At 65.6% G+C, this 54,999-nt stretch carries 57 protein-coding genes (1 of these 57 only partly in view); 33 read left to right on the top strand and 24 right to left on the bottom strand.

All coding sequences use genetic code 11. The annotated features are described in order from the left end of the window. From DES47_RS21350 to DES47_RS21325, 6 genes are all read right to left on the bottom strand, one after another. Nucleotides 1-692 carry the 5' portion of an ABC transporter ATP-binding protein gene (locus DES47_RS21350; protein WP_133702789.1) on the bottom strand. Its footprint begins 292 nt before the window's first position, so the window shows 692 of its 984 coding nt (coding positions 1-692); its start codon is at nt 690-692; the stop codon falls past the left edge of the window. Between the two features lie 36 nt (nt 693-728). After that, the gene (locus DES47_RS21345; protein WP_133702788.1) at nt 729-1,697 is read right to left on the bottom strand and encodes an ABC transporter permease; all 969 of its coding nucleotides are present in this window, start codon (nt 1,695-1,697) and stop codon (nt 729-731) included. Between the two features lie 19 nt (nt 1,698-1,716). Then, complete coding sequence (locus DES47_RS21340) at nt 1,717-2,700, bottom strand: ABC transporter permease (protein ID WP_133702787.1); 984 nt, start codon at nt 2,698-2,700, stop codon at nt 1,717-1,719. Nucleotides 2,701-2,957: 257 nt separating this feature from the next. After that, nucleotides 2,958-3,623, bottom strand: a complete 666-nt coding sequence (locus DES47_RS21335) for a DUF3047 domain-containing protein (protein WP_166652113.1) — start codon at nt 3,621-3,623, stop codon at nt 2,958-2,960. Between the two features lie 245 nt (nt 3,624-3,868). Next, the gene (locus DES47_RS21330; protein WP_133702785.1) at nt 3,869-4,942 is read right to left on the bottom strand and encodes a porin; all 1,074 of its coding nucleotides are present in this window, start codon (nt 4,940-4,942) and stop codon (nt 3,869-3,871) included. Between the two features lie 202 nt (nt 4,943-5,144). Next, nucleotides 5,145-6,152, bottom strand: coding sequence for a porin (locus DES47_RS21325; RefSeq protein ID WP_133702784.1), 1,008 nt, complete (start codon nt 6,150-6,152; stop codon nt 5,145-5,147). A 258-nt stretch (nt 6,153-6,410) separates the two neighbouring features. On the opposite strand from DES47_RS21325, the gene coq7 reads away from it, so the two are divergent. Beyond that, entirely contained in the window at nt 6,411-7,067 is a 657-nt protein-coding gene (gene coq7, locus DES47_RS21320) for a 2-polyprenyl-3-methyl-6-methoxy-1,4-benzoquinone monooxygenase (RefSeq protein ID WP_133702783.1), read from the top strand. Here the strand turns inward: coq7 and DES47_RS21315 are convergent. After that, nucleotides 7,058-7,480: an OsmC family protein gene (locus DES47_RS21315; protein ID WP_133702782.1), complete on the bottom strand. Its 423-nt coding sequence runs from the start codon at nt 7,478-7,480 to the stop codon at nt 7,058-7,060. The two genes, coq7 and DES47_RS21315, sit on opposite strands and share 10 nt — an antisense overlap. A gap of 304 nt (nt 7,481-7,784) precedes the next feature. Between DES47_RS21315 and ilvA the strand changes: the two genes are divergently transcribed. Together ilvA and DES47_RS21305 are read left to right on the top strand one after the other, a co-directional pair. After that, the gene (gene ilvA / locus DES47_RS21310) at nt 7,785-9,359 is read left to right on the top strand and encodes a threonine ammonia-lyase, biosynthetic (protein ID WP_133702781.1); all 1,575 of its coding nucleotides are present in this window, start codon (nt 7,785-7,787) and stop codon (nt 9,357-9,359) included. Between the two features lie 129 nt (nt 9,360-9,488). Next, complete coding sequence (locus DES47_RS21305; RefSeq protein ID WP_133702780.1) at nt 9,489-10,550, top strand: nicotinate-nucleotide--dimethylbenzimidazole phosphoribosyltransferase; 1,062 nt, start codon at nt 9,489-9,491, stop codon at nt 10,548-10,550. Here DES47_RS21305 and DES47_RS21300 read toward each other — a convergent pair. Then, complete coding sequence (locus DES47_RS21300) at nt 10,541-11,242, bottom strand: hypothetical protein (protein ID WP_133702779.1); 702 nt, start codon at nt 11,240-11,242, stop codon at nt 10,541-10,543. The two genes, DES47_RS21305 and DES47_RS21300, sit on opposite strands and share 10 nt — an antisense overlap. Before the next feature lie 125 nt (nt 11,243-11,367). Here DES47_RS21300 and gspG point away from each other — a divergent pair, with 125 nt between their 5' ends. The 11 genes from gspG to gspF all read left to right on the top strand — a co-directional run bounded on the left by gspG (nt 11,368) and on the right by gspF (nt 22,029). Further along, a complete protein-coding gene (gspG, locus tag DES47_RS21295; protein ID WP_133702778.1) occupies nt 11,368-11,808 on the top strand; it encodes a type II secretion system major pseudopilin GspG in 441 nt (146 codons plus the stop codon). A gap of 13 nt (nt 11,809-11,821) precedes the next feature. Further along, nucleotides 11,822-12,289, top strand: coding sequence for a pilus assembly FimT family protein (locus DES47_RS21290; RefSeq protein ID WP_243748417.1), 468 nt, complete (start codon nt 11,822-11,824; stop codon nt 12,287-12,289). Beyond that, entirely contained in the window at nt 12,286-12,669 is a 384-nt protein-coding gene (gene gspI / locus DES47_RS21285) for a type II secretion system minor pseudopilin GspI (protein ID WP_133702777.1), read from the top strand. Before DES47_RS21290 ends, gspI begins: the two co-directional genes overlap by 4 nt. After that, entirely contained in the window at nt 12,666-13,340 is a 675-nt protein-coding gene (locus DES47_RS21280; RefSeq protein ID WP_133702776.1) for a prepilin-type N-terminal cleavage/methylation domain-containing protein, read from the top strand. Before gspI ends, DES47_RS21280 begins: the two co-directional genes overlap by 4 nt. Beyond that, nucleotides 13,337-14,293 (top strand): type II secretion system minor pseudopilin GspK, encoded by a 957-nt coding sequence (gene gspK, locus DES47_RS21275; RefSeq protein WP_133702775.1) that lies wholly within the window; start codon nt 13,337-13,339, stop codon nt 14,291-14,293. The genes DES47_RS21280 and gspK overlap by 4 nt, the downstream gene beginning before the upstream one ends. 103 nt (nt 14,294-14,396) lie before the next feature. Further along, the gene (gspL, locus tag DES47_RS21270; RefSeq protein WP_133702774.1) at nt 14,397-15,668 is read left to right on the top strand and encodes a type II secretion system protein GspL; all 1,272 of its coding nucleotides are present in this window, start codon (nt 14,397-14,399) and stop codon (nt 15,666-15,668) included. After that, nucleotides 15,665-16,210, top strand: a complete 546-nt coding sequence (gene gspM / locus DES47_RS21265; RefSeq protein WP_133702773.1) for a type II secretion system protein GspM — start codon at nt 15,665-15,667, stop codon at nt 16,208-16,210. Before gspL ends, gspM begins: the two co-directional genes overlap by 4 nt. Then, nucleotides 16,207-17,151 carry a type II secretion system protein N gene (gene gspN / locus DES47_RS21260; protein WP_243748416.1) on the top strand — a complete coding sequence of 315 codons (945 nt, stop codon included), beginning with the start codon at nt 16,207-16,209 and terminating at the stop codon, nt 17,149-17,151. The genes gspM and gspN overlap by 4 nt, the downstream gene beginning before the upstream one ends. Before the next feature lie 2 nt (nt 17,152-17,153). Continuing rightward, entirely contained in the window at nt 17,154-19,370 is a 2,217-nt protein-coding gene (gene gspD, locus DES47_RS21255) for a type II secretion system secretin GspD (protein WP_133702772.1), read from the top strand. A 6-nt stretch (nt 19,371-19,376) separates the two neighbouring features. Then, on the top strand, nt 19,377-20,798 hold the full coding sequence (gene gspE, locus DES47_RS21250) for a type II secretion system ATPase GspE (protein ID WP_133702771.1): 1,422 nt from the start codon (nt 19,377-19,379) through the stop codon (nt 20,796-20,798). Nucleotides 20,799-20,814: 16 nt separating this feature from the next. Continuing rightward, complete coding sequence (gspF, locus tag DES47_RS21245) at nt 20,815-22,029, top strand: type II secretion system inner membrane protein GspF (RefSeq protein WP_133702770.1); 1,215 nt, start codon at nt 20,815-20,817, stop codon at nt 22,027-22,029. Nucleotides 22,030-22,044: 15 nt separating this feature from the next. Here gspF and DES47_RS21240 read toward each other — a convergent pair whose 3' ends face one another. From DES47_RS21240 to DES47_RS21220, 5 genes are all read right to left on the bottom strand, one after another. Continuing rightward, on the bottom strand, nt 22,045-22,773 hold the full coding sequence (locus DES47_RS21240) for a substrate-binding periplasmic protein (RefSeq protein WP_208115079.1): 729 nt from the start codon (nt 22,771-22,773) through the stop codon (nt 22,045-22,047). Nucleotides 22,774-22,832: 59 nt separating this feature from the next. Then, entirely contained in the window at nt 22,833-23,213 is a 381-nt protein-coding gene (locus DES47_RS21235; RefSeq protein ID WP_133702769.1) for a hypothetical protein, read from the bottom strand. A gap of 26 nt (nt 23,214-23,239) precedes the next feature. Beyond that, nucleotides 23,240-23,695: a DUF1801 domain-containing protein gene (locus DES47_RS21230; RefSeq protein ID WP_133702768.1), complete on the bottom strand. Its 456-nt coding sequence runs from the start codon at nt 23,693-23,695 to the stop codon at nt 23,240-23,242. A 35-nt stretch (nt 23,696-23,730) separates the two neighbouring features. Next, a complete protein-coding gene (locus DES47_RS21225) occupies nt 23,731-24,387 on the bottom strand; it encodes an energy transducer TonB (protein WP_166652112.1) in 657 nt (218 codons plus the stop codon). A gap of 293 nt (nt 24,388-24,680) precedes the next feature. Then, nucleotides 24,681-25,445 (bottom strand): hypothetical protein, encoded by a 765-nt coding sequence (locus DES47_RS21220; RefSeq protein ID WP_133702766.1) that lies wholly within the window; start codon nt 25,443-25,445, stop codon nt 24,681-24,683. 140 nt (nt 25,446-25,585) lie between these two features. On the opposite strand from DES47_RS21220, the gene DES47_RS21215 reads away from it, so the two are divergent. Beyond that, nucleotides 25,586-26,485, top strand: coding sequence for a 5'-nucleotidase (locus DES47_RS21215; RefSeq protein ID WP_133702765.1), 900 nt, complete (start codon nt 25,586-25,588; stop codon nt 26,483-26,485). A 10-nt stretch (nt 26,486-26,495) separates the two neighbouring features. On the opposite strand, the gene DES47_RS21210 is transcribed toward DES47_RS21215, so the two are convergent. Further along, nucleotides 26,496-27,230 (bottom strand): Crp/Fnr family transcriptional regulator, encoded by a 735-nt coding sequence (locus DES47_RS21210; RefSeq protein WP_133702764.1) that lies wholly within the window; start codon nt 27,228-27,230, stop codon nt 26,496-26,498. 187 nt (nt 27,231-27,417) lie between these two features. On the opposite strand from DES47_RS21210, the gene DES47_RS21205 reads away from it, so the two are divergent. From DES47_RS21205 to DES47_RS21165, 9 genes are all read left to right on the top strand, one after another. After that, complete coding sequence (locus DES47_RS21205; RefSeq protein ID WP_133702763.1) at nt 27,418-29,364, top strand: AMP-dependent synthetase/ligase; 1,947 nt, start codon at nt 27,418-27,420, stop codon at nt 29,362-29,364. 82 nt (nt 29,365-29,446) lie between these two features. Further along, nucleotides 29,447-30,247 carry an ABC transporter ATP-binding protein gene (locus DES47_RS21200; RefSeq protein WP_133702762.1) on the top strand — a complete coding sequence of 267 codons (801 nt, stop codon included), beginning with the start codon at nt 29,447-29,449 and terminating at the stop codon, nt 30,245-30,247. A gap of 24 nt (nt 30,248-30,271) precedes the next feature. Further along, nucleotides 30,272-31,201 carry a branched-chain amino acid ABC transporter permease gene (locus DES47_RS21195; protein WP_133702761.1) on the top strand — a complete coding sequence of 310 codons (930 nt, stop codon included), beginning with the start codon at nt 30,272-30,274 and terminating at the stop codon, nt 31,199-31,201. Nucleotides 31,202-31,217: 16 nt separating this feature from the next. Then, nucleotides 31,218-32,282 carry a branched-chain amino acid ABC transporter permease gene (locus DES47_RS21190; RefSeq protein WP_133702760.1) on the top strand — a complete coding sequence of 355 codons (1,065 nt, stop codon included), beginning with the start codon at nt 31,218-31,220 and terminating at the stop codon, nt 32,280-32,282. Nucleotides 32,283-32,343: 61 nt separating this feature from the next. Beyond that, nucleotides 32,344-33,675 (top strand): ABC transporter substrate-binding protein, encoded by a 1,332-nt coding sequence (locus DES47_RS21185; protein WP_133702759.1) that lies wholly within the window; start codon nt 32,344-32,346, stop codon nt 33,673-33,675. A gap of 91 nt (nt 33,676-33,766) precedes the next feature. Continuing rightward, nucleotides 33,767-34,579, top strand: a complete 813-nt coding sequence (locus tag DES47_RS21180) for an ABC transporter ATP-binding protein (protein ID WP_133702758.1) — start codon at nt 33,767-33,769, stop codon at nt 34,577-34,579. Between the two features lie 10 nt (nt 34,580-34,589). Beyond that, a complete protein-coding gene (locus DES47_RS21175) occupies nt 34,590-34,886 on the top strand; it encodes a hypothetical protein (RefSeq protein WP_133702757.1) in 297 nt (98 codons plus the stop codon). Next, the gene (locus DES47_RS21170) at nt 34,883-36,145 is read left to right on the top strand and encodes a phenylacetate--CoA ligase family protein (protein ID WP_133702756.1); all 1,263 of its coding nucleotides are present in this window, start codon (nt 34,883-34,885) and stop codon (nt 36,143-36,145) included. Before DES47_RS21175 ends, DES47_RS21170 begins: the two co-directional genes overlap by 4 nt. Nucleotides 36,146-36,268: 123 nt before the next feature. Next, on the top strand, nt 36,269-37,243 hold the full coding sequence (locus DES47_RS21165) for a tripartite tricarboxylate transporter substrate-binding protein (protein WP_133702755.1): 975 nt from the start codon (nt 36,269-36,271) through the stop codon (nt 37,241-37,243). A gap of 77 nt (nt 37,244-37,320) precedes the next feature. Here DES47_RS21165 and dtd read toward each other — a convergent pair whose 3' ends face one another. Both dtd and tyrS read right to left on the bottom strand, forming a co-directional pair. Further along, the gene (gene dtd / locus DES47_RS21160) at nt 37,321-37,758 is read right to left on the bottom strand and encodes a D-aminoacyl-tRNA deacylase (RefSeq protein WP_133702754.1); all 438 of its coding nucleotides are present in this window, start codon (nt 37,756-37,758) and stop codon (nt 37,321-37,323) included. 10 nt (nt 37,759-37,768) lie between these two features. Further along, the gene (gene tyrS / locus DES47_RS21155) at nt 37,769-39,040 is read right to left on the bottom strand and encodes a tyrosine--tRNA ligase (protein ID WP_133702753.1); all 1,272 of its coding nucleotides are present in this window, start codon (nt 39,038-39,040) and stop codon (nt 37,769-37,771) included. A gap of 220 nt (nt 39,041-39,260) precedes the next feature. On the opposite strand from tyrS, the gene DES47_RS21150 reads away from it, so the two are divergent. Continuing rightward, complete coding sequence (locus DES47_RS21150) at nt 39,261-40,655, top strand: M23 family metallopeptidase (protein ID WP_243748415.1); 1,395 nt, start codon at nt 39,261-39,263, stop codon at nt 40,653-40,655. A 26-nt stretch (nt 40,656-40,681) separates the two neighbouring features. Further along, the gene (locus DES47_RS21145) at nt 40,682-41,797 is read left to right on the top strand and encodes an anhydro-N-acetylmuramic acid kinase (protein WP_208115078.1); all 1,116 of its coding nucleotides are present in this window, start codon (nt 40,682-40,684) and stop codon (nt 41,795-41,797) included. Between the two features lie 43 nt (nt 41,798-41,840). Here the strand turns inward: DES47_RS21145 and erpA are convergent, their stop codons facing one another. The 3 genes from erpA to rplM form a co-directional block, all read right to left on the bottom strand. Next, entirely contained in the window at nt 41,841-42,218 is a 378-nt protein-coding gene (gene erpA, locus DES47_RS21140) for an iron-sulfur cluster insertion protein ErpA (RefSeq protein ID WP_133702751.1), read from the bottom strand. 207 nt (nt 42,219-42,425) lie between these two features. Then, complete coding sequence (rpsI, locus tag DES47_RS21135) at nt 42,426-42,818, bottom strand: 30S ribosomal protein S9 (protein ID WP_133702750.1); 393 nt, start codon at nt 42,816-42,818, stop codon at nt 42,426-42,428. A 9-nt stretch (nt 42,819-42,827) separates the two neighbouring features. After that, nucleotides 42,828-43,256 carry a 50S ribosomal protein L13 gene (gene rplM, locus DES47_RS21130; protein ID WP_133702749.1) on the bottom strand — a complete coding sequence of 143 codons (429 nt, stop codon included), beginning with the start codon at nt 43,254-43,256 and terminating at the stop codon, nt 42,828-42,830. 293 nt (nt 43,257-43,549) lie between these two features. Here rplM and DES47_RS21125 point away from each other — a divergent pair, with 293 nt between their 5' ends. The 3 genes from DES47_RS21125 (at nt 43,550) to DES47_RS21115 (ending at nt 46,335) form a co-directional block, all read left to right on the top strand. Then, nucleotides 43,550-44,296, top strand: a complete 747-nt coding sequence (locus tag DES47_RS21125; protein ID WP_166652111.1) for a GNAT family N-acetyltransferase — start codon at nt 43,550-43,552, stop codon at nt 44,294-44,296. Between the two features lie 137 nt (nt 44,297-44,433). Beyond that, nucleotides 44,434-45,270, top strand: a complete 837-nt coding sequence (locus DES47_RS21120) for a DUF2726 domain-containing protein (RefSeq protein ID WP_133702748.1) — start codon at nt 44,434-44,436, stop codon at nt 45,268-45,270. Between the two features lie 48 nt (nt 45,271-45,318). Beyond that, on the top strand, nt 45,319-46,335 hold the full coding sequence (locus tag DES47_RS21115) for a serine/threonine protein kinase (protein WP_341800637.1): 1,017 nt from the start codon (nt 45,319-45,321) through the stop codon (nt 46,333-46,335). Here the strand turns inward: DES47_RS21115 and htpG are convergent. The 4 genes from htpG to tldD all read right to left on the bottom strand — a co-directional run bounded on the left by htpG (nt 46,332) and on the right by tldD (nt 51,476). Then, nucleotides 46,332-48,200, bottom strand: a complete 1,869-nt coding sequence (gene htpG, locus DES47_RS21110; protein WP_133702747.1) for a molecular chaperone HtpG — start codon at nt 48,198-48,200, stop codon at nt 46,332-46,334. The two genes, DES47_RS21115 and htpG, sit on opposite strands and share 4 nt — an antisense overlap. 126 nt (nt 48,201-48,326) lie before the next feature. Continuing rightward, nucleotides 48,327-48,635: a hypothetical protein gene (locus tag DES47_RS21105; RefSeq protein WP_133702746.1), complete on the bottom strand. Its 309-nt coding sequence runs from the start codon at nt 48,633-48,635 to the stop codon at nt 48,327-48,329. A 48-nt stretch (nt 48,636-48,683) separates the two neighbouring features. After that, on the bottom strand, nt 48,684-49,811 hold the full coding sequence (locus tag DES47_RS21100; protein WP_133702745.1) for a 3-deoxy-7-phosphoheptulonate synthase: 1,128 nt from the start codon (nt 49,809-49,811) through the stop codon (nt 48,684-48,686). A 201-nt stretch (nt 49,812-50,012) separates the two neighbouring features. Continuing rightward, on the bottom strand, nt 50,013-51,476 hold the full coding sequence (gene tldD, locus DES47_RS21095) for a metalloprotease TldD (RefSeq protein WP_133702744.1): 1,464 nt from the start codon (nt 51,474-51,476) through the stop codon (nt 50,013-50,015). A 139-nt stretch (nt 51,477-51,615) separates the two neighbouring features. Here tldD and DES47_RS21090 point away from each other — a divergent pair, with 139 nt between their 5' ends. Beyond that, nucleotides 51,616-51,954, top strand: coding sequence for a hypothetical protein (locus DES47_RS21090; RefSeq protein ID WP_133702743.1), 339 nt, complete (start codon nt 51,616-51,618; stop codon nt 51,952-51,954). Nucleotides 51,955-52,015: 61 nt separating this feature from the next. Here DES47_RS21090 and rsmI read toward each other — a convergent pair whose 3' ends face one another. Further along, the gene (gene rsmI, locus DES47_RS21085; protein ID WP_133702885.1) at nt 52,016-52,939 is read right to left on the bottom strand and encodes a 16S rRNA (cytidine(1402)-2'-O)-methyltransferase; all 924 of its coding nucleotides are present in this window, start codon (nt 52,937-52,939) and stop codon (nt 52,016-52,018) included. On the opposite strand from rsmI, the gene DES47_RS21080 reads away from it, so the two are divergent. The 3 genes from DES47_RS21080 (at nt 52,938) to DES47_RS21070 (ending at nt 54,896) form a co-directional block, all read left to right on the top strand. Beyond that, nucleotides 52,938-53,321, top strand: coding sequence for a YraN family protein (locus DES47_RS21080; protein WP_133702742.1), 384 nt, complete (start codon nt 52,938-52,940; stop codon nt 53,319-53,321). The two genes, rsmI and DES47_RS21080, sit on opposite strands and share 2 nt — an antisense overlap. Before the next feature lie 311 nt (nt 53,322-53,632). Further along, nucleotides 53,633-54,220 (top strand): SIS domain-containing protein, encoded by a 588-nt coding sequence (locus DES47_RS21075; protein WP_133702741.1) that lies wholly within the window; start codon nt 53,633-53,635, stop codon nt 54,218-54,220. A gap of 43 nt (nt 54,221-54,263) precedes the next feature. Next, the gene (locus tag DES47_RS21070) at nt 54,264-54,896 is read left to right on the top strand and encodes a BON domain-containing protein (RefSeq protein ID WP_133702740.1); all 633 of its coding nucleotides are present in this window, start codon (nt 54,264-54,266) and stop codon (nt 54,894-54,896) included. Nucleotides 54,897-54,999: the final 103 nt, after the last annotated feature.

Genomic DNA, 54,999 nt, shown 5'->3' with positions numbered 1-54,999 from the left:
GCGTACATCACCGCTACCCGGTCGCAGGTCTCGGCGATCACGCCCATATCGTGGGTGACCAGCATCACCGCCGCACCCTGCTCCTTGCACAAATTCTTCAGCAGCGAAATGATCTGCGCCTGGATAGACACGTCCAGCGCCGTGGTCGGCTCATCGGCGACGATCAGCTTGGGCTTGGCGGCCAGCGCCAGTGCAATCACCACGCGCTGCCGCATGCCGCCGGAGAACTGGTGCGGGTACTGATCGACGCGCTGAGCCGCCGCCGGGATGCCGGTCTGCTCCAGCAGCTCGATGGCACGCTTGCGCGCCTCCGACTGGCTCATCGGCAGGTGCGTCGTGATGGTTTCGACCAGCTGCCGGCCCACCGTGTACAGCGGATTCAGCGAGGTCAGCGGGTCCTGGAAGATGGCGCCGATCTGGCGACCGCGGATGCGTCGCATCTCCTCGTAGCCGAGGTTGTCGATGCGCTTGCCCTCCAGGCGGATCTCGCCGCTGGCGATGCGCCCCGGGGGATCGAGCAGGCCGATGATGGCCGCACCGGTCAATGATTTGCCGGCACCCGACTCGCCAACAACGCCCAGGATTTCGCCCGGCGCGATGTCGAACGAGATGTCGTCGAGTGCAAGCAAGGTGCCGCGGCGCGTCGGAAACTCGACGCGCAGATTGCGGACTTCAAGCAGTGGAGCAGTCATGCAGTCACTTTGGCGGTAAGAGGGTTGGCCGCGGAATCAGCGCAGGCGCGGGTTCAGCGCATCGCGCAGCCAGTCGCCCAGCAGGTTCACGCTCAGCGCGATCAGCACCAGCATCGCGCCGGGCCAGATGGTGATCCACCACTCGCCGGAGAACAGGAAGTCGTTGCCGACGCGTATCAAGGTGCCCAGCGAGGGGCTGGTCGGCGGCACGCCCAGGCCAAGGAAGGACAGGGTGGCTTCGGCGATGATGGCAAAAGCGACCTGGATGGTGGCCAGCACCAGCACCGGCCCCAGCACGTTGGGCAGCACATGGCGCACCATGATGCGCGACGGCTTGACGCCGATCACGCGGGCCGCCTGCACATACTCCTTGTTGCGCTCGACCAGGGTGGAGCCGCGCACCGTACGGGCGTACTGCACCCAGCCGGACAGCGAGATGGCCACGATCAGCACCGCATAGGCCAAAGCGTCCGGCGCGTTCGGGAACATCGCCTTGCCCAGGCCGTCGATCAGCAGCGCCACCAGCAGCGAGGGGAAGGACAGCATCACGTCGCAGACGCGCATGATGAAGGCATCGACCTTGCCACCGGCAAAGCCCGACAGCAGGCCCAGGCTGACCCCGACCACCAGGGACACTAATACCGAAGCCAGGCCGACGAACAGCGAAATGCGGGCGCCATACATCAGCGCCGACAGCAGGTCGCGGCCCTGGTCATCGGTGCCGAGCAGGTACTTGCTCTTGCCGCCCTCGATCCAGGCCGGCGGCAGCCGCGCATCGATCAGCTCCAGCGAGGCCAGGTCGAAGGGATTGTGCGGTGCCACCCAGTTGGCGAACAGCGCGCAGAACACGCAGATGAACGCAATCACCGCGGCCAGGATGGCCATCGGCGAGTTGCAGAAGGAATGCCACACGTCGCCGTCGAAGAATCGCGCCAGGCGACCCGGCGCCTTCGGTATGACGACTGGGCTACCCGTTGTTGCCCCGTCGGAGGAACTGCTGCTCATGCCATTGGCTCCCATGTTCTCAATGCGCCCCGGCCTTGCCGTCCACATGCAGGCGCGGATCGACGACCAGATACAACATGTCCACCAACAAATTGATGGACACAAAAATGCCCGACACCAGCAGCAGATAGGCCGCCATCACCGGAATATCGGCGAATTGCACCGCCTGGATGAACAGCAGCCCCATGCCCGGCCACTGGAAAACCGTCTCGGTGATGATGGCAAAGGCAATCAGCTGACCCAGTTGCAGACCCATGATGGTCAGCACCGGCACCAGGGTGTTCTTCAGTGCATGGCCGAAGTGCACCGCGCGGTTGTTCAGGCCGCGAGCGCGCGCGAACTTGATGTAGTCGGTGCGCAGCACCTCCAGCATCTCGGAACGCACCAGGCGCAGCACCAGGGCCATATTGGCCAGCGACAGGGTGATGGCCGGGAGCACCAGGTGCTTCCAGCCGTCGACGGTCAGATAGCCGGTCGTCCACGAGCCGATGGCCACCACGTCGCCGCGCCCGAAGCTGGGCAATATCTTGAAAGTCACCGCGAATATCAGTATCAGCAAGATGCCGAACAGGAAGGACGGCAGCGAAACGCCCAGCAATGAAAAGGTCATCAAGGCCTGCGACAGGAAGCTTCCCCGCTTCAATGCCGCATAGACCCCCAGCGGAATGCCCACGATCAGCGCCAGCACGCCAGCCGTCATGGCCAGCTCCATCGTGGCGGGCAGACGCTCGGCGATCAGGGTCGAGACCTTGCGGCCCTGACGCAGGCTCAAGCCGAACTCGCCCTGCACCGCATTGCCGATGAAGCGGGCGAACTGCACCGGGAAGGGCTCGTCCAGGCCAAGATCCTTGCGCAGCTGGATGCGCTGCTCGGGTGTCGCATCCTGCCCCAGCAGGTTGGTCACCGGGTCGCCCACATACTGGAAGATCATGAAGGCCACGAAGGCCACGGTCAGCATCACCAGGATGGCCTGGCCCATGCGCCGAAGAATGAATGCAAGCATGTTGAGAGAGTGTCAGTTGTGCAGCGTGCGCTCAGCCACGATCAGTGCCCGAGCGTGGGGCGAGGCAGGTGTCCGCGAGGGAGGGAATGTACATGCAGCACACCAGGAATCATCTTTGTCAGGGGAACTGCTGAGGCCAGCGGCCTTGTTTCGTCAGGTTTCAGCAAGCCCCGCATCATGCGCATAAAGTTGCGCCCGACCACAGGGGTAAGTCCGAATCGCCAAACCCTGCAAGGCCTGCTTCGTCGTGTTAGTGGTCACTGCCCTGGCAGCGTAAGGCCACCCGGTAGCTCGGCACCCGCCCGGTCAAGCAGCCTGATGGCACCGTAGCAAGCCTCGACCCTACCCTTCGTGTTGTCGGCGTCGGTCATCAAGGCCAAGCCGATCAGGGCCCCGGGCGACTCGCCGCCATAGACGCGACGAAAGTCGGCCACCACATCGCGTTCGAAACGGCGCCAGGTGCGCAGACTCTCGCCACCGGAAGCAACCACGATCTTGCGCATGCGGTCGCTGCGCGCACTGACCACCTCGGTACCCACCGGCGCCTTGGCATCCCAGACATACATCAAGGTGGCATAGGGCGGCGCCTCGCCGGTGAGGGTTCGCGCCAGTTCGAACAGCATGCGATTGCGAGACGACAGCTCGGCCTCATTGCCGTCAAAGGCCAACACGATGCGCGCACTTGCGTCGTCATGCGATGTGTCAGTGACGCTGGCTCCCTCGGGCATGCCGCCCACCCACCAATTGAACTCGATGGCGCCCAGTTCGGCAGGCGGCACATGCAGTTTGCGCCGCCACAAACTGGCTGATCGGTAAGCCTGGGCCAACACGCAGTGATGGCCTGCCCGCTTGCCCATCGAGTAGCGTGTGGCGGGTTTGACCGGCAGTGCGCGTGCCGACCAGGCCTCCATGTCGGCAGGCATAGGAAGCGGTGGAGCCTCCCGCGCGAGTTGCGCACACCCACTCAATCCGACGACGCACAACAACGTCAAGCTACGGGACAACAGCGCATCAATCATGATCAACAGCTTCGGGGGTGGCGGCGGTACAGGGAGCGAGGTGACAGCAAAAAGTTTCCGCCAATCGCAGTCCATGGGCGCAAATGAAAAAAGGGCCGCTGGTGGCGGCCCTTCCATTTGCTTGCGGCATGGCCGCATGCTCCATGGGATCAGAAGCGGTGACGCACGCCCATCATGAAGCCACTGCGCTTGCGGGCGCCATTGGCCAGGGTCAGGTTGCCGCCGATCTTGGTGTGATCGAACTCGAGATAGGCGTCGGTGCGCTTGGAGAAGGCATAGTCGGCCACCACAGCGAAGAAGTCACCCTTGCCGTCGCCGGCTGCGATGGTGCCGTTCTGTTTGGCATGCCAGTAGTGCGCACCCAGGTTCCACTGGGCGTCCAGCTGATAGGTGGCGCCAACGCTCCACATATCACGGTGCTCAGCCAGTGCCGAGGCAGCATTCAAGGCACCGACGATGGAAGCAGCCAGTGCGCCATTGGTCGGAGCGCTGAAACCCGTCTGGAACTTGTTGCGTGCCCACGAGGCCGTCAGGTACAGGGGGCCCGAGGTGTAGTTGCCGCCGAAGGTGGTGGCAGTGACCTTCTTGCCGCCCCCGTCCTTCAGCTGCAGGATGGCGCCGCCAACCGCGAACTCACCTTGCGCGTAGCGCAGCAGACCACCCATGGACTTACCACCGGCCGCGGAACCTTCGCCAGCGCTGACCTGGATCTCGCCGCGCAGACCGCCCGACTCAACCAGGTACTTGACCATATTGTCCTGACGCGCGGTCAGCGACATGCCGATTTCGGGCTTGTAGGCCTCGATATAGGGCGAATAGCGGAACGAGGGATAGGTCGAGGTATAGATGTCGAACAGGATGTTGTACTGACGACCCAGGGTGATGCGGCCGAAGTCATTCGACTGCAGACCCACCCAGGATTGGCGCCAGAAGTCGGCTGCGGTGGCCGTACCGGTGTCCGACATCAGGCGGTGTTCCAGGTTGGCAATCGCCTTCAGGCCGCCGCCCATGTCTTCGGTCACGTTGATGCCCAGGCGGCTCTGCGACATACCGCCAGGCTGCAGGGTCTTGATCGACTTGCCGTTGGTGGCAGCGGTCGCGCCAGCATTGGTCGTCATGCGCACGGCGGCGTCCACGATGCCATAAAGCGTCACGCTGGACTGCGCCCAAGCGCCGGTCGTGCTGAGGGCCAAGAGGCTGAGGGCCAAGCTTGCTTTTTTCATCTATGTCTCCTGCTGGTAAGAATCGTTTTCAGTATTTTGTGGCCTGGCCTCGGTTAGCGGAACCCCGATGTTGCACCCTATCCACAAGAGCTAACCCTGTCACCAGTGCGACAGGCAAGAGCAAGCCAAACGGCAGCCACAAATCGAAAAAGCCGCCCGAAGGCGGCTTGATGACGCTCAACCCGCCGAAGCGGGTTTGCGATCAGAAGGTGTGCTTGACACCCACTTCGAAGCCGGTCGAAGCTTGACCAGCACGCACGGTCGGGGAGCCCGACACACCAACGGCGGCTCGGCCGCTATTGCTGACGCGCGACAGCGTGCCGTACAGGGCCGAGCGCTTCGACAGGTCGTGGATGTAACCGACGGCGAATTGCTTCGAGTCACCGGTCACGGCTTCGGCAGCGGTGTTGGCATTGCCGCTGGTGTACGAAGCCTTGAAGGTACCCGTGCTGCCGACCGGCACCAGGGCGCCGATTTGCACGACGGTCTGCTTGCGCGCTTGCCACTTGCCCTGGGTGTAAGCACCGGTCAGCTTGGCCACGCCCAGGTCATACGAACCAGAGAACGTGGTGCGCTTGAAGTCGGACCCACCGGCGGTGACGTTGGCAAAAGCACCGCTGACGTTGAGCGGGCCAGCTGCATAGCCCAAACGCACACCGACGTACTTGTTGCCGATTGCGCCTTCACCGGCAGCGACTTCAGCGGAACCGTAGATGCCACCCAGGTTGCCCGGCAGGAAGTAGCCGACGATGTTGTCAGCACGGGTGCCGCTGGAAACGCCGCTGCCCATGAACTGGTGCATCTTGTTGACGTCGCCAACACCGTTGGTGCCGAACGGATCGAAGTCGGCGTAGGCCGTGAACTGGTTGGTCAGGTAGCGACCCAGACGCACTTCACCGAAGTCACCCATCAGGCTGACCGAGGTACGACGGTGCCAGTAGCGGGCAGCGTTGGTGGTACCAGCATCAGGGTTGATGGCGGCTTCGAGCCAGAAGCCGGCCTTCAGGCCACCGCCAAGGTCTTCGACGCCACGCACGCCCCAACGGCTGCTGTAGATACCATCGGTACCCATGGTCTTCAGCGTCGCGCCGCTGGACTTGGCATAGCGCAGGTTCAGGTCAAGGCCGCCGAACAGCGTGACGGACGACTGGGCCGAAGCGGCACTGGCGAAGGAGGCAAGCACGGCCAGGGCAAGCAGAGATTTTTTCATTGCGTTATTTCCTTAGAGTGAAACCAGAGGTCCCGATCCGGGGTAGCCGCCAGATAAAGATACTGCGACTGATCAGGCCAACCTCCACAGCGGAAGCTGCGCGTATTGCACCAGACGCGCCGCTTTGATGCCAGCCCCGCGGCCCGATATCCCGTCTTGCCGTTGCGATCACACAACGAGCTGGCAAATGACGTTTTGATGACGCCCTATGACGACCCGCCACCTGGTTGACAATAGTTAGCACCTGCTAGCACCACCATGACCTCAGTAGAACACTCCCGAGTGCAGTTAAGCCCGACCGACGGGCTCATCAGCAGCCTTGACCAGACCCTGCGCGGCCTGTCGGGCGCATATCGCCCTGCTCGCCCGATACCGCGGGAGCAGGGGGCGACCGTCAACCTGGATGCGGAACAGAAGGCCCTGTCCGGCGCGCTGATGCGCGTCAACCACGTAGGCGAGATCTGTGCTCAGGCTCTTTACCAGGCGCAATCGCTGGTCACCCGCGACGCGCAACTGCGCGAGCATTTTCAGCATGCCGCACGCGATGAGGCGGATCATCTGGCCTGGACCCGGCAGCGCCTGGACGAGTTGGGAGACAGGGTCAGCCTGCTCTCCCCGGTCTGGTATGCCGGGGCCTTCGGCATCGGTCTGATCGCCGGTCTGGCCGGCGACAAGCGCAGCCTCGGCTTTGTGGTCGAGACCGAGAGGCAGGTGGAAGCCCATCTGGCCGGCCATCTGGATCGCCTGCCGGCCGCAGACCTCGATTCACGCGCCGTCGTGGCCCAGATGCAGGCTGACGAGGCCCAGCATGCCCAGGAGGCTCAGGACGCCGGTGCAACCGAATTGCCGGCCACGGTGAAGCGGCTGATGAAGCTGGCGGCCGGCGTGATGACGCGCACGGCACATCACATCTGAATCAACTCCACCGAGGTGGTGATTTCGGCCGTCTTGCCCAGCATGATGCTGGCCGAGCAGTACTTGTCGTGCGACAGCTGCACCGCCCGCTCGACGACCTCCTGGCTGAGCCCCTTGCCGGTGACGGTGAAGTGCATATGGATCTTGGTGAAGACCTTGGGGTCGGTCGTTGCGCGCTCGGTGGTCAGCTTCACTCGGCAGCCCTGCACATCGTGGCGGCCACGTTTCAGTATCAGCACCACGTCATAGGCCGTGCAGCCGCCGGTGCCCGCCAGCACCGTCTCCATCGGCCTGGGGGCCAGGTCTCGCCCGCCGCCGTCGGGCGCGCCATCCATGGTCAGCAGATGACCGCTGCCGGTCTCGGCCACGAATGCCATGCCCGCTTCGGGCAACCAGTTGACTGTGCAATCCATCACATATCCCTCTATGAAATCGGCCACCCCAAAAGAGTGCGCACCAGATTGTGCCGGCATGCACCACGGCCTGGAGCGGACTCTCTAGCAATCTTCGCATCAAACTTGTTGCAGTGCAGCAATAGGGCCGCTAAACTAGCCCCAAGCCGGGCATAAGGTGCCTGGCACCGGTTGTCTCCTCCACCGCCTCTAGGGTGGATTCAACCCAGAGCCTCACGGCTCTGGGTTTTTTTATGCCTGCTCGGGTTTTCAGAGGCAGCGCTTATCATGCTGCGCTGCAATAGAACCGCACAGGAGACCGTACATGCTTGGCTCGCCCCGCGCCCGTCGCAAGCCCCAGACGCCCACCCAGCCGGCCCTGACGCCCGCCGATGATGGCTATCTGCAGCGCATTCTGAATGCCAAGGTCTATGACGTGGCGATCGAAAGCGCCCTGGAGCCGGCCAAGAACCTTTCGCGTCGCATCGCCAACCATGTGCTGCTCAAGCGCGAGGACACCCAGCCGGTGTTCAGCTTCAAGCTGCGCGGTGCCTACAACAAGATGGCGCACCTGAGCCGCGAGCAGCTCGACAAGGGCGTGATCTGCGCCTCGGCCGGCAACCATGCGCAAGGCGTGGCCCTGTCGGCCAAGAAGCTGGGCTGCCGCGCCGTGATCGTGATGCCGGTGACGACACCGCAGGTCAAGATCAATGCGGTCAAGGCGCTGGGTGGCGAGGTCGTGCTGGTCGGCGACAGCTATTCCGATGCCTATCTGCATGCGCTGGTGATTGAGAAGGCCGAGGGCCTGTGCTTTGTGCACCCCTTCGATGACCCCGATGTGATCGCCGGCCAGGGCACGGTGGCGATGGAGATATTGCGCCAGCACCAGGGCCCCATTGACGCGGTGTTCGTGGCCATAGGCGGCGGCGGCCTGATCTCCGGCGTGGCCGCCTACATCAAGGCGGTGCGGCCCGAGATCAAGGTCATCGGCGTGCAGACGATCGATTCCGACGCGATGCTGCGCTCGGTCAAGTCCAAGAAACGGGTGCAGCTCAATGACGTGGGCCTGTTCGCCGACGGCACGGCGGTCAAGCTGGTTGGCGAAGAGACCTTCCGCATCACCAGGGCCTTGGTGGACGACTACGTGGTCGTGGACACCGACGCCGTCTGCGCCGCGATCAAGGATGTGTTCGAGGACACGCGCAGCATACTTGAGCCCTCGGGGGCGATGGGCGTGGCCGCCATCAAGCAGTATGTGGCCGCCCACAAGCTCAAGGGCAAGACCTTTGTCGCCGTGACCTGTGGCGCCAATATGAACTTCGATCGCCTGCGCTTTGTCGCCGAGCGGGCCGAGGTCGGCGAGCAGCGCGAGGCCCTGTTTGCCTTCACCATCCCCGAAGAGCGCGGCAGCTTCAAACGCTTCTGCGCGCTGATCGGCCCGCGCAGCGTGACCGAGTTCAACTACCGCATCTCCGACGCCAAGGAGGCCCATGTCTTCGTCGGCCTGTCGACCCATGACCGGGGTGAATCGGCCAAGATCGCCCGCAGCTTCACCAAGCAGGGCTTTGGCGCGCTCGACCTGACCGACAACGAGATGGCCAAGGAGCATGTGCGCCATATGGTTGGCGGCCGCTCCGAACTGGCCAAGGATGAGCGCCTTTACCGCTTTGTTTTCCCGGAACGGCCCGGCGCGCTGATGCGGTTCCTGTCCAGCATGCATCCGGACTGGAACATCAGCCTGTTCCACTACCGCAACCAGGGTGCCGACTATGGCCGCATCCTGGTCGGCATCCAGGTCGCCAAAGGGGACAAGAAGGCCTTCAAGGACTTCCTGGCAACCTTGAACTACCCCTGCATCGACGAAACCGACAACCCGGCCTATCGACTGTTCCTGAGGTAAGGCCTTGGGGATAGACCTTGCCGTACTCGGCGAGCTCTGTCCTCAACTGACTGGAGAACAGGGGATTAACCGATGCCCGGCGCGGGCGGCAGGCCGCACAATCGAAAACCGCCCGACCGCAGCCCGCCCATGTCCGCCAACGCCACCCCGATCTCGCCGACCGCCAACCCGACCCTGGATCGGGCGCTGCGCGTGACCTTGGAGTACCGGGCTGAGACGGTGGGCAGCATGGGGGAGCTGGAACCGCTGGCGATACGCCTGGGCCTGGTGCAGGACACCTTGAAACCGCGCTTTCGCAACCCGCAGGTCGTCATCTTTGCGGCCGACCATGGCATGGCCGTTGATGGCATTGGCGCGATGCGCGGCGCCAGCAGCGGCCTGAGGGTGCAGCAATTGCTCAACGGCCAGCTGCCGGTCTCCGTATTCGCCCGCATGCAGGGACTGCAGCTGACCGTCGTCGACGCCGGCCTGGCCGACCCGATGGAGCGCCACCCCAAGCTGCTGGCGCGCAAGATCGCCCACGGCACGCGCAATGCTCGCGTCGGCCCGGCGATGTCGATGGAGCAGGCCAATGCCGCCATCCGCGCCGGCATGGAAATCGCCGATACCCTGCAGGGCAATCTGGTCGCCTGCGCCGGCATGGGCGTGGGCTCGCACGAGAGCGCGGCCCTGGTGCTGTCAAGGCTGGGCGACTGCCCGGTGCGAGATCTGGTGGTTTCGGGGCCGGACATGCGCCAGGACGACCTCGCCCATCTGCTGGTCATATTGCAGGGTGCACAGGGCCGGCACCGCGACACCACAGACCCGATCGAGGTGCTGGCCGCCTTTGGCGGCTTCGAGATCGCGATGATGGTCGGCCTGATGCTGGTCGCTGCGAGCAAGCGGCAGCTGATAGTCGTGGACGGCATGGCCGCCTGTGCAGCGCTGAAGGTGGCGGCGGCAATCGCCTCGCCGGTGACCGACTATGCGGTGTTCTGTCGCAGCCATTCGCACCGCGGGCTGGACGAAGCGATGGCCCTGTTCCACGCCTCGGCCCTGCTGGAGCTGGGCATGCAGAGCGCCGACGGCACCGGGGCGACCCTGGCCTGGCCGCTGATACGCAGCGCCGCCGCGCTGCTGGCCGACGTCACCGACGCCGACGACCCCACGCCCTCGAAGCCGGCCGACTGGAACGACGCGCCTCAGCGCTGAGGCTCGCCGCCCGGCCGCAGTGGCAACTGGGGCATGACTGGCGCATCGGGTGCGGCATTCGCTTGGGGCACCGGGTTCATCCCCGGCGTGATCGGGATCGCCGCTACGCCCCCGACGCGGTAGGGCACATTGCCCGGCATGCCCATGGGCACGCCTGAAACAAGACCGCCTTCGGGCGCCGCACCGGGCTTGGAACTGGTCGCCGGGCTGTTGCCCGCCCCGGGTGGCGGGTTTGAGCCTATGGGCGCGTTGACGGCCACGGTCGGCGGCGGCAACCGCAGGACCATGCGGGACGATTCGGCTGCGCCCCTGGTCCCGAGAGCAACGCTGGTGGCATCAAGGCTCAGCAATAGCACCTCGCCATCCACCGCGGCGCCCACCCGGACCGGCTTGGGGGGATTGCCATCGACCGCAATCAACGCCACCCCTTCGCCCGAGCCCCTGTCCTTCTTGGGTGCCACCAGGCCCAGCAGGCGAAAACGGCTTTCGGCCGCGGGCTCGGCATTGGCCGCCGCACCGGCCGCGCTATTGCCCAGCAGCCGCGACAGATCCACCCGTGCCGGAGCCCCTTCCGCGGCGGCCAGCACCTGGGACGGCGCCGGCAGTGGGCTCACCGCCAATTGCAGCGCCCAGAACACCAGGCTGCCCGCGAGCAGGGCCCAAACAGCAAATGCGGTGAAGCGTGCGTACATGGCACGATTATGATTCAAGCCATGCACACAACCGTGGCGAAGAACGCGGCGAAACACGGCAGCAATCAAAGCCGTGTACAAGGATCAACTTGGTGCTTGCACCGCCTCAAGACCAGGAACTCGATATGGACCGCCCCACCCTCTTGAATCCCCATGCCCGGCACCGCGGCTTCACCCTGATCGAGCTGCTGGTGGTGCTGGTCATCATCGGTGTGCTGGCCGCCCTGGTGGTGCCCAATGTGCTTGACCGCGCCGATGATGCCCGCGTCACCGCCGCCCGCACCGACGTCAACAATCTGATGCAGGCGATGAAGCTGTACAAGCTGGACAACCAGCGCTACCCCAGTGCCGAGCAGGGCCTGGAGTCGCTGGTGCGCAAGCCCACGGCGGGCGTGATCCCGCCGAACTGGAAGCCCTATCTGGAGAAGCTGCCCAATGACCCCTGGGGCCGGCCCTACCAGTTCGTCAGTCCGGGCGTGAAAGGCGAGATCGATGTCTACAGCTTCGGGGCCGATGGCCAGCCCGGCGGCGAAGGCAACAACGCCGACATTGGCTCCTGGCAATAAGCTTGGCCATACATTGACACGCCCCCAGGCCAGCGCCGGCTTCACGCTGATCGAATTGCTGGTGGTGGTGGCATTGATCGCCATTGCCACCGCCGTGGCCAGCCTGGCCCTGCCCAACCAGGCCGCGACGCAGCTGGAGCGCGAGTCCGCTCGGCTGGTGGCCCTGTTCGAGGGCGCCCGTGCCGAGGCCCGGGCCTCAGGCTTGGCCGTGCGCTGGGCGCCGCTGTCCATGCCGGGTGGCAGCGCGGCCGACGCGCAGTTCCGCTTCGAGGGCCTTCCCGAGCGACTGGCCATGCCGACGCGCTGGCTGGGCGACATTGCCCCGGCAGTCGAGATCGTCGGTGCGCGCGCCGTGTTGCTGGGCCCCGAGCCGATGATAGGTGCGCAACGTATCGTGCTGCGCCTGGCCGATCAAGCCCTGACCCTGACCACCGATGGCCTGGGCCCGTTCATCATCAACCGCGAGGCGGCGCAGCCATGAGAATTCATGCCCGCGGCTTCACCTTGATCGAGGTGCTGGTGGCGCTGACCATCGTCGCCATCACGCTCGGTGCCGGCATCAAGGCTGCCGGTGCGCTGACCGGCAATGCCGAACGCCTGGCCGCGGTCAGCCTGGCCCAGTGGTGCGCCGACAACCAGCTGACCGAGCTGAAGCTGCAGCGCTCGGACCAGCTGCCCGGCGTCGGCGACACCGATTTCACTTGCGAGCAGCTGGGCCGCAGCTTCAAGGCCCGGCTGGTGATACGGCCGACGCCAAACCCGAACTTCCGCCGCGCCGACGCCATCGTCTTCGACCCGGACAACGAGGCCGCCGAGCGCGCCCTGGTCACCCTGTCCACCGTGCTGGCCCGCTACCGATGAGCAAGACCCGGCGCGGCGCCCGCGGCTTCACCCTGGTCGAGGTGCTGGTGGCACTGCTGATCATGGCGCTGATGGCGATGATGTCCTGGCGCGGCCTGGACGCCATCATCCGCACCCGCGACATCAGCCAGGCCCATCTGGAGCGCACGATGCGGCTGCAGACGGTGATGGCGCAGTGGGAGCAGGACCTGCTGGCGGTGCAGGTCAGCGGTGCCGTGCCACCGCTGCAGTTCACGGGCGGCAGCCTGCAACTCACCCGGCTGCGTGCCGAGGGCATGCAGGTGGTGGTCTGGTCGCGCATGGGCAATGCCTGGACACGCTGGGAGTCACCCGTAACGACCAGCGCCGAGGAGCTGAGGGAGACCTATATGCGCAGCCTGCAACTGCAGGCCAACGCGCCGGGCATGGTGCGCGCGCTAGAGGGTGTGAGCGGCTGGCAGGTCTACTTCTACCGTGGCAACAGCTGGAGCAACGCGCAGTCCAGCAGCGGCGCCGGCAGCAGTGCACCCACGCCACCCAGTGCGGGTGCCAGCGACCCGCCGCCAGGCCCCGGAGACCAAGGCACTCGCCCCCCCCTGCCGACCGCCGTCAAGATGGCCCTGCAGTTCGATGAGGCCAGCGGCTGGAGCGGCACGCTGAACCGCGCCGTCGCGCTGGGGCCGCAGCCATGAATGGGCATCGCCGGGAGCGCGGCGCAGCACTGCTGACGGCGATGATCATCGTCACCCTGGTCAGCACCCTGGCCGCAGCCATGGTCTGGCAGCAGTACCGCGCGGTGCAGGTCGAGGGCGCCGAACGCGCCCGCACCCAGGCGGCGCTGATACTGCAGGGCGCGCTGGACTGGGCGCGCCTGATACTGCGCGAGGACGCGCGCGCCAATCTGAACCAGCCGGTCGACCATCTGGGCGAGGTTTGGGCCGTGCCGCTGGCCGAAGCCCGCCTGTCGACCTTTCTGGCCGCCGACCGCAGCAACAACAGCGAGGACGGGCCCGAGGCCTTCCTGTCCGGATCGATAGACGACGCCCAGGCGCGCTACAACCTGCGCAATCTGACCGTCGGCATCACCGTGCCACCGGACGAGCTACGCGCGCTGCAGCGCATTTGCGACAGCGTCGGCGTGCCGGTCGATGTGGCCACCCAGCTGGCCGAATCCCTGCGCCTGGCACTTGGCGCGCCTGGGGCCGGCCAGCCGTCGAAGAACACGCCGCTGATGCCGCCCAGCCTGGACCAACTCGGGTGGCTGGGCATCAGCGCAAGCCATATCGACCGGCTGCGCCCGCGCGTCATCCTGCTTCCTGTGGCCACGCCGCTAAACCTGAACACCGCCAGCCTCGAACTGCTGGCCACCGTATTCGATGGCATGGACCTGGCCACCGCCCAGCGCCTGGTGCAGGCGCGCAAGCGAAACTTCTTCCAGGCCGTGAAGGACGTGCGCTCTCTCCTGCCCGCCTCGGCCGTGATAGCCGACAACCGCGCCAGCGTCAGCTCCAACTTCTTCGAGATCCGCGGCCGGCTGCGCCTGGAAGACCGGCTGCTGGAGGAACACTCGCTGGTGCAGCGCGTTGGCCTGGACATGGTGGTGAAGTATCGACAGCGCCAGAACCTGCTGGCGCCAACGCCATGAAGCCCCACAAATGCTGTGACAACGCTGCAACTACCGCATCTAAGTCCTTGATTTCCCGAGACTCCTCAGCACCCGCCTTCTAGAATAAGATGCCATTCCCTCTATGAGCACCCTGGTCCTGCTGCTACCCCCGCGTGCGCGTCTTCGCGCCCAGGGCGCCGACGCGCCTGCCGACCTGCAGGCGACGACCGAGTACAGCTACCTGCTGACGCCCGATGGCGTGGCCGTGATCGACCAGGGGCGGGCCACCGCCAACCGCCTGCCGCGGGCCGAAACGGTGATTGCGGTGCCGGCCGAGTCCGACCTCAGCTGGCACCAGGTGGCCCTGCCCAAGACCGGGCGCGCCCGCATGCGCGCGGCGCTGGCCGGCATGCTCGAGGAGGTGCTGCTGGAAGACCCCGAGCAGTTGCACTTCGCGCTGGAGACCGATGCCGCCGGCGGTGACCGGTCCTGGGTGGTGGTGACGAGCAGGCCCTGGCTGGCTGACCATCTGGCGGCGCTGGAAACTGCCCACGTCTTTGTCGACCGTGTCGCGCCGATGGCCTGGCCCGAGTCGCCGCCGGTTGGGCATTTCTACGAGATCGAAGCGGCCGAGGACGGGCTCAACCCGCGCCTGGGCCTGCGCTGGAGCCATCCGCAGGGCGTCGCCCCTATGGGTCTGGACGGCACGCTGGTGCGCAAGCTTTTCCCGGAAGCCGCGGTGCATGCCGCGCGCTGGACGGCCACCCCCGGTGCGGCCGACGCGGCCGAGCGCTGGCTGGGCACCAAGGTCGCGGTGCTGACGCCGACGCTGCGCAGTCTCGGCGCGCTGGACAGCCCCTGGAATCTGCGCCAGTTCGACCTGGCCCCGCGCGCCCGCGGCGTGCGCGCCTTCCGCCAGGCCTACCGCACCTATATGCGCCGCGCCTGGCGACCGGTGCGCCTGGGCCTGCTTGGCCTGGCCACGGTGCACCTGATCGGCCTGAACTTCTGGGCCCTGCATCAGCGCAAGGGCATAGAGAGCCGCAAGGCCGCGGCGGAGCAGGTGCTGCGCAGCACCCATCCGCAGGTGCGCGCCGTGCTCGACGCCCGTGTGCAGATGGAGCGCGAGACCGACCTGCTGCGCATCGCCGCGGGCCGTCCGGGCGAGGATGACCTGGAGTCGCTGCTCGGCGCTGCGGCCACCGCCTGGCCGGTCGACATGGGCCCGCTGGAAAGCCTGCGCTTCGAACCGGGCCGCCTGACCCTGTCGGCCGGAGGCTGGCGCAATGACCAGGTGGATGCCTTCCGCAGCGCCCTGCGCAGCGAGGGCTGGCAGCTGGAGGTCAGCGAGAACCGGATGACCGTCAGCCGCGTGCGCCGCGAAGGCGCCGCAGCGGGCGGAGGCAAATCATGACATCCAAGCGCAGCAGTTTCTTCACCACCGCCCTGCCGCCGCGCTGGCAGCAGCAATGGCAGCAGCTGATCGCGCCGGCACGCCAGCAATGGCAGGCGCTGGCCGAGCGCGAGCGTCTGGGCCTGAGCATCGCCGCCGCCGTGCTGGGGCTGCTGCTGGTCTGGCAGATCGGCGTGGCCTCGCCCTTGCGCACCCTGCGCGAGGCTCCGCCGCAGATCGACAGGCTTGATACGCAGCTGCAGGACATGCAGCGCCTGGCCAATGAGGCGCGCGAGTTGCGCGCGGTAGCGCCGGTCAGCAGCGCGCAGGCGGCGCTGGCCCTGCAGGCCGCCACCGAACATCTGGGCGAGGCCGCGAAGTTGACGGTACAGGGCGACCGCGCCACGCTGACCCTGACCAACGCCAGCAGCGAGCAATTGCGCAGCTGGCTAGGAGAAGCCCGCAGCGCAGCGCGCGCACGGCCGGTCCAGGCCCAGTTGCAGCGCGGGCCCAAGGGCTATTCGGGCACCGTGGTGCTGAGCCTGGGAGGTTTGCCGTCATGAGACCCAGAACCCCGATCAAGCCGAAACGGCGCTGGCTCCCACGCTGGAAGATGCCCTGGCCGTTCCGGCGTGACCCCCATGCCTTGTCCGGCCCGCCGAGCACGATGTGGGCCGATTCGCGCCAGATGGAGTGGGGTGTGGTCGGCAAGCACAACGCGCCGTTGCGCTGGAGCATCGCCGGCCTGGTGCTGGGCATCCTGATCTGCCTCGTCGCCTTCGCGCCGGCCTCCTGGCTGGCCCGCACCGTGGACGAGGCCACCGAGGGCCATCTCTTGCTGGCCGACACCCGCGGCAGCATCTGGTCGGGCAGCGCCCTGCTGGTGCTGACCGGCGGCCGTGGCAGCCGCGACAGCAGCGCGCTGCCGGGTCGCATCGAGTGGAATATGGGTGTCTCGGGCACGGCGCTGGCACTGCGCCTGCGCCAGGCCTGCTGCCTCAATGGCGAGGTTCTGCTGCTGCTCAGGCCCGGCCTGGGCACGGCCAGTGTCAGCCTGCCGGCGGGCAGCCAGGGCTGGGTGGCACGCTGGCCGGCCTCCTGGCTCAGCGGCCTGGGCACACCCTGGAACACCTTGCAGCTGGGTGGTTCGGTGCGCCTGTCGGCGACGAACCTGAAGATTGACTGGGCCCAGGGCCGTTGGCGCCAGAGCGGCCAGCTGGACCTGGATTTTCTGAATCTGTCCTCGCGCGTGTCCACCGTGGACCCGCTGGGCAGCTATCGTTTTTCGGTCATTGGCGACAGCGCCGGGGCCGGCGTGTCGCGCATGGTGCTGAGCACGCAGGAGGGCGCCCTGCTGCTCAGCGGCGAGGGCACTTTCTCTGCTGGCAAGGCTCGCTTCCTGGGTGAGGCCAATGCCGCACCGGATCGCGAGGCCGCGCTCAACAACCTGCTGAACATCATCGGACGGCGCCAAGGCGCGCGCTCCGTAATCTCGATTGGATGAGCATGAAACACTGCCCGACCTGCCCCACTCAAGGCCTGCTGGCCCGGGCCTGGCCCGTGGCCGTGGCGGCCGCGCTGCTGTGCCACAGCACCGCCCCGCTGGCCCAGACCCCACCCACCGACGCCCGAAAGAGCAGCAGCGCGGCGCGTCCGCACAGCCCGGCGCTGAAGTCGACCACGCCGATGACCTTGAACTTCGTCAACACCGACATCGAGGCGGTGACGCGCGCCATGGGTGTGATGCTGGACCGGCAGTTCATCGTCGATCCGCGCGTCAAGGGCACCATCACGCTGTACAGCGAGCAGCCGCTGACGGTGCGCGAGGCCTATCTGAACTACCTGGCCGCGCTGCGAGGCCTGGGCTTCACCGTGGTGGACAACGCCGGACTGCTGAAGGTCGTGCCCGAGGCCGACGCCAAGCTGCAGGCGGGCTCGGTCGTGGTCGGTGGCAGCAGCGCTCAGCGCGGTGACCAGATCATCACGCAGATCTTCAAGCTCAACTACGAGAACGCCAACAATCTGGTGGCCGTGCTGCGGCCCTTGATCAGCCCCAACAACACCATCAATGCCAACCCGGGCAATAACAGCCTGGTGATCACCGACTACGCCGAGAACCTGCAGCGCCTGGCACGCATCGTCGCGGCGATGGACAACCCTGGCGCCACCGATATGGAGGTGGTGCCGCTGAAGCACGCCATCGCCTCCGACCTGGCGGCGCTGGTGCTCAAGCTGTCCGATGGCGGTGCGGCGGCCGCCGTGCCCGGCGCCATCGGCACGTCGGTCAGCGTGCTGGCCGATGCGCGAAGCAACTCGCTGATCCTGCGCGCGCCCAACCCGGCGCGGCTGGCCGCCACCCGAGCCATCATCGAGAAGCTGGACCGGCCGATGGGCGATGACGCGGCCGGCAACATCCGCGTCGTCTACTTGAAGAACGCCGATGCGGTGAAGCTGGCCACCGTGCTGCGCGCCGCCTACAGCGCCGGCGGCAGCGGCGCTTCGGGGGGCAGCAGCGGCGGCAGCCTGGGCGCGGCCGGCGGCGTGCTGCCGGGGGTGCTGACCGGTGCTGCCAACAGTACCGCAGGGGGTGTCGGCGCCAGCGCGGCCACCACGCCGGTGAGCGCCTCGCAAGGCCCGTCGACCGGCGGCTTCGTGCAGGCCGACCCGTCCACCAACTCGCTGATCATCACCGCGCCCGAGCCGATGTACCGGCAGCTGCGCGCCGTCATCGACCAGCTCGATGCCCGCCGTGCGCAGGTCTATGTCGAGTCGATGATCGTCAAGGTCAATGCCGACAAGGCCGCGACCTTCGGCGTGCAGTGGCAGAACCTGTTCGGCAACAAGGGTGACAGCAGCATCGTCGGTGCCGGCACGAATTTTGGCGGCGGCAACGCCAACATCCTGAATCAGACGGTGGCCGTGGCCCAGGGCCGCGCCGGCGTGGCTGCGGCGCTGGGCAGCGCCGCGCCCGGAGGCCTGAACATCGGCATCCTGAAGAAGGTGGGCGACTTCTACACCCTGGGCGCGGTGGCCAATTTCCTGGAATCCCAGACCGGAGCCAACATCCTGTCAACACCGAATCTGGTGGCGCTTGACAACGAAGAGGCGAAGATCGTGATCGGCCAGAACGTGCCCTTCATCACCGGCTCCTTCACCAACACCGGTGGCACCACCGGCGCGACCAACCCCTTCCAGACCATAGAGCGCAAGGACGTCGGCCTGACCCTGCGCATCAAAAGCCAGATCGGCGAGGGCGGCACGGTGCGCATGACGGTCTATCAGGAGAACTCGTCCGTGGTGCCCGGCGCCACCAACAGCGCCGGCCCGACCACCGACAAGAGCTCGATCGACACGACGGTGGTCGTCGACGACGGCGCCATCCTGGTGCTGGGCGGTCTGTTGAAGGACGAATACACCGATGGCGAGGACCGGGTGCCGGGCCTGTCCAGCATCCCGCTGGTCGGCAATCTGTTCCGCAGCGAGAACCGCAAGCGGGTGAAGAGCAACTTGATGGTGTTCCTGCGCCCGGTGGTGATGCGCACCCAGCAGTCGGCCGACGAGCTGACCCTGAGCCGCTACGAGTCGATACGCGCGCTGCAGCAGACCAACCAGCCTCAGCCCAGCCGCCTGCTGCCGATCAACGAGGCGCCGGTGCTGCCCCAGGCGCCGGGCACGGCACCCGCCCAGGCACCAGCTCCTGCCCCCGTCAAGCGCGAGCCCTGACCCGCCATGGCCATACGCCACCCCCTGCCCTATGCGTTCGCGCGGGCCAACACCCTGCTGCTGGAGGACGACGGCAGCGAACTGGTGCTGTGGGCCAGTTCCGAGGTGACCCTGGCCGCGCTGTCCGAGGTGCAGCGCCAGTTCGTCATCGACCGCTTCGAGTATCAGGACGCGGCCGCGCTGACCGAACGCCTGGCCATCGCCTATGCGGGCTCCGAATCGAGTGCCGCGGCGGTGGTTGGCGAGGTCGAGAGCGCCGTCGATCTGGGCCGCATGATGCAGGAGCTGCCGGCGGTGGAAGACCTGCTTGAGGCAGCGAACGACGCGCCCATCATCCGCATGCTCAATGCGCTGCTGACCCAGGCCGCCAAGGACGGCGCCAGCGACATCCACATCGAGCCCTACGAGCGTTCGAGTTCGGTGCGCTTCCGCGTCGACGGCACGCTGCGCGAGGTGGTGCAGCCCAACAAGGCCCTGCACGCCGCGCTGATCTCGCGGCTGAAGATCATGGCCGAGCTGGACATTGCCGAGAAGCGCCTGCCCCAGGACGGCCGCATCTCGCTGCGCATCGGCGGGCGTGCCATCGATGTGCGCGTCTCCACCCTGCCCTCCTCGCATGGCGAGCGCGCCGTGCTGCGCCTCTTGGACAAGAGCGAATCGAAGTTCACGCTCGAGGGCCTGGGCATGAGCGGCGATGTGCTGACGAATTTCGACCGCCTGGTGCAGCAGCCCCACGGCATCGTGCTGGTCACCGGTCCCACCGGCTCGGGCAAGACGACGACGCTCTATGCCTCGCTGGAGCGGGTGGACGCCAGCACGACCAATGTGCTGACGGTCGAGGATCCGGTCGAATACGAGCTGCCGGGCATAGGCCAGACCCAGGTCAATCCGAAGATAGACCTGACCTTTGCCAAGGCCCTGCGCGCCATCCTGCGCCAGGACCCGGACGTGATCATGATCGGCGAGATCCGCGACTTCGAGACCGCGCAGATCGCCATCCAGGCCTCGCTGACCGGCCACCTGGTGCTGGCCACCCTGCACACCAATGACGCGCCCAGCGCGGTGACCCGGCTCACCGACATGGGCGTCGAGCCCTTTCTGCTCAGCTCCAGCCTGCTCGGTGTGCTCGCCCAGCGTCTGGTGCGCAAGCTCTGCCCCCATTGCAAGCGCGTCGACGAGCAGGGCCTGTACCGGCCGGTGGGCTGCCCCGAATGCAGCCAGACCGGCTACAAGGGCCGCACCGGTGTCTATGAGCTGATGGTCGCCGACGACAAGATCCGCGCATTGATACACGGCCGCGCGGCCGAGAGCGAGCTGTATGTGGCCGCCCAGGCCGCCGGTCTGCGCTCCATGCGCGACGACGGCGAGCGCCTGGTCCAGCAGGGCATCACCTCGCCGGAAGAAGTCTTGCGCGTGACCCGCGAGTAGGTCAGAACAGACGGCCATGCCTGCCTACAAATACGAAGCGCTGAACAGCGCCGGCCGCACGACGAGCGGTCTGGTCGAGGCCGACAACCCGCGAGCCGCGCGCTCGCAGCTGCGTGGCCAAGGCCTGGTGCCGCTGTCGGTGGCGGCGGTGCAGCAGGCCAGCATGGCCGCGCGCTCCTCGCTGTTCGCGCGCCGCACCTTCAACTCCACGCTGCTGGCCGTCTGGACACGCCAGCTGGCCGGCCTGGTCAGCGCCGGCCTGCCAATCGAACGCGCACTGACGGCCCTGGCCGACGAGAGCGAGGACGCCAGGCAGCGCGAACTGGTCGCCCAGCTGAAGAGCGAGGTCAACGGCGGGGCCAGCTTTGCCGCCGCCCTCGCCACCGCGCCGCGCGAGTTCGACGATGTCTATCGCGCCGTGGTCGCCGCCGGCGAGCAGAGCGGTGCCCTGGGCGTGGTCCTTGAGCGCCTGGCCGATGACCTGGAAGAGCGCCAGAACCTGCGCGCCAAGCTGATCGGTGCGATGGCCTACCCGGCCATCGTGTCGCTGATCGCCGTCATCATCGTTGTCTTCCTGGTCACCTATGTAGTGCCCCAGGTGGCCACCGTCTTCACCAGCAGCAAGCGCACGCTGCCGACCCTGACCATCGCGATGCTGGGCCTGAGCGCCTTTGTGCGGCAATGGGGCTGGCTGGTGGTGGCGATGCTGATCGCTGGCACCGGCCTGCTGAGCTGGATGCTGCGCAACGACGCCTTCCGCGAACGCTTCGACGCCGCCACCCTGACCCTGCCCCTGGTCGGCAAGCTCGCCCGCGGCTACAACGCCTCGCGCTTTGCCGGCACGCTGGCCATGCTGGCCGGCGCCGGCGTGCCCATACTCAAGTCACTGCAGGCCGCGGCCGAGACGCTGTCCAACCGCGCGATGCGTGCAGACGCGCTGGAGGCCCTGTCCCAGGTCCGCGAAGGCGCTCCGCTGGGCTCGGCCCTGGCCGGCAAGAAGCGCTTCCCCGGCATCCTGGCCATGTTCGCCCGCCTGGGCGAACAGACCGGCAAGCTGCCGCAGATGCTGGAGCGCGCCGCCAAACAGCTCAGCACCGAGGTGCAGCGCCGCGCGATGGCGGCAGCCACCTTGCTCGAGCCCATCCTGATCGTGGCGATGGGCGGGGTGGTGCTGCTGATCGTGCTGGCGGTGCTGCTGCCCATCATCCAGCTCAACACCTGGGTCAAGTAGGTCTGGTCAGCCGGGCTACTCCCGCAGGTACTTGTCGTAGATGGCCTTGTAGCGGCCGTTCTTGCGGATCTGCAACAGGCCCTGATTGAAGTCGTCGCGCACCTGTTTGCTGCGGAACACCGGGCGGTAGTCCTGCGGATTCACCGCCGTGAACGGCTGTTCATCGACGGCCTCAAGCGCGACGCCGCTGCGTTGGAGCTGGAGCGAGAAGTAGCGGAAGATGCTGCGATCGCTGAGCACGACATCGATGCGCCCCAGCATCAGCATCTTGACCTGAACAGCCTGGTCATTGACCTCCACATAGTTCCCGGCCTTCTTCATCGGCCCCAGCCATTCCGGGTAGCGGTTGGCCGCCCCCTGGAACGACACCAAGGTCAGGCCATTCAGATCTGCTGGCTTTCTGAGCTGCAGACCGCGACTGCGCAGGGTGAAAAAGACATTGTCATAGAGCACGGCCGGATCGCCGTAATGGGCGCCGGCAGCCCTCAGGTCCTGCCCGAGGTCGGTCATGGCGGCATCCACCACGCCATCCTTGAAAGCCAGCGGCACCCGCGCAAACGGGAAGTAACGCGGCTTGAGCACATGGCCCTTGACGGCCAGGGCCTCGCCAATGATCTCGATCTCGATGCCGGAACTCGTCTCTGGAAAGCTGAAGGGCGGGATCTTCTCGCCAAACGCCATACTGACGTCGGCAGCCCATACCGGCGCGCTCATCACGAGCAGCGAAAATGCCAGCCTTTTCATCGCCAACAGCCCCACTTCAAAAGTGCATCCACGCTACCACAACACCAGCTTGCATCGATTCAGGATGTTGCGACAACGAGGCTCAGGATCAACATGCAAAACAGCACCGGAAGCCAGAGATTGCGCTCGCGCCTGCTCGGGGTAATGGCATTGACAATGGTGCCAAGCGCACAGTAGCCCACCACAACCCAGGCGAGCGAATGGGCGCGTTGGTGGACAAAGGGAGCCAAAAAACCTGCCCGGGCAAGTATCACCGCGCCAAAGCAAAGCAGTAGCAGTAGCGAAACCAGTGGAATAACGCGGACCTTCATCGGAAGGCGCCCCCTCCACCGCCCACCGAGCGTGAACTCGCCCCAGGGCGCGCCCATCGCAAGCGCCACCTGAAACGCGCTGACGCCAACGACGATCAGCGCGAAAAGCAGAGCGGCAAATTCCAACATCGCTTCGAATCCTGTGTCAGGGCTTGTCACGGGCGGCCTGAGGGGCCGACTGTGAGCTGACCACGGTGTTTGGCGGCCCGTTTACGAGCGTGATAAGTGAGCGAAGCCTCGATGCACAGGGCCAGGGCGTCCTGAGGTGCGGCCCCGTTGACCGGCAGAACCAGCGCTCGACGGCCCTCAAAGACAAAGTCATTGGGAAACATCGTCCTGAACGTCTCGACGAGCGTGGTCTGGCAGTTGAAATACAGCGCGTACTGATCCGGGTGCCTGGGCTTCCAATCCATGCGGACCGTGCTACCTGCACCGTTTCTGGTGTGGTAGGCCGGTTCACCCCACTTCAGCGTCTCTTCAAGTTCACCCACGCCAGGCGTTCGTTCTGCCACCGCGAATACCAACTCCCGGAGCTCGAGCAAGCGCTTCTGGGCCGCCCGGGGATAGGCTGCGAACTTGGCTTCGACGCCGGGGTTCAGAAACGGTGTCATGGGCGAGCCTGGTGGAGCGGTGATGGGCGCCTTCGCTATCGACTGCGAAGTACTCGAAGAAACTTGTCCTCCCGGAAGTACTCCGGAGCGTCGTCCAGGGTGTTCAGGCGCATCTTTAGTGTGTATTGCCCCTCAACGGGCTGGCCATCAAGCAGCTGTGGCTCGAACTCCCAGCCCTCAAGGCTTGCCCGCATGAACTTGCGGACGCTTTCAGGTATGCCGGGTAGTGCGGCAACCTCGATTGACCGGCAGCGCCCGTCGACACCCACCGTGCAGACTCCGGTGACGTCTCCTTGCCAGCCACCGGACCGGGCCACGTCCCTGGGGTAGCTGGCGAAGTACTGCTTGACAGGCAATGGGCCCATCGCGATTCCATCAACTCGAACACTGCCGCCCTGCGCCGTGCGCGTCACGGTGAAACGAAGCTCCACGCCAGTTCTGAGGGTGGTGGGTATGCCGTCGATGTGTGGGGGCGGAATGACGGCCCGTGCCAGTCGGACCTTTACATTCTCCACAAACTTCGCGGGGTACTTGTCCTCATCGAGGATCGCATACTCGGCTGGCTTGCCGTCGGGTCCGAACAGCAAGCGGGCCCAAACTGAAACGGAGTAAGGCTCATCGCTGTCGCTGGCGATGCAGGGCGCTGCGCACACCAGCGCCGCGGCGGAAAGCAAGGCCGCATTCTTGAACACTTCCGTCTCCTTAGGTGATGACATGACCCGCCCGACGCAGGCGATCGGGGACGGGCGCATGTTGTAGCTCGGCGTGGGCGCCGGTCGGGCCGCATTCTCTGACATCGGCCCACCCGATAGCGGCGAGCATCTCATGCCGTGTACGAACAAGAACCCTGATACATGAGAAGACCCCGCTGATTCGTTCGGCCGAACATCGAAGCTGAGCGGCCAGAGGTGGATGGACACGAAAGGCCCGGAGTCGAACTGGTGTCTGGTGTGGCCAGCCAGGACGAGTCAGGCCAACACCCGCGCTATGCGGCATTGGCACGGAACGACCTTCGACCAAGAAGAAACACGATTGCTCCAATAGGCAAAGAGAACATCAGCATATGCGGTCCGTACGGACTCCCTTGGCTGAAGCCGGCGCCCAGCAGCATGAAACTGAGCGGCTGAACGCCCCATTGTCCGGTTGTCCAATTCAGGGTGAACTGCATGAAGCCCAGCGCGATAAAAAGACACCAGAGCCACTTTCTTCGTGGGATCGGTGTCCGAATGCAAATGACCAGTGCAACCACGATGAGTGCCGGAACCGCACAAGCCAGAATCAAGAAAATGTAGTGAATGGGACCTTTGGCGTTGAAAGTAAAGGCATTCATCGCCCTTTGTGATTGACTGAGCGATTGGGCCTGGAGCCCGGCAACCAGCAATTCGCCTGCTTTCCTCTGCAACACGACATTCGCGACGACCCAAGCGGACGGGAATTCGTACTCATAAGTGAGGTTGTAGGTCTCGTCAGTTGCGGACTTGAGAACGTGCGCTCCGATGGTCGAAATGCTCCTGGGTTGACCGTCAGGAAATTGATTCGCAATGTCCTGCAATTTCGACCGTAGTGCCGGTTCTCGCAGCAAGGGCTCCACACGTTGTTCAACAGCGGAAAAGTCACGCGCCGCCACCAGCGCGATGATTGCTTTGCCTTCTTCCGCCTCCGGTTGAGGGATGAACCTGTTGAACACGGCGTCCTGGTCGCAAGCTCCGAGCGATAGACACAGAAGCATGAGAGTGATGATGTAGCGCATGGCCCTGTTTTTCGTTAGCCCCCAGAATGCCATGGATTACCGACGATCAGGCATCGGGTTATTGACGAGTCGAGGTGCCATCTTGCCGGTGCGGCGCCGCTTCGGGTCTGGACAAGGCGCCCGCCCGCTATCATCCCCCGATGCCCGCCACCCTTGCCGGCCAACTGGTCGTCGCGATCTCCTCCCGTGCACTGTTCGACTTCGAGGAAGAGAACCAGCTCTTCGAGGCCGAGGATGACCGCGCCTATATGCAGCTGCAGCTGGCGCGGCTCGATCAGCCCGCCAGACCGGGGGTGGCGTTTTCGCTGGTCAACAAGCTGCTGGCCTTCAACGGACCGGACCAGGCACAGCGGGTCGAGGTGGTGGTGCTGTCACGCAATGACCCGGTCTCGGGCATGCGCGTGTTCCGGTCGGCACGTCACTATGGGCTGGCGGTGCAGCGGGGCGTGTTCACGCGCGGCGCACCACCCTGGCGCTATCTGACGCCGCTGAAGGCGAATCTGTTCCTGTCGGTCAACGAGGCCGATGTGCGTCAGGCCTTGATGGCCGGCGTGCCGGCGGCGCGGGTCTATCCGCATTCGGCCCATGCCTCGGACGCGCATCCGCTTGAGGTACGCATTGCCTTTGACGGCGACGCGGTGCTGTTCTCCGATGAGGCCGAGCGCATCTATCAAAGCGATGGGCTGGACGCGTTCCAGGCGCATGAAACACTGCGGGCGGGCACACCTTTGCCGGCAGGGCCCTTCAAACCGTTGCTCGAGGCGCTGCATCGCTTGCAGCAGGCCCCGGCACAGGGTATGCAGGTGCGCACAGCCCTGGTCACGGCACGCAGCGCCCCGGCTCACGAGCGGGCGATCCGCACCCTGATGAACTGGAGCATCGACGTCGATGAGGCGATGTTCCTGGGCGGCCTCGCCAAGGGCGAATTCCTGCGGGAGTTCGAGCCGGACTTCTTCTTTGATGACCAGACCGGGCACATCGAGAGCGCCTCGGCCCACGTGCCCTCGGGGCATGTGGCCGCGGGCATTTCCAACGCCTGAGCCTGCCGGATCAACCGGTGTGGAACAGCCGCAAGCCTCCCAGATCCAGCACCCGCAAGCCCCCGTACTCGATTCGAATCAGCCCCTGGTCCTGCAGCGTCTTCAGCGCCTGGTTGACGCGCTGGCGTGACAGGCCGACCAGATAGCCCAGCTCGGTCTGCGTGATGCGCAGCAGGCTGCCGACGCCGGGGTAGAGCGTCGGATGGAACAGCGAGGCCAGGTTGCGGGCCACGCGCAGATCGGGGTCGGTCATGCGGTCGATCTCGCGGGCGGCAATGAACTGGCCCAGGCGCTCGTTGAGCTGGTTCAGCACGAAGCGGTTGAACGGGATCGAGCTTTCCAGCAACCAGTGGAAGGTCTCGACCGGCAGGCCGGCCACAACGCTGCGCCGCAGCGCCTGGATGTTGTAGCGGTAGACCTCGCGCTTGAGCAGGGTGCCCTCGCCGAACCAGCCGCCCGGCGGTACGCCGGTGAAGGTGATGGCCGTGCCGCCCGAGTCGTCATTGCTCATCTTCAGCAGACCATCGACGACGCCGAACCAGAAGGTCGCAGGCCGGCCGAATCGGCAGACCCGCTCGCCGACTTCGGCATCGGCCACTTGCAGCTGAGCGATCACCGCCTCGCGCTGTGTGCGTTCCAGCAAGGGCAGCCAGGGAATCTGCGCCAGTTCGTCGCCGGTGGCGGCGCGGGCGCGCAGGCGCAGCGGCGGGTGGGCCGATGCATTCATCGGAACGGTGGAGTCCATCAGGCAGGCGCTTCAAAGTTGACAAGAGGCTTACTCGCCACCCCCGGGAAAGCACGCCCCCGTGATACCCCTAGGATTGTCGTCGTAACGACATCTTGACGTCAAAGTCAGGTCTAGCATAGCCCTCAGAAACCCGGGTTGCGACTTCTTTTGAGGTTGCGCTACGGACAGACAGGAGACAACAAGCGTGTCAACGACCTTTCCAAGGCTCTTGCTGGCCCATGCGGCGCAGCGTCCCGACGCACCGGCCCTGCGCGAAAAGGAATACGGCATCTGGCAGGCCCTGAGCTGGTCGCAGCTGGCCGATCTGGTGCGCGCGCTGGCCCATGGCCTGGCCCAGGCCGGCCTCCAGCGTGGCCAGCACATCGTGGTGGTGGGCGACAACCGGCCCCGCCTGTCGGCCGTGATGCTGGCGGCACAGTCGCTTGGTGCGATTCCGGTGCCGCTGTACCAGGACGCGGTGGCGGCCGAATTCCGCTTCCCGATCAATAATGCCGACATCGCCTTTGCCGTGGTCGAAGACCAGGAGCAGGTCGACAAGATGCTGGAGCTGCGCGAGCACTGCCCGCAGCTGGGGCGCATCTGGTTCGACGACCCGCGCGGCCTGCGCCACTACAACGAGCCGGGCCTGAGTTCGCTGGACGATCTGATCGCCAGTGGCCGCGAGCGCATGGCCCAGCAGCCCGGCTTCTTCGACGCCGAGGTGCAGAAGGGCGAAGGCGCCGATGTCGCCGCGATGTTCTTCACCTCGGGCACCACCGGCAACCCGAAGGGGGTGGTGCACACGCACAACAGCCTGATCGACCGCGCCCAGGCCGGTGCACGCTTTGACAAGCTGTCCAGCGACGAAGAGGTGCTGGCCTATCTGCCGCCGGCCTGGATCGGTCAGAACATCTTCAGCTATGCGCAGTGGATCGCCTGCGGCTACGTCGTGAACTGCCCCGAGTCGGCCAGCACGGTGACCATAGACCTGAAGGAAATCGGCCCGACCTACTACTTCGCGCCGCCGCGGATCTTCGAGGGCCTGCTGACCACGGTGATGATCCGCATGGAGGATGCCGGTGCGGTCAAGAAGTGGCTATTCCACCACTTCATGAACCTGGCCCGACGCGTCGGGCCGGCCAAGATGGATGGCAAGCCGGTGTCGGGTCTTGACAGACTGCACTACGCGCTGGGCCAGCTGTGCATCTATGGCCCACTGCGCAACTCGCTGGGCCTGAGCCGCGTGCGCGTGGCCTACACGGCCGGCGAGGCCATAGGCCCGGATCTGTTCAGCTTCTACCGGTCGATAGGCATCAATCTGAAGCAGCTCTATGGCTCGACCGAGACGGCCGTGTTCGTCTGCCTGCAGCCTGACCATGAGGCCCGCGCGGACACGGTGGGCGTGCCCATCGATGGCGTGCAGGTCAAGCTGGCCCCGAGCGGCGAGATTCTGGTCAAGTCGCCCGGCCTGCTGAAGGAGTACTACAAGAACCCCGAGGCCACGGCCGAGGTGCTGACTGCCGAGGGCTGGTATCACACCGGCGACGCCGGCTTCATCGATGCCTCGGGCCATCTGAAGATCATAGACCGCGCCAAGGATGTGGGCCGCATCATGGGCGGCGCCAACGACGGCGCGATGTTCGCGCCCAAGTATGTGGAGAACAAGCTGAAGTTCTTCCCCTTCATCAAGGAGGCGGTGGCCTTCGGCGACAAGCGCGAGAAGGTCTGCGCCTTCATCAATATCGACATGGAAGCGGTGGGCAACTGGGCCGAGAAGCGCAACCTGCCCTATGCCGGCTACACCGATCTGGCGCAGAAGCCCGAGGTCTACGAGATGATTCGCGAGTGCATAGAGAAGGTCAACGCCGATCTTGCGCAGGACGAGCTGCTGGCCGGCAGCCAGATCAGCCGCTTCCTGGTGCTGCACAAGGAGCTGGATGCCGATGACGGCGAGATGACGCGCACCCGCAAGGTCAAGCGCGGCTTCATCAACGAGCGCTACCAGGTGCTGGTCGATGCGCTATACGGCGGCAAGACCAGCCAGTACATAGAGACGCAGGTGAAGTTCGAGGACGGTCGCACCGGCATGGTGGCAGCCGATCTGAAGATCGTCGACACGAAAGTCTTTTCACCAGCCCGGAGGGCGGCGTGATGAAAAGATTTCAGAGCAGGCTCATGTGCGAAGCACGTGACGCCGGAACAAAGACGTTTTCACCTGCGCGGAGGGCCGCCTGATGTCTGAACCCAAGACCGCCGGCAAGAAGATCGGCGAGGTCATCCTCGATGTGCAGAACATCAGCCTGCGCTTCGGTGGCGTGAAGGCGCTGACCGACATCAGCTTCAATGTGCGCGAGCATGAGATACGGGCCATCATCGGCCCCAACGGCGCGGGAAAGAGCTCGATGCTGAACTGCATCAACGGCGTCTACCAGCCGCAGGAAGGCGCCATCACCTTCAAGGGCCAGACCTTCCACCACATGAACTCGCGCCAGGTGGCCGAAATGGGCGTGGCCCGCACCTTCCAGAACCTGGCGCTGTTCAAGGGCATGAGCGTGGTGGACAACATCATGACCGGCCGCAATCTGAAGATGAAGAGCAATATCTTCCAGCAGGCACTGCGCTTCGGCGCCGCCCAGCGCGAGGAGAGCGAGCAGCGCCTGTTCGTCGAACGCATCATCGACTTCCTGGAGATCCAGCCCTATCGCAAGACCGCCGTCGGCAAGATGCCCTATGGCCTGCAAAAGCGGGTGGACCTGGGCCGCGCGCTGGCGATGGAGCCCACCGTGCTCTTGCTCGACGAGCCGATGGCGGGCATGAATGTGGAGGAGAAGCAGGACATGAGCCGCTTCATCCTCGACGTCAATGACGAGTTCGGCACCACCATCGTGCTGATCGAGCATGACATGGGCGTGGTGATGGACATCTCGGACCGCGTCGTCGTGCTGGACTACGGCAAGAAGATCGGCGACGGCACCCCCGACGAGGTGCGCAACAACGAAGACGTGATCAGTGCCTATCTCGGCACGACGCACTGAACCACGGACGAACAGGACGCGACCATGGCATTCTTTCTCGAAGCATTGATAGGCGGCCTGATGGCCGGCATGCTGTATTCGCTGATCGCGCTGGGCTTTGTGCTGATCTACAAGGCCTCGGGCGTGTTCAATTTCGCCCAGGGAGCGATGGTGCTGTTCGCGGCGCTGGCGATGGCCCGCTTCTCGGAGTGGATCCCGCAGTGGCTGGGCTTCGACAACAAGATACTGGCCAATGTGCTGGCCTTCGCGGCGGCGGCCGTCTGCATGATGATCGTCGCCTGGGCGATGGAGCGCTGGGTGCTGGGCAAGCTGGTCAACCAGGAGGGCATCACGCTGCTGATGGCCACCTTGGGCGCGAGCTACTTCCTCGACGGCAGCGGACAGATGATCTTCGGCAGCGACATCTACAAGATCGATGTCGGCATGCCCAAGGACCCGGTGTTCCTGCTGGAAAGTGTGTTCCAGGGCGGCGTGCTGGTGAACAAGGAAGACGTCTATGCGGCGCTGATCGCCGCTGCCCTGGTGGCCGCGCTGGCCCTGTTCTTCCAGAAGACCTCGACCGGCCGCGCGCTGCGCGCGGTGGCCGACGACCACCAGGCCGCGCAGTCGATCGGCATTCCGCTGAACCGCATCTGGATCATCGTCTGGTCGGTGGCGGGCCTCGTGGCCCTGGTAGCCGGCATCATCTGGGGCAGCAAGCTGGGCGTGCAGTTCTCGCTGCAGCTGGTCGCCCTGAAGGCGCTGCCGGTGGTGATCCTCGGTGGCCTGACCTCGGTGCCCGGCGCCATCATCGGCGGGCTGATCATCGGCGTCGGCGAGAAGCTGTCGGAGATCTATATCGGCCCCTATATGGGCGGCGGCATCGAGATCTGGTTTGCCTATGTGATGGCCTTGTTGTTCTTGCTCGTGCGGCCCCAGGGCCTCTTCGGCGAGAAGATCATCGACCGCGTCTGACTGGGCTGGAGACAATATGTTCTATAGAGAAAACGGCCAGTTCAAGACCTCGTACAAGGCCGACGAGCAGATCTTCCCGATCCGGCAGGACCGCATTGCCATCGCGCTGCTGCTGGCGATCGCCTTCATCGCCGTGCCGCTGCTGGCGCCGGAGTACCTGTTCCGCGCCATCCTGATCCCCTTCGTGATCCTGTCGCTGGCTGCTATCGGTCTGAACATCCTGGTCGGCTACTGCGGCCAGATCTCGCTGGGCACCGGCGCCTTCATGGCAGTGGGCGCCTACGCGGCCTACAACTTCAATGTGCGCATCGAGGGCATGCCGCTGGTGCTGTCTCTGCTGCTGGGTGGCGCATGCTCCACCCTGGTGGGTGTGCTGTTCGGCATTCCGTCGCTGCGCATCAAGGGCCTGTACCTGGCCGTGGCCACCCTGGCGGCACAGTTCTTCGTGGACTGGAGCTTTCTGCGCATCAAGTGGTTCACCAATGATTCGTCGTCGGGCTCGGTCACCGTGTCGGGCCTGCAGGTGCTGGGCTTGCCCATCGAGTCGCCGGTGCAGAAGTATCTGTTCTGCCTGACCCTGGTGACGGTGTTCGCGCTGATGGCCAAGAACCTCGTGCGCGGCGCCATCGGCCGCGAATGGATGGCGATGCGCGATATGGACGTGGCCGCCGCGGTGATCGGCATCCGCCCTGTTTACGCCAAGCTCACCGCCTTTGCCGTCAGCAGCTTCATCGTCGGTGTGGCCGGCGGGCTGTGGGGCTTTGTGCATCTGGGCTCCTGGGAGCCGGCGGCCTTCTCGATCGACCGCTCATTCCAGCTGCTGTTCATGGTCATCATCGGCGGCCTGGGCTCCATCATGGGCAGCTTCTTTGGCGCGGCCTTCATCGTCATCCTGCCCATCTTCCTGAACCAGTTGCCGGCCTGGCTGAACATACCGATGTCCACCGCCACCGCCTCGCACTTGGAATCGATGATCTTCGGTGCGCTGATCGTGTTCTTCCTGATCGTCGAACCGCACGGCCTGGCCCGCCTGTGGTCGATCGCCAAAGAGAAGCTGCGGCTGTGGCCCTTCCCCCACTGACAAGAACGAGTTTTTCCCCATGCACTGACGAGTGCTTTTTCCACCCCTCTGGAGGCAGACAATGAAGTTGAAGTCACTGATAAAAGGCGCGGCCCTTGCGGCCCTAAGCCTGTCCAGCCTGCTCACCGCTCCGGCGGCCCTGGCGCAAGCCAAGGAGCAGTTCTTCCCGCTGCTGGTGTACCGCACCGGTCCCTATGCGCCGAATGGAGTGCCCTGGGCTAATGGCAAGCAGGACTACATCAAGATGATCAACGCGCGTGATGGCGGCATCAACGGCGTGAAGATCAGCTTTGAGGAGTGCGAGACCGGCTACGCCACCGACCGCGGTGTCGAATGCTACGAGCGGCTCAAGGGCAAGGGCGCGTCGATGATCGATCCGCAGGCCACCGGCATCACCTTCGCCCTGACCGAGAAGGCGCCCGTCGACAAGATCCCGCTGGTGACCCTGGGCTATGGCCTGTCGGCCTCGCAGGACGGCGGCGTGTTCAAGTGGAACTTCCCGCTGATGGGCAGCTACTGGACGGCGGCCGACATCCTGATCCAGCACATCGGCAAGAAGGAAGGCGGGCTGGACAAGCTCAAGGGCAAGAAAATCGCCCTGGTCTATCACGACAGCCCCTTCGGCAAGGAGCCGATGCCGCTGCTGGAAGAGCGCTCCAAGACCCATGGCTTCGAGCTGTTGAAGATCCCCGTCACGGCGCCCGGCGTCGAGCAGAAGTCGGCTTGGCTGCAGGTGCGTCAGCAGCGTCCCGACTATGTGCTGCTGTGGGGCTGGGGCGTGATGAACTCCACCGCGCTGAAGGAAGCGCAGGCCACCGGCTATCCGCGAGACAAGATGTACGGCGTGTGGTGGGCCGGCGCCGAGCCTGACGTGAAGGACGTCGGCGAGGGCGCCAAGGGCTATAACGCGCTGGCCCTGAACACCTCGGGCCAGACGCCCAAGGTCATCCAGGACATCATCAAGCATGTGCATGACAAGGGTCAGGGCACGGGCCCGAAGGATGAGGTCGGTTCGGTGCTCTACACCCGCGGCCTGATCATCCAGATGCTGGGCATCGAGGCCGTGCGCCGCGCGCAGGAGCGCTTCGGCAAGGGCAAGGTCATGACCGGCGAGCAGGTGCGCTGGGGCCTGGAGAACCTGGCCCTGGACCAGAAGAAGCTCGACTCGCTGGGCCTGGCCGGCGTGATGCGTCCGCTGTCCACCTCCTGCGTCGACCACATGGGCTCGGTGACGGCCCGCGTGCACACCTGGGACGGCGCGAAGTGGAACTTCAGCTCCGACTTCATCTCGGCCGACGAGCAGATCATCAAGCCGATGGTCAAGGCCGCCGCCGACAAGTACGCCAGCGACAAGAAGCTGACGCGTCGCACACCGCAGGACTGCCAGTCCTAAGCAGGTCCGGGGGCCCTCGCGGGCCCTCTTCCAAGCACCGCGCGCGGTGCTTGGAAGAGCGAAGAATGCACAGAGAACCAGGCGCATCACCATGACCACACCCAACATCCTTCTCAACGTCAACGGCATCGAGGTGATCTACAACCATGTGATCCTGGTGCTCAAGGGCGTCTCGCTCCAGGTGCCGGAGGGCAAGGTCGTGGCCCTGCTGGGTGGCAATGGCGCGGGCAAGACCACCACCCTGCGCGCGGTCAGCAATCTGCTGCGTGCCGAGCGCGGTGATGTCACCAAAGGTTCGATCGAACTGCGTGGCGAGCGCATCGAGAAGCTCTCCACCTCGGACATGGTCAACCGCGGCGTGATCCAGGTGATGGAGGGACGGCACTGCTTCGCCCATCTGTCGATTGAAGACAATCTGATGACCGGCGCCTACACCCGCAAGGATGGCAAGGCGGCGGTGGCCGCGACCCTGGAGAAGGTCTACAACTACTTCCCGCGCCTCAAGGACCGCCGCACATCGCAGGCCGCCTACACCTCCGGCGGCGAGCAGCAGATGTGCGCCATCGGCCGCGCCTTGATGGCCAATCCGAAGATGGTGCTGCTGGACGAGCCCTCGATGGGCCTGGCGCCGCAAATCGTCGAGGAGGTGTTCGAGATCGTCAAGGACCTGAACCAGCGCGAGAAGGTGACCTTTCTGCTGGCCGAGCAGAACACGAATATCGCGCTGCGCTATGCCGACTACGGCTACATCCTCGAGAACGGTCGCATTGTCATGGACGGCGAGGCCAAGGCGCTGCGCGAGAACGAGGACGTCAAGGAGTTCTATCTGGGCATGGGCGGCGGCGACCGCAAGAGCTTCAAGGATGTGAAAAGCTACAAGCGCAGGAAGCGTTGGCTGGCTTGAGAGGACGCAGATGAGCGACAACTTCTTTGCCCCGCCCGCGTTCAAGCCCGACCAGGCCCTGCTGCAGCTCAAGCGCGCGCTGCGCGATCTGCGGCAACTGAGCGAGCGCGGCAGTGAGTTCCTGCTGAAGGGTCAGACCATCGTTGAGCTGAGCGCTGACGAAACCACGCTGACCGCCAAGCTGGCCAAGCGCCCCGCACGCAGCCCCGAATGGGACACCCGTGTCTGCAAGAGCAGCGCCGACGTGCGCACGCTGCAGGACGAGATCAAGAAGCGCCTGGTGCGCTGGACGGACGAAACATCATGAGCAACTTCTACGACGCCCTGGAATCGCGCGACCCGGCACTGCGCGAACGCGAGCTGATGGCGGCGCTGCCGCAGCAGATCGCCAGGGCTCAGGATCTGACCCCGGCATATGCCGAATTGCTGGATGGCGTCGATCCGGACAGCATCGCCAGCCGCAGCCAGCTTGCCGCGCTGCCGGTGACGCGCAAGCACGAGCTGCTGGAGCGTCAGAAGGCCCAGCGCGCACACGACGTGTTCGGCGGCTTCTCCGCCATCGGCTGGACCGGCCAGGTGCGCAGCAGCGGCGCACAGCGAGTGTTCCAGTCGCCCGGGCCAATCTACGAGCCCGAGGGGCAGGGGCGCGACTACTGGCGCTCGGCACGGGCACTGTATGCCGCCGGCTTTCGCCATGGTGACCTGGTGCACAACAGCTTCAGCTACCACCTGACGCCGGCCGGCGCGATGATGGAAAGCGGCGCCCACGCGATCGGCTGCAGCGTGTTCCCGGGCGGCGTCGGCAACACCGAGCTGCAGTTGCAGGCCATGAGCGAGCTGCGCCCGCACGGCTATGTGGGCACGCCCAGTTTTCTGAAGATACTGCTCGACAAGGCCGCAGAGGCGGGCACCGCCCTGCCCTCGCTGCGCAAGGCCCTGGTCAGCGGCGAGGCCTTTCCGCCCTCGCTGCGAGACTGGCTGCGCGAGCGTGGCGTCGAGGGCTATCAGTGCTATGCCACGGCGGATCTGGGCTTGATCGCCTACGAGACGCCTGCCCGCGAGGGCCTGGTGCTGGACGAGGGCGTGATCGTCGAGATCGTGCGCCCCGGCACCGGCGACCCTGTCGCCGAGGGCGAGGTCGGCGAGCTGGTCGTCACCACCCTGAACCCCGACTATCCGCTGATCCGATTCGGCACCGGCGACCTCAGCGCCCTGCTGCCCGGCCACTGCCCGACCGGCCGCAGCAACGCGCGCATCAAGGGCTGGATGGGCCGCGCCGACCAGAGCGCCAAGGTGCGCGGCATGTTCGTGCACGCCGGCCAGGTGGCCGAGATCACGCGCCGCTTCCCCGAACTGGGCAAGGCCAGGCTGGTCGTCAGCGGCGAAATGGCCAACGACCAGATGCAGCTGCGCCTGGAGATCGCCAACGCCCCCGAGGGCCTGGCCGAGCAGGTGGCTCAGGCGATGCGCGACATCACCAAGCTGCGCGGCGATGTGGTCTTAGTGCCCCCCGGCAGCCTGCCCAATGACGGCAAGGTGATCGAGGACGCGCGCAAGTACGACTGAAGTCGTATCAGCAGGTCGTAGGCGCTTTCCCTGAGCCCGGCGCGCTTACGTAGTTCCCGCAGGGCGCGGCCACTGCCTCAGCCCTAATATTTGGCACCCCCAGCTATTTCCTTGAGGACAGCGATGAAGAAGCTTCTATTGACCGGTGTTGCCGCCAGCCTGTGCGCCGGAGCCGCCCTTGCCGAGTACCCCGAGAAGGCCATCACCATCGTCGTGCCCTTTGCCGCAGGTGGCCCGACCGACAAGGTCGCGCGCGACCTGGCCGAGGTGATGCGCAAATCGTTGGGCAACCAGACCATCCTGATCGACAACGTCGGCGGCGCTGGCGGCACCTTGGGCGCCACCAAGGTGGCCAAGGCCGCCCCCGATGGTTACACCCTGCTGCTGCACCATATCGGCATGGCGACCGCCCCGGCCCTGTACCGCAATATGCAGTACAAGACGCTGGAAGACTTCGAGTACCTGGGCCTGGTCGTCGATGTGCCCATGACCCTGATCGGCAAGCCCAGCCTGCCGGCCAACAACTACGCCGAACTGGCCAAGTGGATCGACGCCAACCGCGGCAAGATCAATCTGGCCAACGCCGGTCTGGGTTCGGCCTCGCATCTGTGCGGCCTGCTGTATCAGAGCACGGTCAAGGTGGACATGGTGACCGTGCCTTACAAGGGCACCGCCCCGGCAATGACCGACCTGCTGGGCGGCCAGGTGGACCTGATGTGCGACCAGACCACCAACACCACCTCGCAAATCGAGGCGGGCAAGGTCAAGGCCTTTGCCGTGACCAGCAGCAAGCGCCTGAGCGGTGCTGCGCTGTCCAAACTGCCGACGCTCGATGAGGCGGGCCTGAAGGGCTTCCAGGTCGGCATCTGGCACGGCGTGTACGCACCGAAGAACACGCCCAAGGCGGTGACAGACAAGATCAACGCCGCGATGAAGAACGCGTTGAAGGATCCCGACTTCATGAAGCGCCAGGAGGCGCTGGGTTCGGTGATCATCAGCGATGCACGCCTGAACGGCGCCGAGCACAAGAAGTTCGTCGAGTCGGAGATCAACCGTTGGGGTCCTGTGATCAAGGCGGCGGGGCAATACGCAGACTGAGGTCGCGCACAAGCCAGCACCCACCTTCTCGATAAAGAGCCCATCGGTAACGATGGGCTTTTTTCATGGGCCGTCAGTCAGATACGGATGGGTATCGTCACCGGCCCGTCGTTTTGCAGGAACACCTGCATATCGGCGCCGAACTCGCCGGTGGCCACCCGCGGATGGCGCTCCCGCGCCAGTTTCACCACCGTGTCATACAGCCGCTGCCCCTGCTCGGGTCCAGCCGCCGCGCTGAAGCCGGGCCGGTTGCCACTGGAGGTATCGGCCGCCAGAGTGAATTGCGACACGATCAACAGGCCGCCGCCGACGTCCTGCACGCTCAGATTCATCTTGCCGGCGCCGTCACTGAAGATGCGCAGCTTCAGCAGCTTGGTGACCAGCTTGTCGGCCTGCAGCTCGGTATCGCTCGGCTCGGCGCAGACCAGCACCAGCAGGCCTTGGTCGATCGCGCCGATCACCTGGCCAGCCACCTCGACCCGCGCCTGCCTGACGCGCTGCAAGACCGCAATCAATCCACCCGCCTCAGGTCAAGGTGACGCGCGCGAACTTGCGCTTGCCGACCTGCAGCACCAAGGTGCCGGCTGCGACCTTCAAGCCCTTGTCGCTGACCGCCGCGCCGTCGATCTTCACGCCGCCCTGCTCGATCATGCGCATCGCCTCGCTGCTGGACGGCACCAGACCGGCCGCCTTCAGCAGCGCGGCAATGCCCAGCGGCGCGCCGGTCAGGGCCAGCTCGGGAATCTCGTCCGGAATGCCGCCCTTGGCGCGATTGTTGAAATCGGCCTCGGCCTCGTCGGCGGCGCGGGCCGAGTGGAAGCGCGCGGTGATCTCCTTGGCCAGCAGCACCTTGGCATCCTTGGGGTTGCGGCCCTGCTCGACCTCGCGTCGCAGGCCGGCGATCTCGGCCTCGGCACGGAAGCTCAACAGGTTGAAGTACTTCCACATCAGCGTGTCGCTGATTGACAGCACCTTGGCGAACATCTCGTTCGGCGGCTCGGTGATCGCGATGTAGTTGCCCTTGCTCTTGGACATCTTCTCGATGCCGTCCAGGCCCTCCAGCAGCGGCATGGTCAGGATGCACTGCGCCTCCTGGCCGTACTCCTGCTGCAAGTGGCGACCCATCAGCAGATTGAACTTCTGGTCGGTGCCGCCCAGCTCCAGGTCGGATTTCAGCGCCACCGAGTCATAGCCCTGCATCAGCGGGTAGAGGAATTCGTGCACCGAGATCGGCGTGCCGGCCTTGAAACGGTCATGGAAGTCATTGCGCTCCATCATCCGCGCCACCGTGTACTTGGCGGCCAGCGCGATCATGCCGCGGGCGCCCAGGGCGTCGCTCCACTCGGAGTTGTAGCGGATCTCGGTCTTCTCCGGGTCCAGCACCAGGCTGGCCTGGGCGTAGTAGGTCTCGGCATTGAGCTTGATCTGCTCGGCCGTCAGCGGCGGGCGGGTGCTGTTGCGACCAGAGGGGTCGCCGATCAGGCTGGTGAAGTCGCCGACCAGAAAGATCACCGTGTGGCCCAGGTTCTGCAACTGGCGCATCTTGTTCAGCACGACCGTGTGGCCCACATGCAGGTCCGGCGCCGTCGGATCCAGGCCCAGCTTGATGCGCAGCGGCGTGCCGGTGGCCTCGGAGCGGGCCAACTTCGCCGTCCAGTCGGCTTCTGGCAGCAATTCATCGCAACCGCGCCTGGAAACGGACAGCGCCTCCAGCACCTTGTCCGTCACCGGATAGCGCGCAGCACCGGTCGCGGCTGAGTCGGGGGCGTTTGCTGCGGGTGCTTGAAAGTCGGACATGGCGGTCGTTTTAGGCGTTTCGGGGTTATTCGGGATTTGACGGCGGGGGTGGCTGGGTATACTGCGCCCTCGGCCCAAAAATGCGGGATTGACTGTGCGGTTTCGCACAGACAACCGGCAGCCGGATTCTAGTGGACGCCTCAGGCGTCCGTTGCCAACCAGGTGAGACCCAGTCAGTACGGGGCGAACCAGAACAGAGCCCTTGCGGCACCCGCCCATAGTGACTGACTGGATCCAGGAACTGAAACTCGGCTTTATCGGTGCAGCACAGCGCACCGAGACCTTCGCCGCCAAGCACCCGCGCGCCCTCACCGGCACCGTCGTGGGGCTGCTCAGCGGCTTTGCCGTCACCGCCTTCGGTATCGCGCCGCTGTCGCCCGATGCCGCAGATCTGCCGCGCCAGGTGATCACCGAATCGGTGGTGAACATCGATCTGGAAGCCCAGCTGGCAGCCTTGGCCGCCCATGAGCTTGAACTGACCCGCAACGACCTGACCCGCGGCAGTGACACTGCAGACAGCCTGCTGCGCCGCCTCGGTGCCTTCGACCCCCAGGCCGCCGCGTTTCTGCGCACAGACGCTCTGGGCAAGCGCGTCCTTCAAGGCCGCCCTGGCAAGCGCGTGCAAGTGCTGGCCGACGCCTCCGGCCGTGTCGAATCGCTGATCGTGCGCTTCCCCGCCGAGCGCGCCGAGCAGGCCAACACCCATTTCAGCCGCCTGAGCATCAAGCGCGGCGAGCAGGGTTTCAGCTCGCAACTGGAAGCCGTACCGCTGCGCACCCAGGTCAAGCTGGGCAGTGGCAGCGTGCGCTCCTCGCTGTTCGCCGCCACCGACGAGGCCGGCATCCCTGACGCCATTGCCACGCAGATGGCCGACATGCTGTCGGGCGACATCGACTTCCACCGCGATCTGCGCAAGGGCGACCGCTTCTCGGTCGTTTACGAAACCCTGACCGCCGATGGTGAGCCCATCACCTGGGACGGCTCTGCAGGCCGCGTGCTCGCCGCCGAGTTCGTCAACAACGGCCGCGCCTACTCGGCCGTCTGGTTCAAGGACAGCGCCAGCGGCAAGGGCAGCTTCTACAGCTTCGACGGCCAGAACAAGCGTCGAGCCTTCCTGGCCAGCCCGATGGAGTTCTCGCGCGTGACCTCAGGGTTCGCGATGCGCTTCCACCCGATCCTGCAGAAGTGGCGCGCCCATCTGGGCACCGACTTCGGTGCCCCCACCGGCACGCCGGTGCGCACCGTCGGCGATGGCGCGGTCGAGTTTGCCGGCTGGCAGAACGGCTTCGGCAATGTCGTGCACATCCGCCATGCCGGTGATCGCACCACCGTCTATGCGCACCTGAGCCGCATCGACGTCAAGAAGGGCCAGCGGGTCGAGCAAGGCCAGCGGGTCGGCGCGGTCGGTGCCACCGGCTGGGCCACCGGCCCGCATCTGCACTTCGAATTCCGCGTCAATGGCCAGCACCAGGACCCGCGCCTGATCGCCAAGGCCTCGGAAAGCATTCCGCTGCCCGCCACCGCCCGCGCCCAGTTCGGCGAGCTGGTGGCCAGCATCAAGACCCAGCTGACCGTGGCTGAGTCCATAGGCACGGGCGTCAGCGGCGCTGACTGAGCCCGCCGGCCGCCCCGGCAGCCCTCATGAGCGAGCACTACATCGGACTGATGTCCGGCACCTCGATGGACGGGGTGGACGGGGTGCTCGCCGCCTTTGACAGCCGGATTCAGGTGCTGGAGCACTGCCATCAGCCCTTCGACGACACACTGCGCGCCGAGCTGCTGGCGCTGAACAGCCCCGGCGCCAACGAATTGCACCGCGGCGCGCTGGCCGCCAATGCGATCGCCCGAGCCTACGCCGCGGTGACGGCCAAACTGCTGCAACGCAGCCAGTTCCGCCCCGACCAGATCACGGCCATCGGTGCCCACGGCCAGACCGTGCGCCACCGGCCCGGCGCCGTCGATGGCGTTGGCTACACCCTGCAACTGCTCAATGGCAGCCTGCTGGCCGAACTCGGCGGCATCGACGTGGTCTGCGACCTGCGCAGCCGCGATCTGGCCGCCGGTGGCCAGGGTGCGCCGCTGGTGCCGGCGTTTCACCGCGCCTTGTTCGGACGGCCGGAGCAGTCGGTTGCGGTACTGAACGTCGGCGGCATCAGCAATATCAGCCTGCTCTGCGCCGACGGCAGCACCACCGGCTTCGACACTGGCCCGGGCAACTGCCTGATGGACCTGTGGGCGCTGCGCCATCTGGGCCAGGCCTATGACGCCGGCGGCGCCTGGGCCGCCGGCGGCCAGGTCCTGCCCGAGCTGCTGACGGCGCTGCTGGCCGAGCCCTTCTTCGCCAGCCCGCCGCCACGCAGCACCGGGCGCGATCTGTTCAACGCGGCCTGGCTGGATACCCATCTGAGCCGCCACGCGGCCGCCGCCTCGCCCCAGGACGTGCAGACCACCCTGCTGGAGCTCAGCGCCGCCTGCGCCAGCCAAGCATTGCAGGCGTACGCCCCGGAAGCCATCGAACTGCTGGTCTGCGGTGGCGGCGTATTCAACAGCACGCTGATGGACCGCCTGCAGGCCAGGCTGCCAACGCTGCAGGTGCTGAGCACCGATCAGCGTGGCCTGCCGGCGATGCAGGTCGAGGCCGCGGCCTTTGCCTGGCTGGCTCGGCAGTTCAACCTGCGCGCGCCGGGCAATCTGCCCCAGGTCACCGGCGCTACGGGCCCCAGAGTGCTGGGCGCCCTATACCCTGCCGGCCAATAGAAGAAGCCGCCCGGAGGCGGCCTTTGATCGTTGTAGCGGGGACTCAGACCGAGAAGCTGGAACCACAGCCGCAGCTGGTGGTCGCATTCGGGTTCTTGATCACGAACTGGGCGCCTTGCAGGTCATCCTTGTAGTCGATCTCGGCGCCGGTCAAGTACTGCAGGCTCATCGCGTCAATCAGCAGCGTGACGCCGTTCTTGTGCATCTGCGTGTCGTCTTCGTTGACGACTTCGTCGAACTGGAAGCCGTACTGGAAGCCCGAGCAACCACCGCCCTGCACGAACACGCGCAGCTTCAGGTCCGGATTGCCCTCTTCGGCCACCAGGTCGCGCACCTTGTCGGCGGCGCTGTCGGTGAACACCAGCGGAGGCGGCGGCATATCGTCTGCGACGACGGAAAGATTTTCTGCGACTGCGTTCATGGCGATTCCTGGAGTTCTGGGGCTGTCACTTGAGATGAGGCCCCAAGCGGTCAAGTTCAATAGCTGCGGCCGCATCTTCACACAGCGGCCAAAGCCCTGCAATGCCCGGGACTTTGCCGAACTCGGCAAAAAGCGGCGCACAAACAAACAAGGCCGCAGAAGCGGCCTTGTCTTGTGATCCCGTGAGGGTTCGGTACAGCGCTGAAATTAGCGCTTGCTGAACTGCTTACGACGACGAGCGCCGTGCAGACCGACCTTCTTACGTTCCACTTCACGCGAGTCACGCGTGACGAAGCCTGCGCGGCTCAGATCCGGCTTCAAAGCCGCATCGTAGTCGATCAGTGCGCGGGTGATGCCGTGACGCACAGCGCCGGCCTGACCCGATTCGCCGCCGCCCTTGACGCTGATCTTCAGGTCAAATGCTTCGCCGTTATTGGTCAACATCAGCGGCTGCTTGACGACCATGATCGAGGTCTGGCGACCGAAATACTGTTCAACGGGCTTGCCGTTGACCAGGATCTGGCCCGAACCTTTTTTCATGAACACGCGAGCCACAGAAGACTTGCGACGGCCTGTGCCGTAGTTCCAGTTTCCGATCATCACCGCTCCTTAGATTTCCAGCGCTTTGGGCTGCTGGGCGGTGTGCGGATGCGTGGCACCTGCATACACCTTCAGCTTCTTGACCATCGCATAACCCAGCGGCCCCTTGGGCAGCATGCCCTTGACGGCCTTTTCCAGGGCGCGGCCCGGATGCTTGGCTTGCATGTCCTTGAACTTGGTGGCGTAGATGCCGCCCGGGAAGCCCGAATGACGGTAGTACACCTTGTCATTGGCCTTGTTGCCGGTCACGCGGAGCTTTTCCGCGTTGATGATGACGATAAAATCACCGGTGTCCACGTGAGGCGTGTAAATGGCCTTGTGCTTGCCGCGCAAACGGAGTGCCACTTCGCTGGCAACACGTCCGAGCACCTTGTCGGTGGCGTCAATCACAAACCACTCGTGCGTCACTTCGGCCGGTTTGGCGCTGAAGGTTTTCATGAGTTTCTTTCGAGTCATCCGGCCCCTGCACGAAGCAAAAGGCAAGATGTGTCGTTTGGCTTCTAAATGGAGAACGTTGCGACCGTGCTCGGTGCCGCTTGTGTGAACTGCGACCTCTCGCTGTTACCGCAACGCTTCTTTCCCGGAAGCCAGATTCGGGAAAGTCGAACAGTATATCCCAGATTACCTCTTGCTGAAAAGTCGCAGACAAGCTGGAGCAGCTGACGGCAAAGCCACGGGTACACAGAAACCGCTGGTCAGCCGGATAAAATCAGGGTAAATACTTAATTCACATGAACACCGACTCCTCCACCGACAGCGGCGACGACGCCCACCCCGCCAGCGCGCTGACCCAAATGGGCGCAGCCCTGAGCCAGGCGCCGGGTGCGGTCTTCAAGGCCTGGTCGTCGTGGGTGCCGATACGTTCCTTGGCACCACGTCACCGCGCTCGCATCCTGACCCATTTGCTGAGTCTGGGGCCCGACGACAGATACCTGCGTTTCGGCTATCCGGCCTCGGATGAGCAGATCGGCCGCTATGCCGAATCGCTGAACTTCGAGCGCGACGAGGTGCTGGGCATCTTCAACCGCCGGTTGCAGCTGATAGCGATGGCACACCTGGCCTATGAGCCCGCGCCACAGCTGCCCGACAAGCCGCCCATGGTCGAGTTCGGTGTGTCGGTGCTGAACAAGAACCGCGGGCGGGGTTTTGGCGCACGCCTGTTCGAGCATGCCGCCCTGCATGCCCGCAACCGCGGCATAGACACGATGTTCATTCACGCGCTGAGCGAAAACACGGCCATGCTGCGCATTGCCCGCAATGCCGGCGCCACCGTCGAGCGTGACGGGCCGGATTCCGAGGCCTGGCTGCGCCTGCCTCCGGACTCGGTGTCGTCCCACGTCGGCGAGGCCATCGAGCGCCATGCCGCCGAGCTGGACTTCCAGCTCAAGCGCCACGCCCATGCGGTCGGCGAGTTCATCGAAGCCATCGGTGAAGTGAAGTCCGGCGTCAGCGATACCCGCCGCGCCGGCCGCGAATAGACCGCGCCCACCACATGCCCGGCATCTCACCCCCGGCTCTGGGGGTAGCACCTGAGCGGGCCGCTCATTACTATCCGTTACAGTAAAAAGTTGGCATTGCAGCCGCAGTGCCCCATACGTGAAGCGTCGTTCGGGACATGCAAACCACCCTGCTGTGGACACTTGCGCTGTTGCTGGTCGCCATTTTGTCCCCCGCCCTTGTGCTGTGGGTCAAGAGGCGTCCGACGGCAGACAACCAGGCACTGCCCAATGAGTGGGCGGTAGCGGCACGCCCCGTATTCAATACCGATGAGCGCCGCATCTACCGCCTGCTGCGCGAGGCTCTGCCCCACCATGTGCTGCTGGCCAAGCTGCCGCTGGTGCGCTTCTGCCAGCCGACCGATGCCAAGGAAGTGCGCTACTGGTACGAACTGCTGGGCGCCGTCCATGTGAGCTTTGTCGTCTGCAGCCCCAATGGGCGGGTGCTGGCGGCACTGGACCTCGATACCGGCCGCGAGCCCTCGCAGCGCAGCCTGCAGATCAAGCAATCGGTGCTGGCAGCCTGCCGCATCCGCTATCTGCGCTGCACCGCCGACAACCTGCCCAGCGTGGCCGAACTGCAGTTGCTGGTGCCATTCAGCAATGCCGCGGCGCGCGGCCCACAGCCGGCGCCGGCGCCGGGGAGCCTACCGAGTGCTGCCATGGCCACCAAGTCTGCAGCGGCCAAGCGCGGCGAGCGTAATGCGCTGTGGCAGGACTCGACGGTGTTTCAGGACTCCTTCTTCGCGCCCGACAACCGCTTCGACTCGCTCAGCGGCAACGACTTCCCGCAGCCGGGTGCCATCGCCACCGCCAAGCTCGCTCCCGCCCGGCTGAGCGCCGTGGGCAACGAGCGCCCGCTGCCCGAGCCGATCTATGCCCACGAAGACGCACCGGATGACATCGTCGGCATCGTCGTCGATGGGGCGTCGCCCAGAGTCGCCGCCAACCGCTGATTGGCCCGGCGCAGGCCCGAGCGCACTGCATGCGCTACCCTGCGCGGCATGAACATGACTCTGGATGCCGGCTTCGCCGAGCTCACCCCCGACCGAATGCTGGACGCGCTGGAGGCCGTGGGCCTGCGCTGCGACGGCCGCATGCTGCAGCTCAACTCCTATGAAAACCGCGTGATCCAGGTCCATCTGGAGGATGGCCCAGTGGCGGTGGCCAAGTTCTACCGCCCTGCGCGCTGGACCGATGCGCAGATACTCGAAGAGCACCAGTTCGCACTGGAACTGGCCGCCGCCGAAGTGCCGATGGTTGCGCCCTGGACCCTGCAGCCACCGACGGTGGAAGGCATGCATTTGGTCGGGGACCCGGCCACGCTGGCGGTCTCTGGCGCACAGCGCTTCAGCGTCTCGCCACGCTGCGGCGGTCGCGCCCCCGAGCTGGACGATCCCGACACCTTGACCTGGATCGGCCGTTTCATCGCCCGCCTGCATCTGGTCGGCCGTCAGCGCCCGTTCGAGCACCGCGTCAGCTGGGTGGGTGCGCAACCGGCGATCGATGCCCGAGACTGGCTGCTGGCACACGACTCGGTGCCGCTGGAGATGCAGGCCAAATGGCTGGACTCGGTGAACCGCTCGATCGAGGCGATCACCGCCGCCTATGAGGCCGTGCCCGAGCTACGCACGCTGCGCCTGCACGGCGACTGCCACCCCGGCAACATCCTGTGGACGCCGGACAAGGGCCCGCATTTCGTCGATCTGGACGATGCCTGCACCGGCCCGGCGATACAGGACTTGTGGATGCTGCTGTCCGGTGACGATCTGGCCAAGCGCCAGCAGCTGGCCTGCGTGCTGGAAGGCTACGAGACCTTCTGCGACTTCGACCGCCGCGAGCTGCGCCTGATCGAGCCGCTGCGCTGCGTGCGCATGATCCACCACAGCGCCTGGCTGGCCAAGCGCTGGGGCGATCCGGCCTTTCCGATCGCGTTTCCCTGGTTCGGGGATCACGCCTACTGGAACGACCAGATCACCCGCCTCGGCGAGCAGCTCGAGGCGATGGAAGAGGCTGTTTAGCCGACCAGCAAGGCGTTGATGCGCCGCACATAGGCCGCAGGATCTTCCAGGTGCCCGCCCTCGGCCAGCACGGCCTGGTCGAACAACACCTGGGCCAGATCGTCGAAGTGCGCGCTGCCGTCGAGCTTCTTGACCAGCGCGTGGTCGGCGTTGACCTCCAGCGTCGGCAGCCCGGTCGGCGCCTGCTGGCCGGCCTGCTTCAGCAGACGGGCCAGATGGCCGCTGACATCGCCCGCTTCGACGACGATACAGGCCGGTGAGTCCACCAGGCGCGTGGTCACGCGCACGTCCTTGGCGCGGGCCTTCAGCGACTCCTTCAAACGGTCCAGCACGGGCTTGAAGGCGGTGGCCACTTCCTCGGCCTTCTTCTTCTCTTCCTCGTCCTGCAGGCTGCCCAGATCGACGGCGCCCTTGGCCACGCTCTGCAGCTGCTTGCCGTCGAACTCGAACAGATGCGACAGCATCCACTCATCGACACGGTCGGTCAGCAGCAGCACCTCGATGCCCTTCTTGCGGAAGATCTCCAGCTGCGGGCTGTTCTTGGCCGCGGCCAAGGTGTCGGCGGTGATGTAGTAGATCGGCTCCTGGCCTTCCTTCATCCGCGACACATAGTCGGCCAGGGACACGCCCTCGTCGGCATGGGTGGAGGCAAAGCGCAGCAGCTTGGCCAGGCGCTCCTGGTTCTGATGGTCTTCGCCGACGCCCTCCTTCAGCACCGAGCCGAAGTCCTTCCAGAAGGCGGCGTACTTCTCGGCCTGGTTCTCGGCCAGGTCTTCCAGCATCGCCAGCACGCGCTTGGTCGAACCCTCGCGAATGACCTTCACATCGCGGCTTTCCTGCAGCAGCTCACGCGACACGTTCAGTGGCAGATCGGCCGAGTCGATCACGCCCTTGACGAAGCGCAGGTAGACCGGCATCAGCGCCTCGGCGTCGTCCATGATGAAGACGCGCTTGACGTAGAGCTTGACGCCGCCGCGCTTGTCTCGGTTCCACAGATCGAACGGGGCCTTGGCCGGGATGAACAGCAGCTGCGTGTACTCGCTGCGGCCCTCGACGCGGTTGTGCGTGTAGGCCAGCGGGGGCTCGGTGTCGTAGCTGATCTGCTTGTAGAACTCGGTGTACTGCTCCTCGGTGATCTCGCTCTTGCTGCGCGTCCACAGCGCGGCGGCCTTGTTGACCGTTTCCCACTCGTCGGTCACGGTGGACTCGGCCTTCTCGGCGTTCCACTCTTCCTTGCGCATCAGGATGGGCAGCGAGATGTGGTCGGAGTACTTGCTGATCACCGACTTCAGGCGCCAGGTCTTCAGGAACTCTTCCTCGCCCTCGCGCAGATGCAAGGTCACGGCCGTGCCGCGCTCGGGCAGGTTGATGGTCTCGACCTCGAAGTCGCCCGTGCCCTCGGAGCTCCAGCGCACGCCCTGGTCGGCGGGCAGACCGGCGCGGCGGGTTTCCACCGTCATGCGGTCGGCGACGATGAAGCCGGAGTAGAAGCCAACGCCGAACTGGCCGATCAGGCTGGCGTCCTTCTTCTGGTCGCCTTCGAGCTTGTCCATGAACTCGCGGGTGCCGCTCTTGGCAATCGTGCCCAGGTGAGCGATCGCCTCGTCGGCGCTCATGCCTATGCCGTTGTCGCGGATGGTCAGGGTCCTGGCCTCGGCGTCGAAGCTGACGCGCACCTCCAGATTGGGCGCGTCCTCGAACAGCGCGGCATTGTCCAGTGCCTCGAAGCGCAGCTTGTCGCAGGCGTCGGACGCGTTCGAGACCAGCTCGCGCAGGAAGATTTCCTTGTTGGAGTACAGCGAGTGGGTGACCAGGTGCAGGACCTGCTTGACCTCGGCCTGAAATGAATGGGTTTTCTTGTCCATCGTAGGGCGACCTCTAGATTTTGGGTTCGGAAAGCGCAGCATGCCGGGCAAGCCCGGCGGCGCACAAGAGATGGGGGCCGGCCGCCCGGTTTCAAGAGGGGCGGAGGGGCGGGAGGGGGCGGAGGCTCAGCGCGCCGTCAGCGCCACCAGGTCCACCCGCACCTGGCCCTTGCTGAGCGCGGCGCTGACGGCGCGGGCGTACTGCTGAGCCCATTCCTCGTTCTGGAAGGCCACCAGGCCTACCGCGTTGGCAACCGACAGTATCTTGTCCACTGCCAGCACCTTGCCAGAGCCGCGCATCGGCTCGCACTCATTGAGCAGGAACTGCTGGTCCAGCCAGGTGCGCGCCTCCTCGTACGACATCGCCTCCAAGCCATCGAGGGCAATGCCCACCTCTTCACCCGGACCAAAGCTGACGATCACTTCGTGGCGCATCGCGTTCCCCTCATGCTGAATCCAGCCCCGATTGTCGGGGCTGAGCCCTCAGGCGTTCAAGCGTCTTGCGCGCACCGCTTGATCCAGGACAGCCATCAGCTCCACCGAGGCGTCCCAGCCCAGGCAGGCGTCGGTGATGCTCTGGCCATAAACCAGCTTGGCCGGATCGTCCTTGCCGGGGCTGAACTTCTGCGCGCCGGCAGTGAGGTGGCTCTCGACCATCAGACCGAACACGCGCTTGCTGCCTGCCTTGATCTGCTCGGCCACGTCGCGGGCCACATCCAGCTGGCGCTCATGGTTCTTGCTGCTGTTGGCATGGGAGCAGTCCACCATCAGGGTCTGCTCCAGCTTGGCCGACTCCAGGTCCTTGCAGGCGGCGGCAACGCTGGCGGCGTCATAGTTCGGCGCCTTGCCGCCGCGCAGGATCACATGGCAATCCTTGTTGCCCTTGGTCTCGACGATGGCGACCTGGCCGTTCTTGTGCACCGACAGGAAGTGATGGCCGCGGGCCGCCGCCTGTATCGCGTCGGTGGCGATCTTGATATTGCCGTCGGTGCCGTTCTTGAAACCTATCGGCGCCGACAGGCCCGAGGCCAACTCGCGGTGCACCTGGCTCTCGGTGGTGCGTGCGCCGATCGCGCCCCAGCTGATCAGGTCACCGATGTACTGCGGCGATATCACGTCCAGGAACTCGCTGCCGGCCGGCAAGCCCAGGCGGTTGATCTCCAGCAGCAGCTGGCGGGCCATGCGCAGGCCCTCGTCGATGCGGTAGCTCTCGTCCAGATAGGGGTCGTTGATCATGCCCTTCCAGCCCACCGTGGTGCGGGGCTTCTCGAAGTACACGCGCATCACGATCTCCAGCGTGTCGGCGTACTTGTCGCGCATCTCCTTCAGGCGCTTGGCGTACTCGACAGCGGCGGCCGGATCGTGGATCGAGCAGGGCCCGATGATCAGCAACAGCCGGTCGCTCTTGCCATGCATGATGTCGCGGATCTGGCGCCGCGTGTTGACAACCAGCGATTCCATCGCCGTGCCGCTGATCGGGAAGAAGCGGATCAGATGCTCGGGCGGCGGCAGCGGCGTGATGTCGCGGATGCGTTCGTCATCGGTCTGACTCGTCTTGTCCTGCGGCGAGTACCAGCGTTCGGCCTGGTGCGCGGATTTGGCTGCGTTCATGCTTGGAGCTCCGGTGTAGCAAAAGTCGATCAAAGTGGCGAGGCGAAAAAAAACCGCCGGGTGGGGACCCGGCGGTTTCTAGGATTCGGTCTGTGCTTGTCTCAAGCCCTGCCCTCTCCTCCGCCGGTGCGGTGCGAGAACCAAAAGAAGGCAAAGAAAAACTTGGGGAAGCGCATGGGGACCAAATGTAGCACGGCTTTTTCAGGCGGTCCCGCCGACCGTCAGCCCATCGATGCGCAGCGTCGGCTGGCCCACGCCCACCGGCACGCTCTGGCCCTCCTTGCCGCAGACACCGACGCCGGTGTCCAGCTGCATATCGTTGCCGATCATGCTGATATGGGTCAGCGCCTCGGGGCCGTTGCCGATCAAGGTCGCGCCCTTGACCGGGTACTGGATCTTGCCGTTCTCGACCCAGAAGGCCTCCGACGCCGAGAACACGAACTTGCCGCTGGTGATGTCCACCTGACCGCCGCCGAAGTTGGTCGCGTACAGACCCTTCTTGATCGAGGCGATCACCTCCTCGGGCGTCTTCTTGCCGGCCAGCATGTAGGTGTTGGTCATGCGCGGCATCGGCATATGGGCATAGCTCTCGCGCCGGCCGTTGCCGGTGGGCTTCACGCCCATCAGGCGCGCATTCATGCTGTCCTGGATGTAGCCGCGCAGGATGCCGTCCTCGATCAGCACATTGCGCTGGCTGGGGTTGCCCTCGTCATCGACATTGAGCGAGCCGCGGCGGTCGGCGATCGTGCCGTCGTCCAGCACGGTCACGCCCTTGGCGGCAACGCGCTGGCCGATGCGGCCGGCGAAGGTGCTGGAGCCCTTGCGGTTGAAGTCGCCCTCCAGGCCATGACCGACGGCCTCGTGCAAGAGCACGCCGGGCCAGCCCGGGCCCAGCACCACGGTCATGACGCCGGCGGGGGCAGGTCTTGACTCCAGATTGGTCAGCGCTGCATTGACCGCCTGCTGCACATAGCTCTCAATCATCGCGTCGGTAAAGTAGGCCAAGCCGAAGCGGCCACCGCCGCCACCGGAGCCGACCTCGCGGCGGCCGTTCTGCTCGGCAATCACCGTCAGGCTCAGCCGCACCAAGGGGCGCACATCGGCGGCCAGGGTGCCATCGGCGCGGGCGATCAGCACCACCTCGTGCTCGGCGGCCAGGCCGGCCATCACCTGCACGATGCGCGGGTCCTTGGAGCGGGCCAGCTTCTCGGTCTTCTCCAGCAGCGCCACCTTCTGCGTGCTGTCCAGGCTGGCGATAGGGTCGTCGCGACCATACAGCATGCGGCCTTGCGCGATCGTCGCCTTGGCCGGCACCTTGACCTTGCGGCTCTGGCCGGCGCTTGCAATGCTGCGCACCGTGCGTGCGGCGTCCAGCAGGGCGGCTTCGGAGATGTCATCGGAGTAGGCGAATGCCGTCTTCTCGCCGGCCACCGCGCGCACGCCCACGCCCTGGTCGATGCTGAAGCTGCCGCTCTTCACAATGCCCTCTTCCAGGCTCCAGCCTTCGCTGCGCGTGGTCTGGAAATAGAGGTCGGCATCATCGACGCGGTGCTCAGTGATCAGCCGCAGCGCTTTGCTCAGCACCGGTTCGCTCAGACCAAAGGGCTCCAACAGCAGCGTACGTGCCAGTTGCAGGCGTTCAAGAGTGGGTTCGCGCGAGATCATGGCCGCATTGTAGGAGGCATGGGCCGGCAATCGTCGGTAACAGACCTTTACGTCTTGGCCGTCGTCCGATTGACCCTGCTGGCGTTGTAGAGCCACGGGCCCGCCGAACCACTCAACACCTCAGCCAACAGGATCAAATATGAACAGCTTCAAGACCCTCATCGCCACCGCCGTTTTTGCTTCGATCAGCGCCGCCAGCCTGGCTCAAACGCCTGCTGCGGCCACCGCACCGGCACCGGCCGCCAAGACCACCGCAGCGGTCGCAACACCGGCCGCAACGCCAGCCACTCCGGCAACACCGGCCGTGAGCGCCAAGGCTGAAGCCCCGGCAGCGAAGGCCGACGCCAAGATCGCCGCCAAGACGGCCGCCGCCACCGCCAAGCCGGCAGCCAAGACCGTCAAGCATGCCAAGCATGCGAAGAAGCCGGCTGCTGCGCCGACCGCCACTCCGGCTGCGGCCCCCAAGCCTGCCGTCTGATCCGGCAGCAACAGGCTGAGAAGGCACGCCGCCCGTGCGGCGTGCCCCTCAGCTGACTCATTCAGACTTGATCGCCCGCCTTCTTCAAGGCCAGCGCATGCTCATACAGGGCATTGCGCGGCGACCCCGACAACTCCGCCGCCAGCGACACCGCCTGCTTCAGCGGCAGTTCGCGCATCAGCACCAACAGCGCCCGCGTGGCGGCCGGCGGCAACGCGGCCTCATCGACGGCGACAGACGGTGCCGCATGCAGCACGAGCACGAACTCACCGCGGGCGCGCATCGCGTCGGCCTGCATCCAGGCCGGCAGGTCGACAGCCAGCATCGTGTTGACGGCCTCGAACTGCTTGGTCAGCTCGCGGCAGACCGTCACCCGGCGTTCGGGCAGCAGTTCGGCCAGCAGATCGGTCAGCGCATTGATGCGGTGCGGTGCCTCGAACAGCACCTGCGCACGCGGGCTTGCGGCCAGTGCCAGCAGGGCCTCGCGCCGCTCGCCGGCCTTGGTCGGCAAAAACCCTGAAAAGACGAAGCCGTCGGCCTGCACATCGCCGGCCACGCTCAGCGCCGTCACCGCGCTGCTGGCGCCGGGCACCGGGAACACTCGCAGGCCCTGTTGAGCAACGGCGGCCACCAGCACCGCGCCGGGGTCGGAGATCGCCGGCGTGCCGGCATCGCTGACATAGGCAACGCGCTGGCCCGCTCGCAGCCGCTCCAGTACCTGGCCCGAGGCCGCATGCTCGTTGTGCTGGTGCAGGGCGACCAAGGGCTTGTCCAGCCCCAGGTGGCGCAGCAAGCCGCCGGTGACGCGGGTGTCCTCGCAGGCCACAGCGTCCACCAGGCTCAAGACCTGGATCGCACGCAGAGTCAGGTCGGCCAGGTTGCCGATAGGCGTGGCCACGACATACAGTGTCGAGGCGGGATACTGTTGGCCACCGGCAGCGGCGGCGGCGGCGTCACGCAACAGGGTGGAAGCGGAGGCATCAATGCTCAAGACGGGAACCTCCAAAGAGACCGGGGACCATGCCGAGACCTTGGCGCTGCGTTTCCTGAAGCGCCAGGGCCTGAGCCTGGTGGAGCGCAATTATCGAGTCGCGCGGGGCCCTACGGCACGCGGCGGCGAAGTGGACCTGATTGTGCGCGCCGCCGACGGCACCCTGGTCTTCGTCGAAGTCCGAGCCCGCGCCAGCAGCAGCCATGGCGGGGCGGCGGCCAGCATCACGGCGACCAAGCGGCGGCGGCTGATCTTCGCCGCCCAGCACTATCTGCTGCGCTGGGCCTCGCCGCCGCCCTGCCGTTTTGACGTGATTGCGGTGCAGGGCGATGTCATCGAATGGCTGCCTGCCGCGTTTGATGCTGGCAGAGGCTGAGAGGCCATCGGATGCCCCCGCGTGAGGCCACAAAACGGTCCCAATCTAGGCGCGACGCGCAGCCGGGGTTGGGTCCCGGCGAGGCGTTGCAACGACGAGTGGGCCCGCTTTGTGGCCTCACCCTGCGGGCCGGGGTACCCAAGACCGCTGGGGGGCGTTGCGCCGCTTGCCCAGGCGTCAGCCTGGGCGGCACGTCGCGCCTACCCCAGCGGCCTTGGCCGCCCCGGCGCGGGGGCATTCGATGGCCTCTCAGCCTCTGGAGCCCGGCTCCACCCCGGGCAAACCCTCAATCTGCCCTATGATCGCGCCTCATGCTTGAGCAAAGAATCCAACAGCACTTTTTCGAGAGCGCCGACCTGCAATATCAGGTGGCCGAAGCGCTGGCGCGCCCGGTGGCCGGCGCGGCCCAGGCCCTGGTTGACGGCATCACCGGCGGCGGACGGGTCATGTGTTGCGGCCACGGGCTGTCCAGCCTCGACGCCCACTATATGGCGGCCCTACTGCTGGGTCGCTTCGAACAGGATCGCCCGGCCCTGGCCGCCGTCGCCCTGGGCTTCGAGGCCCAGCTGAGCCTGGGCCCGGGCAGCGACAGCGGCACCATACTCACCCGCCAGGTCCAGGCCCTGGGCCATCCCGGCGATGTGCTGATGCTGTTCGATGCCCAGCAGGCCGCCCCCGGCGCGCTGCGCGAACTGCTGGACGCCGCCCACGCCCAGGACATGACGGTGATCGCGCTGACCGGCCAGGTGGACGAGGACCTGCGCTCGCGCCTGGTGGACACCGATGTGCATATCCGCGTGCCCCACAGCCGCGCCGCCCGCGTCAGCGAGATCCACCGGCTGCTGGCCCATTGCCTGTGCGACGCCGTTGATCTGCAACTGCTGGGCACTGGCGAATAGACCGCCCGCGGCCCCCACTTTCTTGCCCCCCGACAGGACTCCCATGAGCATTCAAAAGCATCTGCCCCGCTTCTTCGTCATCGCCGGCCTCGTCGGCGCCACCCTGCTGGGCACGGCCTGCGCGCCGCTGGTGGTGGGTGGCGCGATGGTGGGCGGTGCCCTGATGGCCACCGACCGCCGCACCTCGGGCATCCAGATCGAGGACCAGGGCATAGAGCTGAAGGCAGGCACCCGCGTGCGCGAGGTGCTGGGCGATCGCGGCCATGTCAGCATCAACAGCTACAACCGCCTGGTGCTTATCACCGGTGAGGTGGACAGCGAGGCCGACCGCACGGCCGTCGAGCAGGCGGTGTCACGGGTCGAGAATGTGCGCAACACCTTCAATGAACTGGCGGTGATGGGCAGCACCTCGCTGACCAGCCGCTCCAACGACGTGATCATCCGTAGCAAGGTCAAGGCCAGCCTGATCGACGCCAAGGACGTGATGAGCAATGCCTTCGACCTGCATGTCGAACGCGCCGTCGTCTATCTGATGGGCCGTGTCACCGAACGCGAGGCCACCCGCGCCACCGACATCGCGCGCAGCGTCAGCGGCGTGCAAAAGGTGGTGCAGGTGTTCGAGATCATCAGCGAGGCGGAGCTGGCGGAGATGTTGCCCAAGCCCAAAGCTCAGTGAGGCTGGGACCCCGGATTGCATCCGGGCTTGTATGTTCGGGGCAGCACCTTCAGACGCAGCGACTGAGGGTGCCGAGGTGGAGGGACTATCCGGGCTATCTGCC

It is taken from the genome of Roseateles toxinivorans (assembly GCF_004362525.1).
GTDB lineage: Bacteria > Pseudomonadota > Gammaproteobacteria > Burkholderiales > Burkholderiaceae_C > Paucibacter > Paucibacter toxinivorans.
The sequence above is the reverse complement of the archived record's forward strand: the minus strand, read 5'-3'. Positions and strand labels throughout refer to the sequence as shown.

Excerpts from the sequence above, each read along its gene's own strand:
- DES47_RS21345 (WP_133702788.1), bottom strand. The coding sequence starts at position 1,697 with ATGAGCAGCAGTTCCTCCGACGGGGCAACAACGGGTAGCCCAGTCGTC.
- DES47_RS21340 (WP_133702787.1), bottom strand. The coding sequence starts at position 2,700 with ATGCTTGCATTCATTCTTCGGCGCATGGGCCAGGCCATCCTGGTGATG.
- DES47_RS21335 (WP_166652113.1), bottom strand. The coding sequence starts at position 3,623 with ATGCCTGCCGACATGGAGGCCTGGTCGGCACGCGCACTGCCGGTCAAA.
- DES47_RS21330 (WP_133702785.1), bottom strand. The coding sequence starts at position 4,942 with ATGAAAAAAGCAAGCTTGGCCCTCAGCCTCTTGGCCCTCAGCACGACC.
- DES47_RS21325 (WP_133702784.1), bottom strand. The coding sequence starts at position 6,152 with ATGAAAAAATCTCTGCTTGCCCTGGCCGTGCTTGCCTCCTTCGCCAGT.
- coq7 (WP_133702783.1), top strand. The coding sequence starts at position 6,411 with ATGACCTCAGTAGAACACTCCCGAGTGCAGTTAAGCCCGACCGACGGG.
- DES47_RS21315 (WP_133702782.1), bottom strand. The coding sequence starts at position 7,480 with ATGGATTGCACAGTCAACTGGTTGCCCGAAGCGGGCATGGCATTCGTG.
- ilvA (WP_133702781.1), top strand. The coding sequence starts at position 7,785 with ATGCTTGGCTCGCCCCGCGCCCGTCGCAAGCCCCAGACGCCCACCCAG.
- DES47_RS21305 (WP_133702780.1), top strand. The coding sequence starts at position 9,489 with ATGTCCGCCAACGCCACCCCGATCTCGCCGACCGCCAACCCGACCCTG.
- DES47_RS21300 (WP_133702779.1), bottom strand. The coding sequence starts at position 11,242 with ATGTACGCACGCTTCACCGCATTTGCTGTTTGGGCCCTGCTCGCGGGC.
- gspG (WP_133702778.1), top strand. The coding sequence starts at position 11,368 with ATGGACCGCCCCACCCTCTTGAATCCCCATGCCCGGCACCGCGGCTTC.
- gspI (WP_133702777.1), top strand. The coding sequence starts at position 12,286 with ATGAGAATTCATGCCCGCGGCTTCACCTTGATCGAGGTGCTGGTGGCG.
- DES47_RS21280 (WP_133702776.1), top strand. The coding sequence starts at position 12,666 with ATGAGCAAGACCCGGCGCGGCGCCCGCGGCTTCACCCTGGTCGAGGTG.
- gspK (WP_133702775.1), top strand. The coding sequence starts at position 13,337 with ATGAATGGGCATCGCCGGGAGCGCGGCGCAGCACTGCTGACGGCGATG.
- gspL (WP_133702774.1), top strand. The coding sequence starts at position 14,397 with ATGAGCACCCTGGTCCTGCTGCTACCCCCGCGTGCGCGTCTTCGCGCC.
- gspM (WP_133702773.1), top strand. The coding sequence starts at position 15,665 with ATGACATCCAAGCGCAGCAGTTTCTTCACCACCGCCCTGCCGCCGCGC.
- gspN (WP_243748416.1), top strand. The coding sequence starts at position 16,207 with ATGAGACCCAGAACCCCGATCAAGCCGAAACGGCGCTGGCTCCCACGC.
- gspD (WP_133702772.1), top strand. The coding sequence starts at position 17,154 with ATGAAACACTGCCCGACCTGCCCCACTCAAGGCCTGCTGGCCCGGGCC.
- gspE (WP_133702771.1), top strand. The coding sequence starts at position 19,377 with ATGGCCATACGCCACCCCCTGCCCTATGCGTTCGCGCGGGCCAACACC.
- gspF (WP_133702770.1), top strand. The coding sequence starts at position 20,815 with ATGCCTGCCTACAAATACGAAGCGCTGAACAGCGCCGGCCGCACGACG.
- DES47_RS21240 (WP_208115079.1), bottom strand. The coding sequence starts at position 22,773 with ATGAAAAGGCTGGCATTTTCGCTGCTCGTGATGAGCGCGCCGGTATGG.
- DES47_RS21235 (WP_133702769.1), bottom strand. The coding sequence starts at position 23,213 with ATGTTGGAATTTGCCGCTCTGCTTTTCGCGCTGATCGTCGTTGGCGTC.
- DES47_RS21230 (WP_133702768.1), bottom strand. The coding sequence starts at position 23,695 with ATGACACCGTTTCTGAACCCCGGCGTCGAAGCCAAGTTCGCAGCCTAT.
- DES47_RS21220 (WP_133702766.1), bottom strand. The coding sequence starts at position 25,445 with ATGCGCTACATCATCACTCTCATGCTTCTGTGTCTATCGCTCGGAGCT.
- DES47_RS21215 (WP_133702765.1), top strand. The coding sequence starts at position 25,586 with ATGCCCGCCACCCTTGCCGGCCAACTGGTCGTCGCGATCTCCTCCCGT.
- DES47_RS21210 (WP_133702764.1), bottom strand. The coding sequence starts at position 27,230 with ATGGACTCCACCGTTCCGATGAATGCATCGGCCCACCCGCCGCTGCGC.
- DES47_RS21200 (WP_133702762.1), top strand. The coding sequence starts at position 29,447 with ATGTCTGAACCCAAGACCGCCGGCAAGAAGATCGGCGAGGTCATCCTC.
- DES47_RS21195 (WP_133702761.1), top strand. The coding sequence starts at position 30,272 with ATGGCATTCTTTCTCGAAGCATTGATAGGCGGCCTGATGGCCGGCATG.
- DES47_RS21190 (WP_133702760.1), top strand. The coding sequence starts at position 31,218 with ATGTTCTATAGAGAAAACGGCCAGTTCAAGACCTCGTACAAGGCCGAC.
- DES47_RS21185 (WP_133702759.1), top strand. The coding sequence starts at position 32,344 with ATGAAGTTGAAGTCACTGATAAAAGGCGCGGCCCTTGCGGCCCTAAGC.
- DES47_RS21180 (WP_133702758.1), top strand. The coding sequence starts at position 33,767 with ATGACCACACCCAACATCCTTCTCAACGTCAACGGCATCGAGGTGATC.
- DES47_RS21175 (WP_133702757.1), top strand. The coding sequence starts at position 34,590 with ATGAGCGACAACTTCTTTGCCCCGCCCGCGTTCAAGCCCGACCAGGCC.
- DES47_RS21170 (WP_133702756.1), top strand. The coding sequence starts at position 34,883 with ATGAGCAACTTCTACGACGCCCTGGAATCGCGCGACCCGGCACTGCGC.
- DES47_RS21165 (WP_133702755.1), top strand. The coding sequence starts at position 36,269 with ATGAAGAAGCTTCTATTGACCGGTGTTGCCGCCAGCCTGTGCGCCGGA.
- tyrS (WP_133702753.1), bottom strand. The coding sequence starts at position 39,040 with ATGTCCGACTTTCAAGCACCCGCAGCAAACGCCCCCGACTCAGCCGCG.
- DES47_RS21145 (WP_208115078.1), top strand. The coding sequence starts at position 40,682 with ATGAGCGAGCACTACATCGGACTGATGTCCGGCACCTCGATGGACGGG.
- erpA (WP_133702751.1), bottom strand. The coding sequence starts at position 42,218 with ATGAACGCAGTCGCAGAAAATCTTTCCGTCGTCGCAGACGATATGCCG.
- rpsI (WP_133702750.1), bottom strand. The coding sequence starts at position 42,818 with ATGATCGGAAACTGGAACTACGGCACAGGCCGTCGCAAGTCTTCTGTG.
- rplM (WP_133702749.1), bottom strand. The coding sequence starts at position 43,256 with ATGAAAACCTTCAGCGCCAAACCGGCCGAAGTGACGCACGAGTGGTTT.
- DES47_RS21125 (WP_166652111.1), top strand. The coding sequence starts at position 43,550 with ATGAACACCGACTCCTCCACCGACAGCGGCGACGACGCCCACCCCGCC.
- DES47_RS21120 (WP_133702748.1), top strand. The coding sequence starts at position 44,434 with ATGCAAACCACCCTGCTGTGGACACTTGCGCTGTTGCTGGTCGCCATT.
- DES47_RS21115 (WP_341800637.1), top strand. The coding sequence starts at position 45,319 with ATGAACATGACTCTGGATGCCGGCTTCGCCGAGCTCACCCCCGACCGA.
- htpG (WP_133702747.1), bottom strand. The coding sequence starts at position 48,200 with ATGGACAAGAAAACCCATTCATTTCAGGCCGAGGTCAAGCAGGTCCTG.
- DES47_RS21105 (WP_133702746.1), bottom strand. The coding sequence starts at position 48,635 with ATGCGCCACGAAGTGATCGTCAGCTTTGGTCCGGGTGAAGAGGTGGGC.
- DES47_RS21100 (WP_133702745.1), bottom strand. The coding sequence starts at position 49,811 with ATGAACGCAGCCAAATCCGCGCACCAGGCCGAACGCTGGTACTCGCCG.
- tldD (WP_133702744.1), bottom strand. The coding sequence starts at position 51,476 with ATGATCTCGCGCGAACCCACTCTTGAACGCCTGCAACTGGCACGTACG.
- DES47_RS21090 (WP_133702743.1), top strand. The coding sequence starts at position 51,616 with ATGAACAGCTTCAAGACCCTCATCGCCACCGCCGTTTTTGCTTCGATC.
- DES47_RS21080 (WP_133702742.1), top strand. The coding sequence starts at position 52,938 with ATGCTCAAGACGGGAACCTCCAAAGAGACCGGGGACCATGCCGAGACC.
- DES47_RS21075 (WP_133702741.1), top strand. The coding sequence starts at position 53,633 with ATGCTTGAGCAAAGAATCCAACAGCACTTTTTCGAGAGCGCCGACCTG.
- DES47_RS21070 (WP_133702740.1), top strand. The coding sequence starts at position 54,264 with ATGAGCATTCAAAAGCATCTGCCCCGCTTCTTCGTCATCGCCGGCCTC.